This window comes from Streptomyces sp. 4N509B, assembly GCF_052245655.1.
Taxonomy (GTDB): Bacteria; Actinomycetota; Actinomycetes; order Streptomycetales; family Streptomycetaceae; genus Streptomyces.
The window spans coordinates 1-57,511 of the sequence record NZ_JBQQBZ010000043.1 but is presented as its reverse complement, the minus strand read 5'-3'; the positions used below and the strand labels follow the sequence as shown (position 1 = coordinate 57,511).

Genomic DNA, 57,511 nt, shown 5'->3' with positions numbered 1-57,511 from the left:
CGTTCAACGGTCCGTCGGCGACGGTGGTGGCGGGTGACGCGGAGGCGTTGGAGACGTTGATGGCCGCCGCGGAGGCGGCCGAGGTCCGGGCGCGCCGGGTGCCGGTGGACTACGCCTCGCACTCCGCCCACATCGAGGCCATCGAACAGCGCATCCTCGCCGACCTGGCCCCGCTGCGTCCGGTCGCCTCACGCGTCCCCCTCATCTCCGCGGTGACGGGCGAGACGCTCGACACGGCCGGCATGGACGCCGCGTACTGGTATCGGAACCTGCGTCAGCCGGTCCGGTTCGCGACCGCCGTCGAGGCGGCTCTCGCCGAGGGCCACCGCCGGTTCGTCGAGGTCAGCGCGCATCCGGTGTTGACGATGAGCGTGCAGGCCATCGCCGAGGAGGTCACGCGCACGCCCGCCGTCGTCGTCGGCACCCTGCGCCGCGCGGAGGACGAGGCGAACCGCCTGCTGGCCAACGTCGCCGAGCTGTGGGTCAACGGCACCACCGTCGACTGGTCCGCCTTCTACGCCGGCCGCCCCGTCCAGCGCGTCGACCTGCCGACCTACGCCTTCCAACGCAAGCGGTACTGGCTGGAGCCCCAGACCCTCGCCGGCGACGCCACCGGCCTCGGCCTCGGCCCCGCAGAACACCCCCTCCTCGGCGCCGCGGTGAGCCTGGCGATGGACGGCGGCGTGCTGCTGACGGGGATGCTGTCGGTGCGCAGCCACCCCTGGCTCGCCGACCACGCCGTCAACGAGACCTCGCTGCTCCCCGGCACCGGCTTCGTCGAGCTCGCGCTGCGCGCGGGCGACGAGGTCGGCTGTTCCCACCTGCGCGAACTCACCCTCCAGGCACCCCTCCTGCTGCCCGAGCGCGACGGCGTGCGGATCCAGGTCGTCGTCGGCGAGCCGGACGACGCCGGCCACCGGACGCTGCGCGTCTACTCGCAGCCCGAGGACGCCGACGCCGAGCTGCCCTGGACCTGCCACGCCGAGGGCGTCCTCACCCCGGAGGCCACGGCCCCCGACGCCGACGCCGCCGCCGACCTCATGCTCTGGCCCCCGAAGGGCGCCGAGGCCGTGGACGTCTCCGGCTTCTACAAGGCCGCCGCCGACGCCGGATACCACTACGGGCCCGTGTTCCAGGGCCTGCGCGCCGCCTGGCGCACCGAGGACGAGGTCTTCGCCGAGGTCGTCCTGCCCGAGTCGGCCCAGGCCGACGCCGCGCGCTTCGGCGTCCACCCCGCCCTCCTCGACGCCGCCCTCCACGCCAACAGCCTCGGCCCGTTCGGCACCGCCAGGGGCGAACTGCTGCTGCCCTTCGCCTGGACCGGCGTGTCCCTCCTCGCCTCCGGCGCGAACGCCCTGCGCGTGCGGATCGCCCGCGCCGGCACGTCGGGCGCGTTGACCGTGCTCGTCGCCGACGCCACCGGCCAACCCGTCGCGCACGCCGAGTCGCTGGTGCTGCGCCCGGTCACGGCCGGCCAGCTCGCCGCCTCCGACGGCCTGTCACGAGAGGCCCTGTTCCACGTCGAGTGGACGGCCCTCGACGAGGGGACCACGCGGGAGGCGACGTCGACCGCGAACTGGGCGGTCCTCGGCGAGGACGTCTTCGGCCTCGGCGTCCGCACCGGAGCCGGGCTCGACGCGCTGCCCGACGGCGACGACACGCCCGCCGTCGTCGTGTACGCGCCCGCGCCGCCGAAGTCCCCCGAGGAGGCCGTGCTCGGCGCGCTCGGCGTGGTCCGGCAGTGGCTCGCCGAGGAGCGGCCGTCCGACGCCCGGCTCGCGGTCGTCACGCGGGGCGCCGTGGCCGCCCACCCCGGCTCCGGCGCCGACGGCGAGGTGACCGACCTCGCCCTGGCGCCGGTGTGGGGCCTGGTCCGCTCGGCGCAGTCGGAGAACCCCGGCCGGCTGCTGCTGGTCGACCTCGACCCCGCCACCGACCCCGCCGACGCGGCCGGCCCCGAGCTGGTCCGCGCGGTGTCGGCCGCGCTGCGCGCCGAGGAGACGCAGGTCGCCACCCGCGACGGGCACGTGCTGGCACCCCGCATGGTCCGCGCCCACACCGGCGCCCGGCTCCTGCCGCCGGCGACGAACGACGCGTGGCGGCTCGACGCGTTGGGCGGCGGCACGCTGGAGTCGCTGGCGCTGGTGCCCGCCCCCGAGGCCGAGGCGCCGCTGCCCGCGGGACAGGTGCGGGTCGCGGTCCGCGCCGCCGGCCTGAACTTCCTCGACGTGCTGCTGGGCCTCGGCATGGCCCCGGACGACCGGGAGATGGGCATCGAGGCCGCGGGCGTCGTCGTCGAGGTCGGCGAGGGCGTCACCGACCTGGCCGTCGGCGACCGCGTGATGGGCCTGATCCCCAAGGGCTTCGGGTCGATGGCGGTCACCGACGCACGCGTCGTGACGCACGTCCCCGAGGGCTGGTCGTTCGAGCAGGCCGCGTCCGTTCCCGTCGTGTACCTGACGGCGTACTACGGGTTGGTGGACCTCGCGGGCCTTCGGGCGGGTGAGTCGGTGCTGGTCCACGCGGCGGCCGGTGGTGTGGGCATGGCGGCGGTGCAGCTCGCCCAGCATCTGGGGGCGACGGTGTACGCGACGGCGAGTGAGCCGAAGCAGGCGACCGTCGCCGAGCTGGGCGTCCCCGCCGAGCGCATCGCGTCCTCGCGCGACCTGGACTTCCGTGACGCGTTCCTCAACGCGACGGATGGCGCGGGCGTGGACGTGGTGCTGGACTCCCTCGCGCGGGAGTTCGTCGACGCGTCGCTGGAGCTGCTGCCGCGCGGCGGGCGGTTCCTGGAGATGGGCAAGACGGACATCCGCGACCCGGAACAGGTCGCCCAGGATCACGCCGGCGTGCTGTACCGCGCCTTCGACATGGGCGAGGCGGGCCCCGACCGCATCCGGGAGATCCTCGCCGAGATCGTCCGCCTCTTCCGCGACGGCACCCTCAAGCCCCTCCCTGTGACCACGTGGGACGTGCGGCGGGCGCCGGAGGCGTTCCGTTTCATGAGTCAGGCCCGGCACGTGGGGAAGATCGTGCTGACGATCCCGGCGGGGCTCGATCCGGAGGGCACGGTGCTGGTTACCGGCGGCACCGGGACGCTCGGGTCGTTGCTGGCGCGGCACCTGGTGACCGAGCACGGCGTGCGGTCGCTCGTGCTGACCAGCCGGAAGGGCCCGGACGCCGAGGGCGCCGTCGAACTGGCCGCGGAGCTGGAGGAGGCCGGCGCGCGGGTGCGGGTGGCGGCCTGTGACGCCGCCGACCGCGAGCAGCTGGCCGCCGTCCTGAACGCCATCCCCGCCGAGCACCCGCTGACGGGCGTGGTCCACGCGGCCGGTGTGCTCGACGACGGCGTGATCGGCTCCCTCACCGAGGAACAGGTCCGCCGCGTCCTGCGCCCGAAGATCGACGCGGCGGTCAACCTCCACGAGCTGACCCGCGACGCCGACCTGCGGCTCTTCGCCATGTACTCCTCCCTGGCGGGCCTCTTCGGCGCCCCCGGGCAGGGCAACTACGCCGCCGCCAACGCCTACCTCGACGCGCTGGCCGCCCACCGCCGCGGCCTCGGCCTCCCGGGCCTCTCCCTGGTCTGGGGCTTCTGGGAGGACGCCAGCGGCATGACCGGCCACCTCGGCCGCCAGGACCGCGCCCGCATCTCCCAGAACGGCCTGACGCCGCTGACGCCCGACGAGGGCAACGCCCTCTTCGACGCCGCGATCCGCGCCGACGCCGCCCTGACGGTCACCGCCCGCATCGCCCTGGCCGGCGGCCGCGCCACCGGAGCGGCGGCGGCCGTCCCACCCCTGATGCGGGCCCTCGTCCGCGCCACCCCGGCCCGCCGCGCCGCCCAGTCGGCCGCGAGCGCCGCCGACAGCGGATCGGCGCTCGCCGCCCGCCTCGCCAGCCTCGGCGAGGCGGAGCGCGACGAGGCCGTCCTCGACCTCATCCGCGCCAACGTCGCGACCGTCCTCGGGCACGCCAACCCCCAGGCCATCGCCGCCGAACGGCCCTTCAAGGACATGGGCTTCGACTCCCTCACCGCCGTCGAGCTGCGCAACCGGCTGAACACGGCGACGGGGCTGAGCCTGCCCGCGACGTTGATCTTCGACTACCCCTCGCCGGCCGCGCTCACCGAGCTGATCCGGTCCCAGCTCGTCGTCGGCGACGTCGACACCACCCCGGCGCTCGTCGCCGAACTCGACCGGCTCGACGCCGCGCTCGCCGCCGCGAGCCCCGACGACATCGCCCGGCACCGCATCACCGACCGCCTGCGCGGCCTGCTCTCGCGGCTCGGCGAGGCGACCGCCAACCCGGCGGACGACGACGGCGACGACGGTGACCTGATGACCGCCACCGACGACGAACTGTTCGAGCTGCTCGACGGCGAGCTCGGCACTCCTTGATCTCCCCTCCCCACGACACGGCCTGGATTAGGTGACTAGGGATGAACAACGAAGACAAGCTTCGTGAATACCTCAAGCGGGCGACGGCCGATCTGCGCCAGGCTCGACGTCGGGTCAAGGAGCTCGAGGAACACCAGCCCGTCGCGATCATCGGCATGGCCTGCCGCTTCCCCGGCGGGGTCGAGTCGCCCGAGGACCTGTGGCGGGTGGTGCGCGACGAGGTCGACGCCATCGACAAGTTCCCCACCGACCGTGACTGGGACCTGGAGAGCCTCTACGACCCCGACCCCGACCAGCCCGGCAAGAGCTACGTCATGGAGGGCGGCTTCCTCAAGGACGCCACCTACTTCGACCCGGTGCCCTTCGGCATCTCGCCGCGCGAGGCGCTGGCGATGGACCCGCAGCAGCGCCTGCTGCTGGAGACGTCCTGGGAGGCCTTCGAGCACGCCGGCATCGACCCGACCGGGCTGCGCGGCAGCCAGATCGGCGTCTACGCCGGCACCCTCCCCTCGGAGTACACCAGCCGCATCCGCAGCACCCCCACCGAGGTCGAGATGTTCCTCGGCACCGGCAACTCGCCCAGCGTGATCTCGGGCCGCAGCTCCTACACCTTCGGCCTCGAGGGGCCGGCGATCTCCGTCGACACCGCCTGCTCCTCCTCGCTGGTGGCGATGCACCTCGCCGCGCAGGCGCTGCGGCAGGGCGAGTGCTCCCTGGCGCTGGCCGGCGGCGTCACGATCATGAGCACCCCGACGAGCTTCGTCCTCCAGAGCCGGCTTCGGGGCGCCTCCTCCGACGGCCGCTGCCGCGCGTTCGCCGCGTCGGCCGACGGCTTCGGACCCGGCGAGGGCGTCGGCATGCTGCTGCTGGAGCGGCTCTCCGACGCCCGGCGCAACGGCCACCGCGTCCTCGCGGTGATCCGCGGCTCCGCCATCAACCAGGACGGCGCATCCAACGGCCTCACCGCCCCGAACGGCCCCTCCCAGCAGCGCGTCATCCGCCAGGCCCTGGCCAACGCCGGCCTGACGGCGAACGACGTCGACGTCGTCGAGGCGCACGGCACCGGCACCACCCTCGGCGACCCGATCGAGGCCCAGGCCCTGATCGCCACCTACGGCCAGGACCGGCCCGAGGACCGCCCGGTGTGGCTCGGCTCGGTGAAGTCGAACATCGGCCACGCGCAGGCCGCGGCCGGCGTGGCGGGCGTCATCAAGATGGTCATGGCGATGCGGCGGGGCGTGCTGCCCCGCACCCTCCACATCGACGAGCCGACCCCGCACGTCGACTGGTCGGCCGGCTCGGTGGAGCTGCTGACGCAGGCCAGGGAGTGGACGGCCGGCGAGCAGCCGCGCCGCGCGGGCGTGTCGTCGTTCGGCATCAGCGGCACCAACGCGCACCTGATCCTCGAGGAGGCGCCCGCGGACGCCGCCTCCGACGACCTTCTCGTCCCGGCGGCCGGCGACGAGACGCCCGCCTGGTCGGGGCCCGTCGTCCCGTGGGTGGTCTCCGCGCGCGGGTCCGCCGCCCTGGCCGCGCAGGCGGAGCGGCTGGCCGACGCCGTCGGCGACCTCGACCCGGCCGACGTCGGCTGGGGCCTGGTCTCGGGACGCGCCCTGCTGGAGCACCGCGCCGTGGTCTGGGGCGGCACGGCGCAGGAACTGACCACCGCGCTGCGCGCGGTGGCCGGCGACAGCCCCGCGGCCAACGCGGTGCGCGGCGTGCCCGGGGAGGACTCCGGGCTGGTCTTCGTCTTCCCCGGTCAGGGCTCGCAGTGGATCGGCATGGGGCGCGGACTGATCGGCGCCTCCCCGGTGTTCGCCGCGCGGATCGCGGCGTGCGAGGCGGCGCTCGCGCCGTTCGTCGACTGGTCGCTGTCGGAGGTGCTCGCCTCGGACGACGAGGACTGGCTGGAGCGGGTGGACGTCGTCCAGCCGGTGCTGTGGGCCGTGATGGTGTCGCTGGCCGCGCTGTGGGAGTCGGTCGGCGTCACCCCCGCCGCCGTCATCGGGCACTCGCAGGGCGAGATCGCCGCCGCCGTCGTCGCGGGCGGGCTGACGCTGGAGGACGGCGCCCGCGCCGTCGCGCTCCGTTCGGCCGCCATCTGCGAGCTCAGCGGGGGCGGCGGCATGGTGTCGCTCGCCGCCGGCACGCGGCAGGTCGAGGACCTGCTGGCCAGGACCGGCGTCGCCGACCGCGTCTCGGTCGCCGCCCACAACGGGCCCTCGGCGACCGTCGTCGCCGGGGAGGTCGAGGCCCTCCGGGAGGTGATGGCCGCCGCCGAGGCCGCCGGCCTGCGGGCCCGCCGCGTGCCGGTGGACTACGCCTCGCACTCCGCCCACGTCGAGGCCATCCGCGAGCGGATCTTCGTCGACCTGGCGCCGCTGCGCCCCGTCGCCTCGCGCATCCCCCTCATCTCCGCCGTCACCGGCGAGATCCTCGACACCGCCGAGATGGACGCCGGCTACTGGTACCGCAACCTCCGCCGGCCGGTGCGCTTCACCGACGCCCTGCGGACGGCGTCCGGCCAGGGCCACCGCCGGTTCGTCGAGGTCAGCGCCCACCCCGTGCTCACCATGAGCGTCCAGGAGAGCCTGGAGGCGGCGGGCGCCACCGACCTCACCGTCGTCGGCACGCTGCGCCGCAACGAGGACGAGGCGTCCCGGCTGCTGGCGGGCGCCGCCGAGCTGTGGGTGCGCGGCGTGCCCGTGGACTGGCGGGCGTTCTACGGCGGACGCGCCGTGCGCCGCGTCGACCTGCCGACCTACGCCTTCCAACGCCAGCGGTACTGGCTGGAGAGCGGCGACGGCGAGGCCGACGTCAGCGGCGCCGGCCTCGTCGCCGCCGGGCACCCGCTGCTGGGCGCGGCCGTCACCCTGGCCGCCGACGGCGGCGTGCTGCTGACGGGCATGCTGTCGCTGCGCAGCCACCCCTGGCTGGCCGACCACGCCGTGGGCGGCACCGTCCTGCTGCCCGGCACCGGCTTCGTGGAGCTCGCGCTGCGCGCGGGCGACGAGGTCGGCTGCTCCCACCTGCGCGAACTCACCCTCCAGGCGCCCCTCCTGTTGCCCGACAGCGGCGGCGTGCACCTCCAGGTCCTCGTCGACGCCCCCGGCCTCGACGCGGCGGACCGGCGCACCGTGCGGATCTACTCCCGCGCCGACCACGCGGAACCCGACAGCCCCTGGACCTGCCACGCCGAGGGCGTCCTGGCCGAGGCCCCCGCCGCGCCCGCCCCGAACGCGGGGGCCGCCGCGGACCTCACCGTCTGGCCGCCGCAGAACGCCGAGGCCGTGGACGTCTCCGGCTTCTACCCGGCCGCCGCCGACGCCGGCTACGAGTACGGGCCCGTCTTCCAGGGCCTGCGGGCGGTCTGGCGCCGCGGCGACGAGATCTTCGCCGAGGTCGCGCTGCCCGACACGGCGCAGGCCGAGGCCGCCCGCTTCGGCCTCCACCCCGCCCTCCTCGACGCCGCGCTCCACGCCAACGCCGTCGCCGCGAGCGAGGCGGCGCGCGACCGCCTGCTGCTGCCGTTCGCCTGGAGCGGCGTGACGCTCCAGGCCGGCGGCGCCGGAACGCTGCGGGTGCGGATCGTCTCCTCCGGGCCCGAGGAGGTCTCCCTCGTCGCCGCCGACGCCACGGGAGCCCCCGTCGCCAGCGCCGACTCCCTCGTGCTGCGCCCGGTGACGGCCGGTCAGCTCGCCGCCGACGACCAGGCGGGCGTCGAGTCCCTCTTCCGCATCGACTGGACGCCGCTGCCGATCGACGTCGACAGCGTCGGCTTCGGCGTGTGGGCCGTCCTGGGCGAGGAGGCGTTCGGGATCGGCGCCGCCGTGCACGGCGCCGGCATGGCCGTCGACGCCTACCCCGACCTCGCCTCCCTGCACGCCGTCCTCGACGCCGGCGTCCCGGCCCCCGCCGTGGCGCTGCTGCCCTGCCCGCCCCTGAGCGACGGCCAGCCCAGCGCGGACGTCGTCGTGAGGCTGCTCGACACGGTCAGGGAGTGGGCGAACGACGACCGGCTGACGGAGTGCCGGCTCGTCGTCGTGACCCAGGGCGCCATCGCCACCGGGCACGGCCAGGACGTGACCGACCTGGCCAACGCCCCCGTGTGGGGCCTGCTGCGCACCGCCCAGTCCGAGCACCCCGACCGCTTCGTCCTCGTGGACGTCGACCCCGCCGACGGCGCGCAGCCCGAACTGGTGGCCGCCGTCCTCGCCGCCACCGCCGGCGCCGAGCCGCAGCTCGCGCTGCGCGGCGAGGCGGCGTTCGTGCCCCGGCTGGTCCGCGCCCACACCGGCGGCGCGCTGGTGCCGCCGGCCGGCGAGACGGCGTGGACCCTCCGAAGCGGCGGCCCCGGCACGCTGGAGAGCCTCGACCTCCTGCCCGAGCCGGACGCCGAACAGCCCCTCGCCCCCGACCAGGTGCGGGTCGCGGTCCGCGCCGCCGGCCTGAACTTCCGCGACGTGCTGCTGGGCCTCGGCATGTACCCCGAGCCGGCGCCGATCGGCAGCGAGGCGGCCGGCGTCGTCGTCGAGGTTGGCGAGGGCGTCACCGACCTGGCCGTCGGCGACCGCGTGATGGGCCTGATCCCCAAGGGCTTCGGGCCGCTGGCGATCACCCCGGCCCGCGCTGTCGTCCCGATCCCCGAGAGTTGGTCGTTCGAGCAGGCGGCCTCCGTTCCGGTGGTCTTCCTGACGGCCTACTACGGGCTGGTGGACCTCGCGGACCTTCAGGCGGGTGAGTCGGTGCTGATTCACGCGGCGGCCGGTGGCGTCGGGATGGCGGCGGTGCAGCTCGCCCAGCATCTGGGCGCCACCGTCTACGCGACGGCGAGTGAGCCGAAGCAGCGGGTGTTGGCGGAGCTGGGTGTGGAGCACGACCGGATCGCGTCCTCGCGTGACCTGGACTTCCGTGACGCGTTCCTGAACGCGACGGGTGGCGATGGTGTGGACGTCGTGCTGGACTCCCTGGCGCGGGAGTTCGTCGACGCCTCGCTGGAGCTGCTGCCGCGCGGCGGACGCTTCGTGTCGATGGGCAAGACGGATATCCGTGACCCGGAACAGGTCGCCGAGGAGCACCCCGGCGTCCGCTACCGCTCCTACGACCTCGGCGACGCGGGCGAGGAGCGGATCAACGAGATCCTCACCGAGATCGTCCGCCTCTTCGAAACGGGCGTGCTCAAGCCGCTGCCGGTCACCACGTGGGACGTGCGGCGGGCGCCGGAGGCGTTCCGTTTCATGAGCCAGGCCCGGCACGTGGGGAAGATCGTGCTGACGATCCCGGCGGGGCTCGATCCGGAGGGCACGGTGCTGGTTACCGGTGGTACCGGGACGCTCGGGTCGTTGCTGGCGCGTCACCTGGTCGCCGAGCACGGTGTGCGGTCGCTGGTGCTGACCAGCCGGAAGGGCCCGGACGCCGAGGGCGCGGCCGAGCTGGCCGCGGAGTTGGAGGAGGCCGGCGCGCGGGTGCGGGTGGCGGCCTGTGACGCCGCAGACCGCGAGCAGCTGGCCGCCGTCCTGGCCGCCATCCCGGCCGAGCACCCGTTGACGGGCGTGGTCCACGCGGCCGGTGTGCTCGACGACGGCGTGATCGGCTCCCTGACGGCCGAACAGGTCCACCGCGTGTGGCGGCCCAAGGTCGACGCGGCGGTCAACCTCCACGAGCTGACCCGCGACGCCGAGCTGCGCATGTTCGCCCTGTACTCCTCCGCCGCCGGCACCTTCGGCGGCCCGGGGCAGGGCAACTACGCCGCCGCCAACGCCTACCTCGACGCGCTGGCCGCCCACCGCCGCAGCCTCGGCCTGCCCGCCGTCTCCCTGGTCTGGGGCTTCTGGGAGGACGCCAGCGGCATGACCGGCCACCTCGGCCGCCAGGACCGCGCCCGCATCTCCCAGAGCGGCCTGATCCCCCTCACCGCTCAGGAGGGCAACGCCCTCTTCGACGCGGCGCTGCGCACCGACGAGGCCGTGCTGGTCACCGCCCGCCTCGACCTCGCCGGCATCCGCGGCCTGGCCAGCAGGGCGGCCTCGCCCGCGGCGCTGCCCGCCCTGATGCGGTCGCTGATCCGCACCCCGGCGGCGCGTCGCACCGCGCAGTCGAACGTCGCCGCCACCGCCGTCGACGCCGGCTCGCTCACCGCCACGCTCGCCGGGCTCGGCGACGCCGAGCGGGAGCAGGCCCTGCTCACCCTGGTCCGCGAACACGTGGCCGTGGTGCTCGGCTTCCCCGACACCGACAGCATCGACACCGGGCGCGAGTTCCTCGCCCTCGGCTTCGACTCGCTCACCGCCGTCGAACTCCGCAACCGGCTCAACGCCGCCACCGGCCTCGACCTCGCCCCGACCCTGATCTTCGAGCACCCGACGCCCCTGGCCCTGGCCAGGCACCTCGCCGAGGAGCTCCAGGGCAGCCTCGGCACGGGAGCCGCGCCCGCGCCCGCGAGGGCCGCGGCCCAGCCCCCGTCGCCCGAGTCGATCAGCGCGCTGTGGCAGACCACGTTCGCGGCGGGCAGGGGGCCGCAGCTGCACGAGGTGATGCTGCAACTCGCCGAGTTCCGACCGCAGTTCACCTCGGCGCAGGACATCGACAAGCTGCCGCGGCTGACCCGGCTCGCCAGCGGCCCCGGCAGGCCGCAGCTGGTCTGCGTCCCCACCTTCGCGTGGAAGCCCAGCCCGTACCAGTACTCGACCTTCGCCGCCGGGTTCAGCGAGGCCCGGCCGCTGTCGGTCCTCGGGCTGCCGGGCTTCATGTCCGGTGAGCAGCTGCCCACCGGGCTCGACGCCCTGGTCGACGCGCAGGCCCAGGCGATCCGGGAGAGCGTCGGCACCGAACCGTTCGCCGTCGTCGGCTACTCCATCGGCGGCTTCCTCGCCAACGCCATCACCCAGCGCCTGGAGGAGACCGGCACGGGCCCCGCCGCCCTCGTCATGATCGACACCCACTGGATGGACCTCTACAGCTACAACGAGGACGACCCGTGGGTGAAGAACATCGCCGGAGGCGTCCTCGACCGCGGCGGCCAGCAGGACCTCATCGGCGAGGACTGGGGCGACGCCTGGGTGACCGCCCGCGCCCGGTACATGGGCATGCGGTTCGAGCCGCGGCAGGTCGCGGCCGAGACGCTGCTGTTGCGGGCGACCGAGTCCGTCGACCCCGCGACCGCGGCCGTCCCGAGCGACGGCCCGGAGTCGGTGGCGGACTGGAAGTTCCCCCACACGGCGATCGACGTGGCCGCGAACCACTTCTCCATCATCGAGGGGCCGGGCGGCACCCAGACCGCCCGCCTCCTCGACGACTGGCTGCGCGAGCGCTTCGACGGCTGAGCGGTCCGAGCGCCCACGCACACGCCCACACACACCAGAGAGGAAAGGGGACACCGTGCTCGACCTAGCCGGGCGCACCGCGTTCGTCACCGGAGCCGCCCAGGGGATCGGCCTGGGCATCGCCCGCGCCCTCGCCCGCGAGAACGTCCGGCTCGCGATCACCGACGTCGACGAGGAGGCGCTGGCGAAGGCGGAGGCCGAGCTGTCCGCCACGACGAGCGTGGCCACGTTCACGCTCGACGTGCGGGACCGCGACGCCCTCGCCCGCGTCGCCGACCAGGCGGAGGACAGGCTCGGCCCCGTCACCCTGCTGTGCAACAACGCCGGGATCGGCGGGCCGCTCTCGCTCGCGGAGATGTCCTACGAGCTGTGGGACCTCTACGTCGGCATCAACCTGGGCGGCGTCATCAACGGCATCCAGACGTTCCTGCCCCGCATGATCGCCAGGGGGGAGGCCGGACACATCGTCAACACCGCCTCGGCCGTCGGGCTCGCCCCCGCCGGCGGGTCGACCATCTACGAGACGTCCAAGGCCGGCGTCGTCGGGCTCTCCGAGGCCCTCGGCAAGCAGCTCGAACGCGAGGGCCACGCCATCGGGGTCACGGTCCTGTGCCCCGGGGTGATGGCGACCAACCTGGCCTCGACCTCGCGCGCGGCGCGCGACTCCGTGTCGGATCGCCCCGACTCCGAGGAGGAGCGCGCGGCGGTCGACCGCAGGGAGCGGGACGAGGCGAGCTTCCTGCGCAACCTCGGCATGCCGCCGGACGCGGCCGGGCCGGTGGTCGTCGAGGCGATCCGGGCCGGCAAGCCCTTCGCGATCACCGACCGCAGCACCGCCGGCCAGCTCGCGCAGCGCGCGAAGGCGCTGTTCAGCGCGTTGCCGCCGGAGACGGAACTCGACCGCAGGATGGACGTCTTCATGGCCACCCAGCGTCGGCGGATGGCTCAGGAGGCGGGGCGGAACGCGCCGCCCGCCGGCTGACGCGCCGTCCGCCGCACGCCGCCCGTCGCTCCCGTACCCCGGGCGGCGGGCGGCGCGGCGTCTGGGGCGGGAGTGGACCACCGGGAACCGCGAGTTGCCGCACGCCCCTTGACTCCCGCTGTCCGCGCTCCTTAGCGTCCGCTTCACAGCCTCCTGTTGAAACGAATCAACCCGTCCTCGGGTGACAGGTGGACTTGAAACGAATCAATCGCGAGGAGGGCTCGTGCGAGAGAACAGGCCACGCCGCCGGGCGGCGGCCGGGCTGCTGGCTCCCGTACTGATCGCGGCGATGCTGGCGGGCGGCACGCCGGGCGCCGCACAGGCCGGCGAGCACGGCGGACGGCCGGACCACCGGCGTGCCGTGCAGATGGAGGAACTCGACCGTGGGCTGGTGGCCGTCTCCACGGACGAGGGCGTGTTCCTGAGCTGGCGGCTGCTGGGGGACGAGGTCACCGGGTCGAGCGAGACGGGCCTGACGGGCGTGGACTTCCGCGTCTACCGCGACGGCCGGCGCATCGCCACCGTCACCGACTCCACCAACTACCTGGACGCGGGCACCGAGCCCGGCGCCGAGTACCGGGTCAAGGCGGTGCGGCGCGGGCACGTCGTCGACGTCAGTGACCCCGTCTCGCCGTGGGGGGAGCAGTTCTACGAGCTGCCGTTGACGAAGCCCGCGGACGGCGTCACCCCGGCGGGGGAGGCGTACACGTACACCGCGAACGACATGAGCGTCGGTGACGTGGACGGTGACGGGGCGTACGAGTACGTCGTGAAGTGGGACCCGTCGAACTCCAAGGACGTCTCGCAGGTCGGCTACACCGGCAACACCTACATCGACACCTACGAGCTGGACGGCACCCTGCTCCACCGCGTCGACCTGGGCGTCAACATCCGCTCCGGCGCCCACTACACCCAGTTCCTCGTCTACGACTTCGACGGCGACGGCCGCTCGGAGATGATGTTCAAGACCGCCCCCGGCACGAGGAGCATCCGCTACGACGCCGCGGGCAACGTCGTCTCCGAGGAGTACGTCACCCTGCCACGCGCCGACCGCGCCCGCGGCGTCTCCCACACCGACGACTACCGCATGAGCGCCGCGGACTACTACGACCACCTCGTGGAGATGTTCCGCGGCTGGTCGAAGCACCCCGAGGTGGAGGCCGGGAACTGGCCGGCCACCATCGAGGAGGCCCTGGGCATCACCGACCGCGAACCGTACCCCTACCCTCTCAGCGAGGACCACGCGCGCTCCCTCGCCGACCACTTCATCGACGTCTACGCCCCCTCCCGCAGCACCCGCAACAACCTCCGCGCCTTCGAGGGCTTCGTCGTCGACGGCCCCGAGTACCTGAGCGTCTTCGACGGCGCGACCGGCGAGGAACTGGAAACGATCCGCTATCCCGTCCCGCGCGGCGACGACGGCCTGATGTGGGGCGACTACGCCATGAGCCGCATCGAGCCGGCCAACCGCGTGGACCGCTTCCTCGCGGGCGTCGCCTACCTCGACGGCACCCACCCCTCCGCCGTCTTCGCCCGCGGCTACTACACCCGCAGCACGCTCGTCGCCTACCGCTGGGACGGCCGGCGGCTGCGCGAGCAGTGGCACGTCGACAGCGGACACGCGCCCATGAGCAACCCGTTCAACGACAGCCCTCACGGCGTGGAGGGCACCGACCCCGAGTACGGCACCCTCACCACGCAGGGCTTCCACTCCATGAGCGCGGCGGACGTCGACGGCGACGGCCGGCAGGAGATCGTCTACGGCTCCGCCACCCTCGACGACGACGGCGACCTCCTCTACAGCTCCTACGACGTCGGCCCGCCCGACAGCGCCACCCCCGGGCAGGACATGAAGCTCGGCCACGGCGACGCCATGCACGTCGCCGACCTCGACCCCACCAGGGACGGACTGGAGATCTTCTCCGCCCACGAGGGCGGCGCCTACGCGCCCTACGGCTACGCCATGCGGGACGCCGCCACGGGCGAGGTGCTGTGGGGCGGCTACAGCGGTCTGGACACGGGCCGCGCCATGGTCGGCGACGTCGAGCCCGGGATACCGGGCTTCGAGGCGTGGGCGATGAACGACGACACGGCCCACGGCAGCCCGATCGCCCTGTGGGACGCGCGCGGCCAGTGGCTGGCCGACGTCCCGCCCGGCAGCAACCAGAGCGTGCGGTGGGCCGCCGACCTGACGACCCAGATCGTGAACGGGGCCCAGACGGAGGTCTACGAGACGCCCACGCTCGACGACTGGCGGCGCGGCACCCTCGTGACCGCCGAGGGCACGACCACCAACAACTGGGACAAGGGCAACCCCTCCCTCGTCGCCGACATCCTCGGCGACTGGCGCGAGGAGCTGCTGCTGCCGACGATCGACTCCTCGGCGATCCGGATCTACCTCAGCACCGAGGTGACGGAGCACAAGCTCTACACCCTGATGCACGACCCGCAGTACCGGGTGGAGGTGGCGCGCCAACAGACCACGTACAACCAGCCCTCCTACCCCAGCTTCTACCTGGGCTCCGACACCGACTTCTCGCGGGTGCCGGTGCCGAACATCCGATGAGCTGACACCTGGACGGCGGGTCGAGCGCCCCGTCGCGACGGGCCCGGCCGGTTCCCTTCCCCGAACCGGCCGGGCCCGTCCGCGCGCGGCCTTCCGGCGACGGGTTCCACCGTGGGCGACGCGGGTAGAGGTGTCCATGACAAGCCCCCCTCCGCCGTCCCTCCTCCGCGCGCGTAGGAAGGAAGCCCTCCCATGGCCCCCCGCCTCCGCCTCGCCGCCGCCCTCCCGGTCGCGGTGACGCTGCCCGCCCTTCTCCTCGCCGGCCCCGCCCACGCGCAACCGGTGGTGCCGGACCACGCGGTCATCGTCTGCCAGAGCGCCAGCTTCTACGACAACTACGACAGCGCCTCGGGGCCCGTCGGCCTCAAGCGCGTCCTCGGCTACGGCGACAAGGTGGGACACACCCGTGGTGCCCACCCCGTCTACAACGGCTGGGCCGCCACCTTCGACTTCGGCCCCAACGACTGGGGATACGTCCGCCACGAGTGCCTGGGTGGGTGGGGATCATGGTGAGGACGCGACGCGGGAGAGGCCGCCGCGCGCGCCGCGCGGTGCTGGCCGGTGCGACCGCCGTCGTCGTCTGGCTCGCCCTGGCGGCCCCTCCCGCCCAGGCCGCGAACGGCACCCCGGGCGAACGCGAGACCGTGTGCGCGCAGAGCCTGTTCGTGCGCACCGAGCCGCTCGGTGCCTGGATGGGCACGCTCTACCACCCCCAGACCTTCCTGGTGGAACGCGTCTCCGGCGGTTGGGCGTACGGCTTCGCCTACGGCGACATCAACCGGCGCGGCTGGGTGCAGGACGGCTGGTTCTGCTGACCCGTGGTCTTCCTGACCAGAGGTCGTCCTGGCTGGCGGACTGCTTCGGGCCGGCCCGTCAGAGCGCCAGCCGGTAGAGCGCGGCGCCGTGGGCGGGCAGGTCGACCCGGAGCGTCCGGCCGTCGTGCGCGACCTCCGTGCGGGTCCACAGCTCCCGGACCCCGTCCCCGGGGCGGGCCCCGAGCGAGCCGAGCGGGACGGCCACCCGCCGCGGGTGGTCGGCGAGCGAGAACACGGCCGCGTAGCGCGTGCCCTCCTCGTCGCGGTCGCGGGCGGTCCACAGCACGACGTCCCGCTCCCGCAGCACTTCACGGTTGTCGGTCGAGTGGAAGAGGACGGCGAGTGCCTCCTCGTTGGTGAGCAGCGCGATCGTCTCGGCCGGGCTGCTCGGCAGGTCGCCGCCGAACATCAGCGGCGAGCGGGCCATGATCCACAGGGTCATCAGGCTGAGCTGCTCGGCGTGGGTGAGGCGGCTCGTGCGGTCCTCGCCGCGCTCGGCCCGGATGCCGACGCGGCCCAGCGGCAGCATGTCCCCGTCGGCCCATCCCCGTTCGCCCTGCCAGGGCGCCCAGCGGGCCAGGCGGGCGAACTGGGCCTCGACGTCCTCCCAGCGGTCCCACAGGTCGTCGCAGACCCGCCACATGGTGGCGTGCTCGCGCAGGTGGTCGAGGCGGGCGAGGGAGACGTCGGTGCCGGGGGAGAGGCTCAGCTCGACGGGCCGGCCACATCCGGCGACGGCGCGGGCGAAGGCGGCGATCTCCCGCTCGTGGTACGGGAAGAGCATGTCGTCGGCCTTGACGAAGTCGACGCCCCAGGCCGCGAACTGGGTGAGCAGGGCGTCGTAGTACGCCTGCGCGCCGGGGTGGTCGTGGTCCAGGCCGTAGTTGTCGGTGTTCCAGGGGCAGACGGAGGTGGTGTCGGCGATCTCGTCGGCCGTGAACCCCGTCCCCGCCACCGGCAGGCGGGCGGCGACGGCCCGGCGCGGGATGCCCCGCATGACGTGCAGGCCGAACCGCAGGCCAAGCGCGTGGACGCGGTCGGCCAGCGGCCCGAAGCCGGCCCCGCCCGCCGCCGAGGGGAAACGACCCGGCGCGGGGAGGGGCCGGCCGTGGGCGTCGAGGACCAGCGGGGCGTCGGGGTTGTAGCCGTGGGCCCTCGCCGTCGGCTCGTACCACTGGATGTCCACCACCACGGTGTCCCAGCCGTGGGCCAGGAGGTGGTCGTGGAGGAACGTGGCGTTGGCCAGGACCTCGTCCTCGGTGACGGTGGTGCCGTAGCAGTCCCAGCTGTTCCAGCCCATGGGCGGGCGGAGATGGCGCGGGGGCAGGGGGCGGGGGGAACGGGCGCGCGCGGGCCGGCTCATGGCTGCTCGACTCCTCGGGATCCGGCGGTGGTCCGCCTGCGGGGCCGCCGGCGGCGTCGCCGGCGGGTCTGCGGTGACGTGGCCGTCATCCGCCGGCGCTTCAGCCGGCGAGGGGTGCGCTGACCGTGACGAAGGAGTGGGGCGGCAGGGCGACGGTCAGCAGGCTGGGGCGTTCCGCGTCGACGCGCACGCCCTCGTCGTGGGGCCGGGGCGCCACGGCGTCCGGGTTCTCCGCCGTGTTGTGCGTCTGGAGACGCTCGGCGGTGAGAACACGGGCGGTGGGCGCGCCGACGGCGCCGCCGCGCAGGTCGAGCGTCACCTCGGCCGGGGCCTCCGCGTCGAGGTTGCTCAGCGACACCAGCAGGGCTCCGTCGCGGGTGCTGGCCGAGACCGACAGCGTCTCCAGCGTCCCCCCGTCCGCCAGCTCACGGCTCCCGCCGGCCGCGAGCCGCAGGTGGACCGGGAGCGAGGTGGCGTCCTGGTGCCCCTTGTTCATCTCGAACACGTGGTAGGTGGGGGTGCGCACCAGCCGCTCGCCGTCGGTGAGGAGCATCGCCTGGAGCACGTTGACGGTCTGGGCGATGTTCGCCATCACCAGGCGGGCCGCGTGCCGGTGGAAGATGTCGAAGTGGAGGCTCGCGACGAGCGCGTCGCGCAGCGTGTTCTGCTGGAAGAGGAAGCCGGGGTTGGTGCCGGGCTCCACGTCCCACCAGGTGCCCCACTCGTCCAGCACCAGCCCGACGGTGCGCCCCGGGTCGTAGACGTCCATGACCGTGGAGTGGCCGGCGATGATCCGGTCAATCCTCCGGGCGGCGGCCATCGTGCGGTAGTGGTCGGCGGTGTCGAACGCGGTCGCGCTGCCCTTGGCCTCCCAGGGGCCCGCCAGCGTGTAGTAGTGGAGCGACAGGGCCTGGAAGAAGTTCTTCGGCTTCGCCTCGCAGCCGAAGCAGCTGATCTGCTCCATCAGCGTCCGCGTCCACGCGTAGTCGTCGTCGGACGCGCCGGAGGCGATGCGGTAGAGGGTGTTGTCGCCGTGGTCGCGGCAGTAGGTGGCGTACTGCCGGGCCAGGTCGGCGTAGTACTCGGCGCGCATGTTGCCGCCGCAGCCCCACGTCTCGTTGCCGATGCCCCAGAACCGCACGCGCCACGGCTCCTCGCGGCCGTTGGCCTTCCGCAGCCGCACCATCGGGGAGTCCCCGTCGCGGGTGAGGTACTCCACCCACTCGCTCATCTCCCGCACGGTGCCGCTGCCCACGTTCCCGTTGACGTACGGCTCCGCGCCCAGCAGCTCGCACAGGGCCATGAACTCGTGGGTGCCGAAGTGGTTGTTCTCCTCGACGTTGCCCCAGTGCGTGTTCACCATCCGGGGCCGCTGCTCGCGCGGCCCCACACCGTCCCGCCAGTGGTACTCGTCGGCGAAGCAGCCGCCCGGCCACCGCAGGTTCGGGATGTCGAGCGCCCGCAGCGCCTCGACCACGTCCAGCCGGATCCCGCCCTCGTTCGGGATGTCGGAGTCCTCCCCGACCCAGAAGCCACCGTAGACGCAGTGCCCGAGGTGCTCGGCGAAGTGCCCGTACAGGTGGCGGCTGATCACGGGACCCTCGACGTCGAGGTTGATGATCGCGGTGCCGCGCGTGGTGGTGGACAACGGGTGCCTCCGTGGTGAGCGAACGAGCGAGAGTGCGCCGGACGAACGCCGGACGAGATACCGAACGGCGCTGGTGAAACGATACAAAAACTCGCTTCTGGAGCGAACACCTGGCGTCCCTGGGACTGGTGGCGAACCGGGGTCGAACGGGCCCGCCCTCGGCCCGAGGCAGGAGCCTCGGGCCCGTCGCCCCCCCGCACCGCTCAGGACGTCGGGGAGCCCGAGGAGGGCGTCATGTCCTGCGTGCCGATGACGGACAGCAGGCTCAGCTGGGCCGCGCCCTCCGTGCCCGGCGGGGCGCTGAACCACATCAGCCGCTGCCGCCCGTCCTCGCTGAACAGCCGGTGGCAGTCCAACTCGACGACCCCCAGGGTGGGATGCACGATGCGCTTGTGGTCGCTGCGCCGCAGCGCCACGTCGTGGGTGTCCCACAGCTCGGCGAACTCCTCGCTCCGCCGGCGCAGCGCCGCCACCATCCGGGTGACCTCGGCGTCGCTCCCGCGCCGGGCGGCGACGGCCTGGAGATCGGCGACGAAGACCCGGGAGTGGTGGGGGTGGTCCTCGGCCGGATAGAGGGAACGGGAGCCCGGGTCGGTGAACCAGCGGTAGACGAAGCTCGCCTCCGGGCCGCGCGGCGGCGGTCGCCGGCCGACGAGGGCGACGGCCAGCGAGTTCTGGGCGAGGGTCTCGTGCAGGTCGGTGATGATCTGGGCGGGGGTCGTCGTCAGCTGGTCCAACAGGCCGAGCAGCGCGGGCTGGACGTGCGCGGTCGGGCCGTGCGCCGCCGGCGGCACCGGCCGGTCGGCGAGACGGAACAGGTGGTCGCGTTCGTCGCCGTTCAGCCGCAGCGCGCGGGCCAGCGCGGCCACGACCTGGGCGGAGGGCTGGACGCCGCGTCCGCGCTCCAACTCGGTGTAGTAGTCCGCGGACAGCCCGGCCAGCTGGGCCACCTCCTCGCGCCGCAGGCCGGGCACACGGCGCCGCGGGCCGGCGGGCAGGCCCACCTCGGACGGGCGGACCCGGTCGCGCCGGGACTTCAGGAAGGCGGCGAGCGCGGCATGGTTCACGCCTCCATCCTCCCGCGCGGGGACCGGCGTGAGCCAGCCGCGAGCCAGGGGGTGGCGACCCCAGGGTGGAGAGAGCCGTGGTTGCCGCGGGCCGGCCGGACCACGCTGGGGACACGAGCGGGGCACCGTGCCGAGCACCACGCCGGGCCCTGGGGCCACGACCGTTCCGTCGGGGCCTTCCCCACCGACACCACCGAAGGAGCGTCCACCCATGTCATCCCAGGACATCGCGGACCGCCACGTCCCGTCCGGGTCCGGGGCCGGATCCGGGTCCGGCACCGACACCGAGCGGCCCCGCGTCGCCGTCGTCACGGGCGGCTCCCGCGGCATCGGCCGCGAGGCGGCGCGCCGCCTCGCCGCCGACGGCCTCGCCGTCGTGATCGGCTACGCGGGCAACCGCGAGTCGGCCGAGACCGCCGTCAAGGAGATCACCGCCGCCGGCGGCCGGGCCGTCGCCGTCCGGGCCGACGTCGCCGACGAACAGCAGGTCGCGGCGCTGTTCGACACGGCGGAGTCGGAGTTCGGCGGCGTCGACGTCGTCGTCCACGCGGCCGGGCGGATGTTGCTGGCGTCCGTCGCCACACTGGACCTGGACGCGTTGGACGCGCTCCACCGCACGAACGTCCGGGGCACCTTCGTCGTCGCCCAACAGGCCGCGAGGCGGGTCAGGGCCGGCGGCGCCGTCATCACCTTCTCCTCCTCCGTGGTCGGCCTGGCCTTCCCCGGATACGGCGCGTACAGCGCCAGCAAGGGCGCGGTCGAGGCGGTCACGCTGATCCTCGCGCGCGAGCTGCGCGGCCGGGACGTGACCGTCAACGCCGTCGCCCCCGGGCCCACCGCGACCGACCTGTTCCTCGACGGCAAGGACGAGGAGACCATCGCCCGGCTGGCCGCCCAGCCCCCGCTGGAGCGGCTGGGCACCCCCGCCGACATCGCCGAGGTCGTCGCCTTCCTGGCCTCCCCGGGCGGCCACTGGGTCAACGGTCAGGTCGTCCGCGCCAACGGCGGCATCGTCTGAGCGCCGGCCCTCGTCGGAGCAGGTGGTCGGCCCTGCCCGGGACGTGGCGCCGCGTTCCTCCTCGGCTCGGCACGGGTAGGGACAGGCCCGTGGGCCGCGTCCGGCCGCACCTCCCTCCCTGCCCCGCCCGGCGTTTCCGCACTGTCCGCCCTGTCCGTTCTGTTCGCTCTGTCCGCACACGGGGCGTTCCCCGCCGACCTCGCCTCGGTCCCGCGTGCGCGCCGCGCCGTCACCGACGCGTCGCCCGTCGGCTCCCGGCCGCGGCTCCGCGACGACCTGCGGCCGTCGACACCCGTGGCCTCGTGACCGACGCCGTCCGCCACGTCGCGTACCCGGCAGCGGCCAGACGGTCGCGCTGGTGCGCGGGCGGCCGACCGGCGCCACGGGATCGCCGTCACCGGCGACGGAACGCCGGAACCCCCGCCCCGGCCGCCCGGTTCGCCGCGTGGCTCGCGCCGCCGCGCCCCGCCGGGGGCGGCGGCCGACCGCGGTCGCCCAGCGCGCCGATAGGGTCCCGCCGTATGGCTGCCTCTCTCGCCGTGCTGGTCAACGGCCTGCCGGGCGCGGGGAAGACGACGCTGGCGGGTGCCCTGTCACGTCGCCTGTGCCTCCCGCTGCTGAGCAAGGACGTGGTCAAGGAGACCCACGCGGACGTGCTCGGATCCGAACCGCCCGACGGCCGCGCCCAGCGGCGGTGGAACGCGGCGCTCGGCGCGGCGGCCAGCGAGACGTTGTGGGCGCTGCTCGCGCTCGCGCCCGCCGGGGCCGTCCTGGAGTCGTGCTGGCCGGCCGACACCCGCCCGTTCGTGGCGCGGGGCCTGGCCCGCGCGGGGGACGTCCGTCCGGTCGAGGTCTGGTGCGAGGTGCCTGTGGCGACGGCGCGCCGCCGGTTCGAGGCCCGCCATCCCCGGCACCCCGTTCACGGCGCGCTGTTGACGGACGAGGAGTGGGAGGAGCGGTCCCGCGCGAGCCGCCCGCTCGCCCTCGGGCCGGTCCTCCGCCTCGACACGACCGTGCCCGTCGACGTCGACCGCGTCGCCTCCTGGATCGACGCGCACCGCGCCTGACGGCCGCCGCCGCCTCACCGTCGGCCCGGCCCGGCCCGGCCCGGCCCGGCCTGGCGGGGCGTGGGCGGCGGCCGAGCGGCCCGGCTACCGGTCCTGCCGCTGCCAGGCGGTGCGCAGGTCGTCCAGCGCCTGGTGGAAGCCAGGGAAGGTCTTCCTCACACACCCGGGGTCGTCCAGGGTGATGCCGGGGGTCCGCAGGCCGGTGACGCTGAAGGCCATGGCGATGCGGTGGTCGCCGTGACAGGCGATCGGGGCCGGACGGGGCCGCGCGGGGTGGATCTCGATCCAGTCCCGCCCGAGCCGGACCGGGACGCCGAGGGCCCGCAGGTTCTCGGCGCAGGCTTCGAGCCGGTCGCACTCCTTGATCCGGGTGTTGTAGACGTCCTCGACGCGGACGGGGCCGTCGGCGAACGGCGCGATGGCGGCGAGCGTGGGGACGGTGTCGGAGATGTCCCGCATGGTGACGGTGACGCCGGCCAGCCGCCCCCCGGGGGCGCCGGTCACCGTCACCTGGTCCGCCGTCAGCGTGACGTCCGCGCCCATCCGTCCGAGGACCTCGGCGAAGCGCAGGTCGCCCTGGAGGCTGCCCGAGCCGAGCCCGGGGACGGTGACGCTGCGGCCGGTGAGGGCGGCCGCCGCCAGGAAGTAGCTGGCGGTGGAGGCGTCCGGCTCGACGGTGTAGTCGGTGGCCGTGTACGGCCGGGCGGGCACCGAGAAGGTGTTCCCCTCGCGGTCCGCTCGCACGCCGAAGCGTTCCATCATCGCCAGGGTGATCTCCACGTACGGGGCCGAGACCAGGTCGGTCACGGTGATGGTGAGCCCTTCGGCGGTGAGCGGGCCGACCAGCAGGAGAGCGGTGAGGAACTGGGAGGACAGGCCGGCGTCCAGGGTGACGTGCCCGCCCTTGATCCCGTCGGCGTGGACGGTGAGCGGGTGGTGGCCCTCCTCCCCGTGGTGGACGAGGGTGACACCGAGCTCGCGCAGCGCCCCGGTGAGCGGGCCGAGCGGGCGGCGGCGCATCTGGGCGGAGGCGTCGAAGTGGAAGACGCCGCGACCGGCGGCGGCCAGCGCCGGCAGGAACCGGGCGGTGGTGGCGCCGTCGCGGCAGAAGACCGAGGCCTCCTCGACCGCGGGCCCCGCCGGGCGGCCCTCGACCGTCCACCGGTCCGCCTCCCGCTCCAGGCGGTAGCCGAGCGTGGCCAGTCCCTCGGCGAATCCCGTCGAGTCGTCCGAGACCAGGGGCCGGCGCAGCACCGTGGTGCCGCGCGAGGCCGCCGCCAGGAAGAGCGCGCGGGCCGTGACGGACTTCGAGCCGGGTATGTCCACGATCGTCATGGCGCCGAGCCTAGGACGCGCCCGGCGCGTCGCGGCGGGGCGTCCGGACCGTGGATGGGGGTGCGGCGGGGACGCGAGGACAGGGGCGGGGGCGAGGGGACGTCGCGTCAGGTGAGCCGGTGACGGACCCAGACGCACGGTTCGCAGTAGACCGCGTGGTCGTGGGCCGTGTCGCAGTGAACGGGGACGAGCGCGCCCGGCACCTCCACCGGGCCCGTGGCGTCGAACGGCAGGCCGGTCCACGCGCGCCAGTCCGCGAGGGTGCCGGGGATCGTCATCGCCCGGACCGACACCCCGGCGACCTCGCCGCCGGCCCGCACGTGGACGCGCAGCCACGGATCGACCGGCAGGCCGTCGTCCCTGCGCAGCCGGGCGTAGTCGGCGATCGACACGTTGGCGTGGAGGTGCTTGGCGCTGGGCCTGACCGGCGCGACCAGGCTGGTGAAGCCCGACGCGGCGGCGTTGCGGCGCATCGCGTCGAGCATGAGCGAGGACAGGCCCGTGCCCCTGAGATCCGGCCGGACGGAGATCTCCAGCGCGGACACGAGCGTGCCCCGGCGGCCGGCGAGCCGGTCGAGCGCCGCCGTCAGGATGACCTCGTCCCAGCCGCCGGGCGGCAGCGCCTCCTCCGGGTCGCCGTCCCAGGTGAACGGCACGCTGTAGCCCTTGGCGACCAGCCGGTCTGGTCGGTCCCGGTCGATCGCGATCAGGACGAACTCGGGGAACGCCGTCTCCGCGTCGGTGAAGTAGAGCGGGGCGACCGGGTCCTCCAGCATGAACCGTGGCCAGTCGTTGAAGTCGCCGAGCAGCGGCACGAGATCGGGCCGTTCGGCGGCGGTGGTCACCAGCAGATCCATGGCCTACTCCGTCGGGGTCGCGCGATCCTGGCCGCGCACGCTACCGGTCCGGCCTCGGCGCCACACGTTGTTTTCGCCTCGCCGCTCGGGTCCTCCGTGCCCTCCGTTGGCCCGCCGCCCCTCGCCGCCATCCCGCGGCCCCGTGCCACGGTGCGGGGAACGGTTCGGCGCTCCCCGAACCGTGGCTGCGCCATCATGGGCCCCATGGCTCCGCTCGCCGACACCGCCGCGCTGTTCGCCGACCGCACCCGGGCGGCCTTCTGCCAGGCCCTGCTCGACGGCCGTGCCTGGACCGCCGGCGAACTCGCGCGGCACGCGGGGGTGCGGCCCTCCACCGCCAGCGAGCAGCTCTCGCGCCTCGTCGCCGCCGGCGTGCTGGCGGAGGAGCGCCAGGGCCGGCACCGCTACGTGCGGCTGGCCGGCCCCGAGGTCGCCGCCCTGGTCGAGGCCCTCACCTCCTACGCCGCCCCCTCGCATGCCCCCGAGGCCCGGCCGCGCGGACTGCGCGCGTCGACCCGGCTCGGCGCCGAGGCCCGCGCCCGCACCTGTTACGACCACCTGGCGGGGCGACTGGGCGTGACGCTGGCGGACGCGATCATCGCCCGCGGCCTGGTCGCCGACGACTCCGGGCTCGCCGTCACCCCGCGGGGGCGCGCGTGGCTGGCCGACGCCCTCGGACACACCTGGCCCGCCGGCGCCCGGCGGCCGCTGGTCCGCGGCTGCCTGGACTGGACGGAGCGTCGCACCCACCTCGCCGGAGTGCTGGGCGCCGCCCTGTGCACGACCGCGTTGGAGCGGGGGTGGGTGCGGCGTGTCGGCTCGGGGCGCGCGGTGAAGGTGACGCCGGAAGGGGGAGAGGCGTTCCGGGAGCTGCTGGGTGTGGAGGTCCAGCTCCTCTCCGACACGTGAGCGGGGCGCGGAGCCGACCGGCGCCGCCCGCTGCCGCCCACGGCCCCGCGTGGTCGCCGGCCCGGTTCGGCGTCCGCGCTCCGCGGTCATTCCGCCGTTCTTCGGGGGGAGGCCGAGGTCAACAGGTCCTTCGCACGCACCCCGTCGGCACCCGAGCTGCGTCGAGAGAACGTCGACTTCGACGCGCTCCGTCCCCGCCGACGAGTGCGGCCCCGAGCCCTTCGCCGCCCCGGGGACGACGCCCCGTTCACCCACACGGCCCCTGCACCCGGGCGCGGCGGGCCGGCTCGTTCGCACTGTAGAAGTACGGACGGACGGCACGGGAACGGACGGCAGGCACCGCCACGGCGGCGGACCCACGAGCAGCGGGCGGCGGGATCGACACATGGGCGGCGACGACACCACACCGACCGGGAACCCCGGCGGCGACGCCGGCCTCGCCTGCCTGGTGACCGGCGCGAGCGGCTACATCGGCGGCCGGCTCGTCCCCGAACTGCTCGACGCCGGCCACCGGGTGCGCTGCCTGGCCCGCACCCCGGCCAAGCTCCGCGACCACCCGTGGGCCGGCCGGGTCGAGGTCGTCCGGGGCGACGTCACCGACCCCGACTCGATCGCGCGGGCCCTGCGCGGCATGGACGTGGCCTACTACCTCGTCCACGCCCTCGGCACCGGGCGCGGCTTCGAGGAGACCGACCGCGAGGCGGCCCACATCTTCGGCGAGCAGGCCCGCAGGGCGGGCCTCGCCCGGCTGGTCTACCTGGGCGGGCTGACGCCCGAGGCGGTGCCGGCCAGCGAGCTGTCGCCGCACCTGCGCTCCCGCGCCGAGGTCGGCCGCATCCTGCTCGACTCGGGCGTGCCGACGGCCGTGCTGCGCGCCGCCGTGATCATCGGCTCCGGATCGGCCAGCTTCGAGATGCTGCGCTACCTCACCGAGCGCCTGCCGGTGATGGTCACCCCGCGCTGGGTGCACACCCGCATCCAGCCGATCGCCGTGCGCGACGTGCTGCGCCTGCTGACCGGCTGCGCCGGCCTCCCCCCGGAGGTGAACCGCGCCTTCGACGTCGGCGGGCCCGACATCCTGACGTACTACGACATGATGCGCCGCTACGCCGCCGTGGCCGGCCTGACCCGCCGGCTGATCCTTCCCGTGCCCGTCCTCAGCCCCGGCCTGTCCAGCCAGTGGGTCGGCCTGGTGACGCCCGTCCCGGCCCGGATCGCCCGCCCCCTGACGGAGTCCCTGCGGCACGAGGTGGTGTGCCGGGAGAACGACGTCGAACGGTACGTGCCGAGCCCACCCGGTCACCCCCTCGGCTTCGACCGCGCCGTCGCCCTGGCGCTGGAACGCGTCCGCGACGCCCAGGTCAGCACGCGTTGGTCCTCCGCCGCCGTGCCCGGCGCCCCCAGCGACCCGCTGCCCACCGACCCCGACTGGGCCGGCGGCAGCCTCTACACCGACGTGCGGGAACGGGACGCCGAGGTCGCCGCGGCGACGCTGTGGAACGTCATCGAGGGCATCGGCGGGGAGAACGGCTGGTACTCCTTCCCGCTGGCCTGGGCCGTGCGCGGCTGGCTCGACCGGCTGCTGGGCGGCGTCGGGCTGCGGCGGGGGCGGCGGGACGCCCGGCGGCTGAGGGTCGGCGACTCGTTGGACTTCTGGCGGGTGGAGGAGATCGAACGCGGCCGGCTGCTCCGGCTGCGCGCGGAGATGCGCCTGCCCGGCCTGGCCTGGCTGGAGATGCGGGTGGAGGGGCCCGACGACGAAGGCGGCGACGGCGAAGGCGGCGACGGCGGCAACGGCAGGCCGGCGGGCGGCGTGCGCTACGCGCAGCGGGCCGTGTTCCATCCCCGCGGTCTCCTCGGCCACCTGTACTGGTGGAGCGTGTCGCCCTTCCACGCCCTCGTCTTCGGCGGCATGGCCCGCAACATCGTCCGCGCCGCCCAACGCGCCGCCCCCGCGCCGCCACCCGGTGGAGGCGCGGCCAGCCCCGCCTCCGCCTCCGCCTCCGACGAGGGCACGGCGGCCGGCCACCCGCGTGTCCGTGCCGGCTCCCGCCGTCCACCCCGGAGAGGCTGACGCCATGCGCGCCTCGGTCGTCCTGTTCACCGCCGACCTGCGCCTGACCGACCATCCGCCGCTGCGCGCGGCCCTGGAGGCGTCGGACGCCGTCGTGCCGCTGTTCGTGAGGGACCGTGCCGTCACGGCGGCCGGCTTCGACACGCCCAACCGCCGCGCCTTCCTCACGGACTGCCTGGCCGACCTCGACACCCGGCTGCGCGAGCGCGGCGGGCGGCTCGTCGTGCGCTCCGGCGACGTCGTGCGGGAGACGTGCCGGGTCGCGGCCGAGGTGGACGCCGACGCGGTGCACCTGGCGGCCGGCCACAGCGGGTACGCGGCGCGCCGGGAGCGGCGGCTGCGCTCCGCGCTGGCGGCGGACGGCCGCCGGCTGGTGGTGCACGAGGCCGTCACCGTCGCCGTGCCGCCCGGGACGGTGACCCCCGCCTCCTCCGACCACTACGCGGTCTTCACCCCGTACCACAGGCAGTGGGCGCGGGTGCCGCTGCGGGACGTCGTCGGCGCCCCGCGCCGGGTGCCCGTGCCCGAGGAGGTCGCCGGCGAGCCGGTACCCCCGTCCGACGCGCGCGGCGGGGAGTCGCCCGCCCTGCCGGCCGGAGGGGAGAGCGCGGCACGCCGACGGGTGAGGGCCTACTGGCGCGACGGCCTCGACGCGTACGGCGCCACCCACGACGACCTGGCCGCCGACGCCACCTCCCACCTCTCCGCCCACCTGCACTTCGGCACCCTCTCCCCGGTGGAGCTCGTGCACCGGGCGCGCGCCCACGGCGGCGAGGGCGCCGAGGCGTTCGTCCGGCAGCTCGCGTGGCGTGACTTCCACCGCCAGGTCCTCGCCGCCCGGCCGCGCGCCGCCCACGCCGACTACCGCGCCCGGGGCGACCGCTGGCGCACCGAGCGCACGGCCGGCGCCGACGTCGACGCCTGGCGGGAGGGCCGCACCGGGTACCCGGTCGTCGACGCGGCCATGCGACAGCTGCGGTACGAGGGCTGGATGCACAACCGCGCCCGGCTGCTGACCGCCAGCTTCCTCACCAAGACCCTCTACGTCGACTGGCGGATCGGCGCCGCCCACTTCCTGCGCTGGCTGGTCGACGGCGACCTCGCCAACAACCAGCTCAACTGGCAGTGGGTCGCCGGCACCGGCACCGACACCCGCCCCAACCGTGTCCTCAACCCGGTCACCCAGGGCAGGAGGTACGACCCGGACGGCACCTACGTGCGCCGCTGGGTCCCGGAACTCGCCGGCGTCGCCGCCCGCTTCGCGCACCAGCCGTGGCGGCTGCCGGAGCCGGAGCGCGCCGCCCTGGACTACCCCGACCCGGTCGTCGACCTCTCCGACGGCCTCGACCGCTTCCGGCGCGCCCGAGGAGGGAACGGCGCGGGCGGCGAAGACGAGGAGAGGAGTGAAGACGGGGAGAGGGGCGGAGCGACGTGAGTGAGGCACCGGCATGACCACCCCGCACTGGCTCTTCGGCGACCACCTCGGCCCCCACTTCCTCACCCCCGGCAAGGACGGCCCCGCCCGCGACGCCCCGGTCGTGCTGGTCGAGGCCCGCTCGGTGTTCCGCCGGCGCCGCTTCCACCGCGCCAAGGCCCACCTGCTGCTCTCCGCGATGCGCCACCGGGCGGCCGAGCTCGGCGACCGCGCCGTCCACGTCCGCGCCGAGACCTACCGCGAGGGCCTGCGCGAGGCCGTGGGCGACGGCACCGTGACCGTCCACCACCCCACCTCCCACGCCGCCCTGCGCCTGGTCCGCTCCCTGCCACGCGTCCGGGTGCTGCCGGCCCGCGGCTTCCTGCTGCCGCACGCGACGTTCCGGGCCTGGGCGGACGGGCGCGGCGGCGGGCGGCTGCGGCAGGAGGACTTCTACCGCTGGATCCGCCACGAGCTGGACCTGCTGATGGACGGCGACGCCCCGGCCGGCGGGCGCCTCAACCACGACCACGCCAACCGCGAGCCGCCCCCGAAGGGGGCCCGCACCCTCGACGCCCCCGCGCCCTACCGGCCCCGCGAGGACGCGATCGACGAGGAGGTGCGCGAGGACCTCGACCGCTGGGAGCGGGAGGAGGGCATCCGTTTCGTCGGCCGGGACGGGCCGCGCCGCTTCCCCGCCAGCCGCCGCGAGGCCCTGGCCGCGCTGCGCCGGTTCGTCAGGCACCGGCTCGCCGGCTTCGGCCCGCACGAGGACGCGATGCTCGCCGCCGACCCGGTGATGAGCCACAGCCTGCTGTCGTCCTCCCTCAACCTCGGCCTGCTCCATCCCGCCGAGTGCGTCGCCGCCGCCGAGGACGCCTGGCGCGCCGGTCGGGCGCCCGTCGCCAGCGTCGAGGGCTTCGTCCGCCAGGTCGCGGGCTGGCGCGAGTACGTGTGGCAGCTGTACTGGTACGTCGGCGACGCCTACCGCCACCGCAACGCCCTGGGGCACCACGCGCCGCTGCCCGCGTGGTTCCGCGAGCTCGACGCGGACGGCGTCACCGCGCGCTGCCTGGCCACCGTCCTCGCCCAGGTGCGCGACACCGGCTGGACACACCACATCCCCCGGTTGATGGTGCTCGGCGGTTTCGCCCTCCAACGCGGCTGGGACCCCCTGGCGGTGACGGACTGGTTCCACCGCTCGTTCGTCGACGGGTACGACTGGGTGATGCTGCCCAACGTCGTCGGCATGTCCCAGTACGCGGACGGCGGCCGGACGACCACCAAGCCGTACACCTCGGGCGGCGCCTACATCCACCGCATGAGCGACCTGTGCGGCGGCTGCGCCTACCGCCCCACCGACCGCACCGGGCGGCGGGCCTGCCCGTACACCACCGGCTACTGGACCTTCGCCCACCGCCACCGCGAGCTGCTCGCCGGCAACCAGCGCACCGCCCGCGTCGTCCGCGGCCTGGACCGGCTCGGCGACCTCGACGAGGTGCTGCGCACCGACCGCCGGTGGGAGCAGGGCCCGCCCTGACCGGCCCCTCGGCCACGCGGCGCCCACGCCGGCCAGGCCCGGGCGGACCGCGCGCCGGAGGTCGAAATCCGGTCGGCCCCGTGGCGGCGGGCGCGGGAAGGGTTGACACCCGCCCCGGCTGTCTCCATGGTGACCACGGGAGCACTTGAGAGCGCTCTCACCCTTACGGGACACGGGTGAGAGCGCTCTCGCCTCAGCCCTGTCACGCCACCCCCACCGGAGGCACACCGTGTTACTGAACCGCAGAAGACGACCGTTCACCTCCGCGGCCCTGCTCCTCACCACACTCGCCGTGCTCGGCACGATGCTCGGCGGCGCGGGCAGCGCCAGCGGGTCGGTGCCCCCCACGCCCAGTGGCTGGTCCCTGGTCTGGAGCGACGACTTCAACGGCCCGGCCGGCTCGCTGCCCTCCGGCACCAACTGGAGCATCCAGACGGGCCACGGCTACCCCGGCGGCCCCGCCAACTGGGGCACGGGAGAGATCCAGGAGTACACCGCCTCTCCCAACAACGTGAGCCTCGACGGCAACGGCAACCTCCGCATCACCCCGCGCCGGGACTCCGCCGGCAACTGGACCTCCTCCCGCATCGAGACCCACCGCGCCGACTTCAAGGCCCCGGCCGGCGGCACGCTCCGCATCGAGGGACGCATCCAGATGCCCAACGTCACGGGTGACGCCGCGCTCGGCTACTGGCCGGCGTTCTGGGCGCTGGGCTCGCCCTACCGCGGCAACTACTGGAACTGGCCGGCCATCGGCGAGTTCGACATCATGGAGAACGTCAACGGCATCAACAGCGTCTGGGGCGTGCTGCACTGCGGCGTGAACCCCGGCGGCGACTGCCACGAGACCAACGGCCTCGGCGCCAGCCGCACCTGCCCGGGAGCGAGCTGCCAGTCGGCGTTCCACACCTACCGCTTCGAGTGGGACCGCTCCGTCTCCCCCCAGCAGTTCCGCTGGTACGTCGACGACCAGCAGTACCACTCCGTGAGCCAGAACCAGGTGTCCGCCACGACCTGGGCCAACATGACCGAGCACGCGGGATACTTCATCCTCCTGAACGTCGCGATGGGCGGCGCCTTCCCCAACGGCGTCCAGGGCGGCGCCACCCCCACGGCCGCGACCGTGCCCGGACACCCGATGGTCGTCGACTACGTCGCGGTCTGGTCGCGCGGCGGCGGTGACGACGGCGGCGGTGACGGCGGCACCAGCCAGCGCTACCTCACCGCGGGCGGCGGCCTCGGCGCCGCCGGCTCCTCGCCGGCCACGGCGACCCTCGCCTCGGCGGGCGGCGCCAACCACGACGGCACGGTCACGAACCCGCAGACCTTCACCGCCAGCGGCCTCACCGGCTCCCACACCGGCGGCTCCACGGCGTTCGACCTCCTCGTCGACGCCGGCACCGCGGTCGCGGTCGGCCAGCAGGTGCGCGTGAGCTACGACCACACGGGCAACGGCTCGTGGGACCGCACCGAGACCTACCACTACTTCGCCACGGACCCCGTCAACGGCTACGAGCACTACACCGAGGGCCGGGGCCTGAAGTCGGTCACCGGTAGCCACGCCGACCTCGCGGGCGGACGGGTGCGCGTGGAGGTCTGGAACGCCATCGGCAACGCCCCGAGCACGCTGGGCGTCGGCAACCAGTCCTTCGTCCGCATCCCCTTCGACCTCGGCTGACGCACCACTCCACCCCTCCGCGAGGGCCGCCCCCACCTGCCGGGGGCGGCCCTCACACACCGCGGGCCGGCCCGTGTGCGGACCGGCGAGGCGGCCGGACCGGGGGGTGAGCTGCCTCACACCCCCTCACAGGTGTCACAGAACCAGACCCCGCGGTGTCTCGTGGGCGAACCGTCAGAACGAACGACGGAACGAAGGAGAGACACCATGGCTGGGAACACCGATGTGGTCGTGATCGGCGGCGGATACGCCGGCGTCATGGCGGCCAACCGCCTGACGCTGCGCGAGGACGTGACCGTGACGCTCGTCAACCCGCGCCCGACCTTCGTCCACCGCGTCCGCCTCCACCAGCTGGTGGGCGGCTCCGACGACGCGGTCGTCGACTACGGCGACGTGCTGGCCGAGGGCGTCCGGCTGGTCGTCGACACCGTCACGCGGATCGACGCCCCCGAGCGCACCGTCGCGCTCGCGTCCGGCGGCACGGTCTCCTACGACTACCTGGTCTACGCCGTGGGCAGCGGCAGCGCCGACCCGAGCGTCCCGGGCGCGGCAGCGTTCGCCTACCCGATCGCCAGCCTGGAGGAGGCGCGGCGGCTGCGGCCGGTCCTCGACGCCACGCCCGCCACGGCGACGGTGACGGTCGTGGGCGCCGGCCCGACCGGCATCGAGACCGCCGCCGAACTGGCCGAGGCCGGCCGCGCCGTGACCCTCGTCTGCGGCGGGGTGCTCGGCCCCTACCTGCACCCGCGGGGGCGGCGCTCGGTGGCCAGACGCCTGGCCAGGCTCGGCGTGACCGTGCTCGACGGCCCCGACACGACCGTGACGGAGGTGACGCGCGACGCGGTGCGCCTTCGCGACGGCCGCGAGCTGCCGAGCGGCGTGACCGTCTGGACCGCCGGCTTCGGCGTGCCCGACCTGGCCGCGCGCAGCGGGCTGACCACCGACGCCCTGGGCCGCCTCCTCACCGACGAGACGTTGACGAGCGTGGACGACCCGCGCGTCGTCGCGGCCGGCGACTCGGCGGCGCCCTCCGGGCTGCCGCTGCGGATGAGCTGCCAGGCCGCGATCCCGCTCGGCGCACGGGCCGCCGACACGGTGCTCAGCCGCCTCGCGGGGGAGCCGCCCGCGCCCCTGAACCAGGTCTTCGCCGGCCAGTGCATCAGCCTGGGCCGACGCGCCGGCATCTTCCAGTTCGCGCACCGGTACGACGTCGCCGTGTGGTTCCACGTCGCCGGCCGACCCGGCGCGCGGCTCAAGGAGAAGGTGTGCCGGGGCATCGTCGAGCACCTGGCCGGCGAGGCGCGCAAGCCCGGGGCGTACCGCCTGCACCGCGTGTCGGGAGGCGCCACGCGTCAGCGGCTGCTGGACTCCGTCCGCGACGAGGCCCAGGCCGCCGCCGAGCGCGCCGCCTGAAGGGGGGACCGTGAGGTGGACGCAGGGGTGAGGAACGTCGGTGCGCGGCGGGCCACCGGGAGGGAGGGGGGTGACGCCGTGGGCGACCACGCCACCGACCCGGCGACCGAGACGTTCCTCGCCCACCGCAGGCTGCTGTTCACCGTCGCCTACGAGATGCTCGGCTCGGCGGCCGACGCGGAGGACGTCCTCCAGGAGACCTGGCTGCGGTGGGTCGGGGTCGACCCGGATCGGGTGCGTGACCAGCGCGCCTACCTGGTGCGGATCACCACCCGGCAGGCGCTCAACCGGCTGCGCGCCGTGCGACGCCGCCGGGAGGCGTACGTCGGCCCCTGGCTGCCCGAGCCGATGCTGACCGCGCCCGACGTGGCCGAGGACGTCGAGCTCGCCGAGAGCGTGTCGATGGCGCTCATGCTCGTGTTGGAGACGCTGTCCCCGACGGAGCGCGCCGTCTTCGTGCTGCGGGAGGCGTTCGACGTCGGCTACGACGAGATCGCCGCCGCCGTCGACCGCTCTCCCGCCGCCGTCCGCCAGATCGCGCACCGCGCCCGCCGGCACGTCGACGCCCGCCGGCGCCGCACGGTGGTCTCCGCGAGCGAGACGCGCGCGGCCCTGGAGTCGTTCCGGCGCGCGGTCGAGACCAGGGACCTGAAGGGCCTCCTCGACGTCCTCGCCCCCGACGTCGTGCTGGTGAGCGACGGCGGCGGCGTCCGGCACGCCGCGCTGCGGCCGGTCAGCGGCGCCCGGAAGGTGAGCCGGCTCTTCCTCGGCGGCCTCGGCCGGGTCGAGGGCACGCTCACCGGCGAGCCGACGGTGGTCAACGGCGGCCCGGCGCTCCTGGTACGCCTCGACGGCGAGCTCGACGGCATCATGGCGCTGCGCGTCGAGGACGCCCGCATCACCGGCCTGTACTACGTGCGCAACCCGGAGAAGCTGACCCACCTCGCCGCCACGACCCCGCTCACCCTTCGGTGACCCCCGGCGGCGGACCGGCCGCCCGCACGGCGTCGAGGAGCTCCCAGACGGCGCGGGCGCGTTGGTACATCGGGACCCGGCAGCGGGTCGGGTCCTCGACCTCCCACGCCTCGGGGGCACCGAACCAGTACCCGGTCGTGTCGTCCTGCCAGACGCGGTGCCACACGTCCCGGCCCAGCCGCAGGCCGGCCTGTTCGAGGGCGGGGTCGGCCGCCCTGCGGCCCCAGTGGACCATCGTGGCGGCGAGCACGTAGCTGACGCCGAGCCACACCTCCCGCTCGTGGTGGAACTCGCTGAGATCCTCGCTGGGGCTGCCGTCGGGGCGGCGGACGTTGGCGGCGCCGACGCCGCCGAAGGGCTGGACGAGGCGCTCCTGACAGCGGCGCAGGTGGGAGGCGACGCGCGCGGGGTCCAGGAGGGGCGGCAGGCCGGTGGCGTCGGCGTACCGCTGCCCGAGGAAGGCGTCTGCCATCAGGTCGGGGGTGGCCGCGTTGTACCAGTAGTAGCCGTGCTCGGCGTCCCACAGTTCCCGCTCGGCCGCCTCCCGCGCCCTGGCGCGCTCCGCCCCGACCTCCCGGGCCACCGCGTGCTCGCCCCGGGCCTTCGCCATCGCCTCCAGCGCGGCCAGCGCCCCGAGCCACAGCACCGCGTTGAACAGGCGGTTGTCGCGGTACTCCGAGCTCTTCATCTCGCTCAGTCCGTCGTCGTTGACGTCGGTGGTGCGCTGGTAGTGGTAGGTGCGCAGCAGCGCGGGCCAGCACGCGTCGAGGAACGCGTCGTCGCCGCTGGCCACCCAGTGGGCGTGGACCTGCTGGACGAACTTCGGGGAGAACTCGCCCCAGGGCGTCGTCCTGCGGGCGGTGTCGCCCTCCCCGTACGGATACATCGTGGCGTAGGCGTCGTAGGCGAACCACGGGTCGCCGTGGGGTGAGCCCGCGTCGTGCGGGACGCTGCCGTCGGGGGTGTCCATGACGAAGTCGGCGTAGCCGAGTTGGACGTCGCGCTCGATCGCCGGCCACAGCTCGCGGTAGGCGGCCGCGACGTGGTGCCGCACGTCGTAGGTCTCCGCGTACGGGTAGTCCTGTGCCTCCAGCACGAAGTGCAGGTGCTGGCCGGGGCGGGCGCCGAAGCGCTTGGGCCTGGTGACGCAGCCGTTCTCCCAGAACGAGCCCCCGAACGTCGTGTAGAACAGCTCGTTGAGCGCGCCCTGCCGCAGCCACGTGGGGACGCGGGGGTCCTCGGCGATCGGGGTCGTCCACGCCTCGACGTCCGCCAGCCACCGCTCCCAGGAGGCCAGGCCCCGCCGGGCCAGCTCGACCGCGCGCGCGGGCTCGGCGGCGTCGCGGTCGGCGTGCCGACGGCGCCAGCGCGTCCCGCCGGCGAACTCCACGAGCGGGAACTCCCAGGCGAGGACGAAGGGGACCACGGCCGTCTCGCCGGGGTCGAGGTCGAACGCGACGGCGAGCGCGGCGGCGGGCAGCGTGCTCGCGGCGCCCGAGACGTCGGGGTCGAGGCGGCCGTCCTCGGCGAAGTCGCGCCAGAGGGCGGCGCCGTCGCCCGCGCCGTCCCAGCAGGGCACGGCGGTGACGGTGCCGCGCCCGGCGGCGCCGCCCGCGACGCCGGCGGTGGCGACGGCCCAGGCGGTGCCCTCCGTCTCGACGGGGTTGGCGGGGTCGTTGGCGCGCAGCAGCACGGCCGTGACCTCGCCAGCCGCGTCGGTGGCCGGCTCGTTGACCAGGCCGGTGCGGGGGCACACCAGCGGGTCGTCCGCGCCGGGCAGGTCGAACATGATCTCGTTCGCCCGCTCGCGTCTGGCCAGCCCCTCGGGGTCGGTGTAGGTGGCGTTGGGGAAGGTGAACATGAACGACAGGCGGGCCCGTTCGGCCCGCCGGTTGTGGGCGCGGAGCAGGAAGACCGCGACGGGCAGGGCGCTCTCCTCGTACCGCTCCCTGATCACGGGGCTGAAGAAGCGCAGCGACAGGGCGGTGGCGAACGGCTCGTAGGCGCACCAGCCCTGCGGGAAGAGGGCGGCGTACTCCCCGTCGCCCGGCGCCAGGCGCGGCCAGGCGGGCAGCACGTCCTCGGTGGCGAGGGTGCGGGCGGTCGCGGGCGCGTCGCCGATCCGCTCGCGCACGTGGAACGCGGCCTGCGGCAGGAAGCGCTCCTCCAGCCGGCCCGGTTTCATGTTCCACGGGCCGAAGGAGCCGCAGAGGTTGAGCATGAAGCCGCCGGCGCCGATGCCGCCGAGCGGTATGCCGCGCTTGGTGCGGTCGGGGGTGGTGCGGCCGCTGTGGTGCTCCTCGACCCGCAGCGCGGCGGCCGGCCGGTCGCCGAGGCGGCGCCGCCAGGCGCAGTCGGGGACCGGCCAGAAGGCGGGCGGCGGCGACGGCCGCGGTGGCGTGCCGGCGGGCGCGCCGTCGGGGGTGGCGGGGCGGGCGGTGGGCATGGTGCCTCCTTGCGTCTGGTCGGGCCTGACCTGACATCGCCGGGCCGGCTTGCTGGCCGGGACCGGGCGGGGACGGCGGACGGTGGCGGGGGTGCGGCGTCGGGCTCGGGGGTGCGGGGTCGGGGTCGGGTGGACGGTGGGGGCGCGGCGTCAGCGGGGTGGGGGCGCCGCCGAGTCCCGGAGGACGAGGTCGACGGGGAGTTCGACGGGCTCCACCGGCGTGCCGGCGATCAGCGCCAGGACCTGCTCGGCGGCGACGCGGCCGAGTTCCCGCAGCGGCTGGCGCACCGTGGTGAGGGCGGGCACGGTGGCCCGCGCCACGTCCACGTCGTCGAAGCCGACGACCGACATCGCGCCGGGGACGGCGATGCCCACGCCGGTCGCGTGCCGGATGGCGCCGGCCGCCACGTAGTCGTCGCCGCCGAGGAGGGCGGACGGCCGCTCCAGGCCGGCGGCGTCGCTGGCCGCGAGGAGCGCGCGCAGGCCGTCCTCGCCGCCCTCGATCGTGTAGGGCACGCGGTGCACCCACGCCTCGGCGACGCGCAGGCCGTGGGCGGCGGCGGCACGGTAGAAGGCGACGAGCCTGAGGTCGGCGTCGACATGGCCGCCGGGCCCCGCGAGGTAGGCGATCCGCCGGTGACCGAGCTCGGCCAGGTGCGCCACCAGGCGCGCGACGCCGCCGGCGTGGTCGACGGTGACGCGCGCGGCGGACACCGCGCCGGCGTCCGCGTTGATCGTGACCACGGGCACGCCGACGCGGGCCAGCGCCGTGGCGTACTCGCCGTACCCGCTCCACTGGGGGATCACGACGAACCCGGCCGGGCTGCCGGAGGCCGCGACGGTCGCCAGGCGTTCGGCGATCTCTCCGGGCGCGCCCGTCAGGGCACTGAAGCGCAGGCCGTACCCGGCCGACTCCAACGCCTGGAGGGCGCCGCGCACCAGCGGGTAGAAGAACGAGCAGCCCTCGGTCAGCTCGGGCGCGTCGGGCCGGTTGAGGATCCACAGTCCGACGGTGCGGGAACGTCCGGTGCGCAGCATGCTGCCGCCGGCCTGCGGCACGTAGCGCAGCTTCCGCGCGGCGTCGCGGACGGCCTGGCGGGTGCTGCTCCTGACCGGCCCGTCGCGCAGCGCCTGTGAGGCGGTCGCGACGGAGACGCCCGCCAGGGCGGCGACGTCGCGGAGCGTGGGCCGGGAGGGCCGGCCGCCGGCCGCCTCGCCGGCCGGGCCGTCACGGTCACCGTCACCGTCGCGAGGCGCCGGGCTGTCCTGTGTGCTCATGTGCTGCCCCCCGGAAGCCAAGAACGTTTTAGAAGCTGTCGTCGGGCTCGGAAGCATAGCGCACGACACGTCAGCCTGTGGTTACACAACAGCCAACAGCCCTCGTTTGAAGTGCTCTTGACACTCCGAAAACCTCATCCATATCGTTTTAGAGGTCTCGGAGCTTCACTGTGCTGCTGGCTGGGCGGCCACCGGACCGTCGCACGACGCACGGACGTAAGGACCGCACAGAGAACCGCACAGAGGGAGTGGCCGCACGATGAGGCCGACACGCAAGCGCCGCCCGCACGCCTGGATCCGCACGCTGGCCGTCCTCCCGCTCCTCGCCGCCGGCTGCTCCGGCGGCGACGGCACGGGCACGGGGACGGGCCCGAACGCCGGGTGCGAGCCCGCGAACGAGAAGGTGACGATCGAGTTCTGGTCGTGGGTTCCCGGCATCGAGGAGGCCGTGGACCTGTGGAACGCCGAGAACCCCCGCATCCAGGTCGAGTTGCGCCAGGTGCCCGACGGCGTCTCCGGCACCTACCAGAACTACAGCAACGCCGTCCGCGCCGGGCAGGGCGCGCCCGACCTCGGCATGATCGAGTACGACACCCTCCCCTCCTTCCGCCTCCAGAACGCCCTGACCGACATCGGGCCGTGTGGCGCCGCCGCGGCGCGGGACGCGTTCGCCGACTTCACCTGGCCCCTGGTCACCTTCGGGGAGGAGGAGGCGGTGTACGGGCTGCCCCAGGACACCGGGCCCATGGTCATGTACTACCGCGCGGACCTCTTCCGCGAGTACGGCATCGAAGTCCCCGAGACGTGGGAGGACTTCGCCGAGGCGACACGGCAGGTGCGGGCGCGCGACGCCGACGTCTCCCTCACCAACCTCGCCACCACGGACGTCGCGAACTGGTTCGCCGGCCTGGCCTGGCAGAACGGCGCCCAGTGGTTCCAGCGCGACGCCGAGGGCTGGAGCGTCAGCATCGACGACGACGCCACCAGGGAGGTCGCCGAGCTGTGGCAGGGGATGATCGACGAGGGCACCCTCAGCGACGTCCACTCCTACAGCGAGGCGTGGAACCGCGCCCTGGCCGAGGGCGAGTTGCTGAGCTGGGTCAGCGCCGCATGGGGCGGCAAGCTGGTCGAGCTGGGCGCGCCCTCGACCGCCGGCGACTGGGCCGTGGCACCGCTGCCGCGCTGGGAGCCCGGCGCTCCCACCGCCGCCAACTGGGGCGGCTCCGCCTACGCCGTCTTCGCCACCTCCGACCACCCCTACGAGGCCACCCGGTTCGCGCTCTGGCTCACCACCCAGCCCGAGGCGGTGGAGATCCTCAACGAGCGGGGCGGCGCCTACCCCGCGGCGCTGGCCGGCCAGGAACTGCCCGCGCTCTCCGCGCCCCAGGAGTTCTTCGGCGGCCAGCGCGTCTACCAGGAGGTCGTCAACGAGGCCGCCGCGGACGTCGACCACGACTGGGTGTGGGGCCCCACGATGAGCGCCACCTACGCGACGCTCCAGGACGAGATCGCCCGGGTGCTCGACGGGGACCAGACCCTGCCCGAGGCGGTGGCGGCGACGCAGCGGCAGACGGTCGAGGACATGGAGGCCCAGTCCCTCACGGTGACGACGCCGTGACCGCGCCGTCGACCACGCGGCCGCGCGGGCCGCGACGGGCGGCGGCCGGCGGTCGCGGTCGTGGCCGCGAGGACGGGCAGGGGCAGGGGCAGGGACGCCGGCGAGGGCGTGGGCGACGCGGCCTGGTCGCCGCCGGCTTCCTCTCGCCCTTCCTGCTGCTCTTCGCCGTCACCTACCTCGCTCCCGCCGCGTACGCGCTCCACCGCAGCTTCTTCGTCGTCGAACGGGACGGGCCCTTCGGCGCTCCGCGCGAGGTCTTCGGCGGTCTGGAGAACTACGCCAGGGCGCTGGGCGACGCCGGGTTCCTGCGCGGCATCGGCCGCGTGATCCTCTTCGGCGCCGTCCAGTACCCGGTCATGCTGCTCCTCGCGCTCGTCCTGGCGCTGGCGCTGGACTCGCGGGTCGTCCGCTTCCGGCGCTTCTTCCGGCTCGCCGCCTTCGCGCCGTACGCGGTGCCCGCCGTCGTCGCGAGCCTGATGTGGGGCTTCCTGTACTCGCCCGAACTGAGCCCGCTCGTGGGGTGGTTCGACGCGGTGGGGGTCCGCGTCGACCCGCTCGGCGGCGACACGGTCCTGTGGTCGGTGGCGAACGTCGTCACCTGGACGTACTGCGGCTTCAACATGCTGATCCTGCTCACCGCCCTCCAGGCCGTCGACCGCGACGTCTACCAGGCGGCCCGCGTGGACGGGGCGGGCGCCTGGCGGATCGTCTGGCACATCAAGCTGCCGCTGCTGCGGCCCGCGCTCGTGCTGGCCACGGTCTTCTCGATCATCGGGATCCTCCAGCTCTTCACGGAGCCGCAGGTGCTCAGCGCCCTGAGCGGCAGCATCACCAGCGACTACACCCCGAGCCTGGCCGCGTTCCACGAGGCGAGCGCCGGCAACTACAGCTACGCGGCGGCCCTCGCGATGATGCTGACGGGCGTCACCGCCGTGCTCTCGGTGGCGTTCATGCGCCTGGCCTGGCGGCGCAGGTGAGGGCCGGGACCTCCGCGCGGTGGGCGTCGCTGGTGCCCACCGTCGCGATGGCGGCGGCGGCCGGGTACTTCCTGCTGCCGCTGTGGTGGCTGCTCGTCGCGGCCACCAAGTCCCGCGGCGACCTGGCGCTCACGCCCGCCCTGTGGTTCGGCGACGTCCACCTCCTGGACAACCTGGGCGACCTGCTGCGTCGTGACGACGGCGCGTACGTGCGCTGGCTGCTCAACTCCGCCCTCTACGCGGGCGGGGGAGCGGCGCTCGCCACCCTGCTGGCCGTCGCGGCCGGCTACGCCTTCGCCAAGTACCCCTTCCGCGGCGGCGAGGCGGTGTTCGCGCTGGTCCTGGCCGGCGTCATGGTGCCGCCCGCCGCCCTGGCGCTGCCGCTGTTCCTGCTGGCCGCCGAGACCTCCCTCACCGACACCTACGCCGCGGTGCTCGTGCCGAGCGCGGTCAGCCCGCTCGGTGTCTTCCTCACCCGCGTCTACGCCGAGGCGGCCGTGCCGGACGAACTGCTGGAGGCCGCGCGCCTGGACGGCGCGGGGGAGGCGCGCTCGTTCCTGACGGTGGCGCTGCCGCTGATGCGGCCGGCCCTGGTGACGGTCTTCCTCTTCCAGTTCACCGCCATCTGGAACAACTTCTTCCTGCCGATGGTCATGCTCCGCGACTCCGGGCTGTACCCGGTGACGCTCGGCCTCTACAGCTGGAACTCGCGGGTCTTCGCGGACCCCGACCTCACCCGGATGGTCGTCACCGGCTCGTTCGTGTCGGTGCTGCCGCTGGTGGCGGCGTTCCTGCTGCTCGAACGGTACTGGCGCGGCGGCCTGCTGACGGGCGGCCTCAAGGGGTAGGCGGCAGGGGACGGGAGTCGTCGAGGCCGACGAACGCGACGGCCTCGACGGCCATGCCGTTCGCCGGCTCCCCGCCGTCCGCCGCGCGCCCGTCATCCGTCCTGCTCACGACACCGTCCACCAACGACAGCACATCACACGGCGCTCACGGCCCGCCGTACAGCTCGCGGACGCGGGCCCGCAGCAGCTTGCCGCTGGCCGTGCGCGGCAGCCGTGTGGCGATCACGACGGACCGCGGGATCTTGAAGCGGGCCAGGCGCCCGGCGAGCGCCGCCAGCACCGTGCCCGCGTCGAGCTCCGCGCCCCGGCGGGGCACGAGCACCGCGCGGGGGACCTCGCCCCACGTCTCGTCGGGGGTGGCGATCACGGCGCACTCGGCGATGTCGGGATGGGCCAGCAGCAGCCGCTCGATCTCGGCGGGATAGACGTTCTCGCCGCCCGAGACGATGACGTCCTTCAGGCGGTCGACGATGTGCACGTGACCGTCGCCGTCGACGCGGGCGGCGTCGCCGCTCCTGAACCAGCCCTCGGCGAGACAGGCCGCGGACCCCGCCGGGTCCCGCCAGTACCCGGGCGTCACGGTGGGGCCGCTGACCAGGACCTCGCCGATCTCGCCGGGGCGCACCGGGGTCAGGTCCGGCCGTGCGACGCGCACGTCGGTGAAGAAGTGCGGGACACCCGCGGAGCCCGCCCTGGGCACGGCGTCCTCGCGGCCGAGGAGGAGGGCGCCCGGCGCCGTCTCGGTCATGCCGTAGCCCTGCTGGAGCGTGAGGCCGCGCCGGTGGAAGAGGTCGATCAGGGCGGTGGGGACGGGAGCGCCGCCACAGGTCAGGGTGCGCAGCGACGACAGGTCCGCGGCGGGCCATCGACGGTCGCGGGCCATGCGCTCGAACATCGTGGGCACACCGAACAGGAAGGTGACGCGGTGACGCCCTATCAGCTCGAGCGCGGCGCCGGGATCGAAACGCTCGGCCAGCACGCAGGTGCCGCCCTTGAGCAGGACGGGCAGCGTCTGCATGCCGAGCGCGGCGGCGTGGAAGAGGGGCGCGACGACCAGGGCGCGCTCCTCGGAGGTCAGGTCGTGGTCGACCAGGACGTTGACGGCGTTCCAGGTGAGGTTGGCGTGCGTGAGCATGGCGCCCTTGGGCCGGCCCGTCGTGCCCGAGGTGTACATGATCACGCAGAGCTCGTCGAGCGCGACCGGCTCGTCCAGCGGCTCGGTGCCGGCCCCCGCGAGCAGGCTCTCGTACGCGTCCCCCACCTCGAGGTGACGGCGCACTCCGGTCGCGCCGTGGCCGCGCGACGCCCGGGCGAGACCGGCGTGGGAGGCGGCGTGCACCAGCGTGGTGGCGCCGGCGTCGGACAGCTGGAAGGCGAGCTCGGGAGCGGTCAGGCGGGTGTTGAGGGGAACGAGGACGGCGCCGAGCGAGCCCGCCGCGAAGAGGGTCTCCAGGTACGACGGGTGGTTCGGCCCGAGATAGGCGACGCGGTCGCCCCGCCCGACGCCGAGGGACCGCAGGGCGTGGCCGAGCCGCGTGACGCGCTCGTGCAGCTCGGCGTAGCTCAGCCGCCGGTCCCCGTGGACCAGCGCGGTGCGGTGCGGCGTCATGCGCGCGCGGCGCGCCGGCCAGGATCCCAGTCCGTTGTCGCGCATCGTCGCGCCTCCCTCGGGAGCGGGGTGGGGGATCAGGGTAGCCGCGGCGTGGGGTGCCGGACGGTGGGGCGTGGCAGGAAAGGGGCGGGGCGCCCTCCCCGCGCCGCGCACGCGGGGCCCTCGGGGCACCCCGCCCCGGTCCGGGGGTGACGGCTCGGAGAGCGGCGTCACCGAAGCACGGCGTGGGAGCCCGCCGGCGTCGCCAGTTCGAAGCGCGCGACGGTGACGGAGCCACCGAGGGACTGGGTGGCGTGGTGGAAGATGCCGAACCGGTAGCCCATGAAGAACCGCCAGTCGGTGTGGAGCGAGAAGCTCGGGCCCAGCGAGGTGAAGGTGGTGCCGTCGGTGCTGTAGGAGAAGTGGGCGGTGCCGGGCCGGCCGGGGCGGATGTCGGCGGTGGCGCGCAGCCAGACCCGGGTGCCCGGGAGGGTGGCGGCGGCCCGCTCGGTGCCGGTGCCGGTCGTGTTCCAGTTGCCGTCCATGGTCAGGCCGTCGACCATCACCACCCGCGTGCCGCCGTTGTCGCGCTTGAGGCCGATCCAGGCGGAGATGTCGCGCAGGAGGGCGAGGCCGGCCCGGTCGCCGTTGGTCATGCCGGTGTGGTCGAGCTCGATGGTGGCGGTGGAGGTGGGGCCCTGGATGCGGTGGGTGAGGGTGTTGCGGGCGGCGTAGAGGTCGGGGGTGACGGTGGCGGTCCGCAGGGTGAGCCCGTTGTTGACGGTGTACCGGCTGGTGTCGGGGTTGTGGTTCCACTCCCAGGCGGGCTTGAGGCTGGTGCCCTCGAAGGTGTCGACGCCGGTGAGCGGCGCGACCGGGCGGGGGGTGGTGGGGTAGGGGTAGGAGGCGCCCCAGGCGCCGCCCACGAGTTCGAGCTCGGGCCAGCCGTCGGCGGTCCAGTGGATCGGCGCCAGGGCGGGGACGCGCCCGCCGGGGTAGGCGTCGACGAAGCCCATGTAATACCAGTCGCCGTCCGGGGTGTCGACCAGTCCGCCCTGGTGGGGCACGCCGCCCCCCGGGATGGGCCCGGGGAGGTCCAGGAGCAGTTCGCGCAGCTCGTAGGGGCCGAAGGGGGAGGAGGACTTGAGGATGTACTGGCCGTTGGCGGGGCGGGTCAGGAAGATGTAGTAGTTCCCGCCGATCCGGTAGAAGCGGGCGCCCTCCAGGGTTCCGATGCTGGAGGGGGTGGTGAAGACCTGCTGGTTGCGGACCTGGGTGGTGGCGTCGGGCGAGAGCTGGGCGACGCTGATGGTGGTGTTGCCGTAGGCCACGTACGGGGTGTCGTCCTCGTCGAAGAGCAGGCCCGCGTCGTAGTAGGTGCTGGGGATCGTGGCGTGACGGCGCCAGGGCCCCTCCGCCGCCGGGGCGGTGTAGAGGTAGGTCCGGCCGAAGTCGATCTGGCCCACCCAGTAGAACGTCGCGTTGCTCGGGCGGTAGCCGAGGGAGGACGCCCAGATGCCCCGGACGTAGCCACGGCCGCCGTTGAGGTCGTACTTGTCGCCGAAGTCAAGGACCGGCACGGAGTGGCCGGCGAACTCCCAGTTCACCAGGTCGTAGGAGCGCAGGACGGGCGCGCCGGGGGAGTAGTGCATGGTGGAGGCGGAGTAGTAGTAGGTGTCGCCCACGCGGATGATGTCGATGTCCGCGAAGTCCTGCCAGATGACCGGGTTGCTGAACCACTCCTGCTGGAGCGCGCGTGCCGCGCCGCCGGCGGGTGTGGACCGCGCGGCGTGCGCGGTGGGGGTGAGGGCGGCCGCGGCCAGTCCCGTCGCGGTCGTGAGGACGGCTCGGCGGCTCGGGGTGTGACGGGGAGCAGGCATGGGGGATCGGTTCCTCGTGGTCGTCGGGAGCGCACGGGGAACCCGGAGGTTCGGCCGGGTCCCGTGCGGGAGGGGAAGGGTCTCAGCAGGGGGAGTTGGTCTGCGTGGCCAGGCCCAGGCGCCAGGGGAGCTGGGAGTACTCGCCGCTGGCCGAGGGGTCCAGGCCCTGGTAGAGGAGGCGGAGGTCGCAGGGGTCGATGGTCATCGTCTGGTCGGCGCCGGTGCGGATCAGCTCGCCGTGGCTGATGTCCTGGGTCCAGGCGGTGCCGTTGAAGGAGACGTTGGTGTGCCGGGCGAAGGGGTTGCTCTGGGTGTCGGCGAGGGGACGCCACTGGCCGTTGAGCCCCTCGGCGGTGAAGGAGCGGTACCAGCGCCGGCCGTCGGAGCCGATGGCCTCCATGATCAGGAGGTAGGTGTCGGTGTCGCCGACGCGGTAGACGGCCTCGCCCTCGAAGAGGTTGTTGCGGGAGTCCTGGAGGACGATCCGGGTGTTGTCGAAGCCGTTCGGGAACTCCGCGACGGTGGTCTCGGCGCGGTAGAGGTGGCCGTTGTCGTCGGCGGAGAACAGGTAGCACATGGTGTCGTCGCAGATGACCCAGAAGTCGAGCCAGTGGCCGTTGCCGATGTTCTGCTCGACGATGTCGGGCATCTCGTTCTGGAAGTTCCGCGGCGAGGACCAGCTGCCCGGGTTGTTGGGGTCGCTGGTGGTCGAGTAGGACGGCAGCCCGGTCTGGTAGACGAGGTACCACTCGTCGCGCGGCTCGAAGTAGAAGGCGTGCGGGGCCGCGCGGTACCCGGGCCCGATGGCGGAGGCGCTCTCCAGGTGCGTGAGGGGTGCGGCGCCGGCCTCGGACCAGTCGGTGAAGCTGGTGTGGGCCAGGCTCCAGTCACCCGAGGTGTTGGCGGTGGTCATGAAGACGTGCCAGCGGCCGTTCTCGTCCTGCACCACTGACGGGTCCTTCACGGAGACGGAGTTGCTGCCGTCCTGCCGTGGGGCGATCAGCGGGCCGCCGGAGGACCAGGTGTAACTGCTGGGGAGCTGCTGCCTGGGGGCGGGTGCCTCGGGCGCGTCCGCGGCGGCCGGCTCGCCCGACGTGGGGGCGGCGAACAGGGCGGCTGCCAGGGTGAGCAGGGCCATCGCGGTCACGAGGAGTGGTCGTGAGCGCAGGCGACGTGCGGATGCGTGCATGCGAAACTCCGGACGAACTCGGCCGGGAGCCCGAGTCCACACACGAACACGCCTGTGAACACACCTGTGTTCCGGGGTTCCGGCGCGGTGACGCGTGTGGGGGCCTCACCGGAAGTGATTCGGATGGTGCGGGTGCTGTCCGCGTCGGTCCGTGGGCGATGGCACAGGCCGCTCGGGCCGGGCGACGTTCGATATCACGAACGTTGACCGGTTTTTCAGACACGAGGGATCCTAGGCTGCTCCGACGGGACGTCAATACCCCGCACGGGATTTTTCGGTTGTGCTGGCGAAACGAAGTGCCGCCGCGGCGACGTCCGCGCCGGTCGCCGGAGAAGGGGATTCCGGCGAGGGCTTCCGGTGCCCGAGGCCCACGGTCGTCCGCCGCCGGCGCGTCCGTGCGGCGGGTGTGCGGGCTTGGCCGGGGCGTCGGCGGGGTGAGGTCGGTGAGGCGGCAGGAGTGCGGGAGATCCTGGCCGGAGTGGGTTCTTTTGGCGGGCCCCTCGAACGTTTCGCCCCTCCGTCCGCCCGCCGGCGTGAAGGGCCCGTACCGCGACCCGCACTGACGGCTGCTCACGCATCGAAAGAGTCGGTCGGGCGCCGCCCGCGACGTCGGCCCCGGTGCCGGGAAGGCCCCCAGCCCGTCGGGTGGACAATGGGAGCGCCCTGGCCGACCGTCACCCGGGAGAGCGATGCCGCGCCCACAGGACGAGAACCCCGCCGGCGTGGCGGGGCTCGCCACGCGGCTGCGGCACGTCTACTGGATCGGCGGCGGGTCTGGCGCGGGCAAGTCGACGATCGCCCGCCGGCTCGCCGACCGCCACGGCTGGCGCCTGTACGGGACGGACGACGTGATGCGGGATCACGCCGGGCGGACCACCTCCGAGGAGGCCCCCTTCCTGCACCGGTTCATGGGCATGAGCATGGACGAGCGGTGGGTGAACCGTTCGCCCGAGGTCATGTTCGAGACCTTCCCCTGGTTCCGGGGCGAGGGCTTCGGCCTGATCGTCGAGGACCTCCTTCGCCTGCCGAGCGATCCGCCCGTCGTCGTCGAGGGGTTCCGGCTGCTCCCGCACCTCGTGGAGCCTCTGCTCGCCGCTCCCGAGCGCGCCGTCTGGCTCCTTCCCACGCCCGGTTTCCGCGAGGCCGCCCTCCGGAGTCGGTCGGCACCGGGGGACGGCTTCGTGAGGAGGACCAGCGACCCGGCGAGAGCCTCCCGTAACCTCGCCGAACGTGAGCGCATGTTCACGGAAAGCCTCGGTGCGTGCGCCGAACGTCTGCGACTGCGCACGGTTCGGGTCGACCTGACGATGACGGAGGACGACCTCGCCGAGCGGGTGGCGACGGCGTTCCGGCTCTGACGCCCCGGCCTCGGCCGGCGGGGTCGTGGCGGTGGCTGGTTCGAGGAACACGGAGCGCCGCGCGAGGCGTTCGCGGTCCCGCGCGTCGCGGCGGGCACGCGTGCGCCGTCCCCCAACGGGTAGACGGGGGCAGGACGCCGGCGGCGCGGGGCCTCGGGCCCACGTCGGGACGGTCGCGAGCTGTCATGGAGCAGGCGCGCTGAGTCGCCGCGTGCGGCGCGAACCGGCGAGGAGCGCGCGGCGGCCCCCCGGCGGGCACGCCGGGTCGGTGACCGCTGGGCCGTTTATGATGTTTTTGTCCGGTGTTCTAGTGATAGGAGAGTCGAGAGGCCCGCAGCGAGCCGTACGGATGGCTGCGGCGCGATGCCGTCGTCAAGGAGGTGAACCATGTCCGACGAGGCCATGGGGGACGAGGTGTACCAGCCCCAGGATTCCGACTACGGCAGAGGGGACGACCACACGGACGTCGACATGGACAACGCCCTGGACGAGAAGCGGTCCGACGAGATCCTCGACGAGGGATACTCTCCGCCCGAGAAGCCCCTGGCCGTCAACGACCCGGGGGTCACCGCGCGAGCGCAGCGCGAGGGGGAGACGCTGGACGAGCGGCTCCGCAGGGAGATGCCCGAGGTGAGGGAGCCCGACGGCGACGGCATCGGCGACCAGCCGGGCATGGAGGGCGAGCCGCGGGACGAGGAGTGGAGCGGCGAGCGCAGGGCCGGACGGATCGTCAAGGACGACTACGCCCTCTCCGACGACGTCGTCGCACGGGACGTCGGGATCAACGGCGGCGCGGCCTCCGGCGAGGAGGCGTCGATGCACATCATGCGGGAGACCGAGGAGGACGAGGAGCCCCCGCCCGACGCCACCCGCTGAGCGCGCCCACCGCCGGCGCGCCCGCCGAGCCCGCCCGCGACGCCCACCGTCGTCGCCCGGGACGGCGCGGCGGGGACCAGCCGCTCGGCACGGTCCCGGTCTCACCACGGCGACACGCCGGACCCCGGCGCGAGCCCGGCCAGCGGCGCGTCCCCCGGCGGCATGTCCGCGGCCAACAGCAGCGCCACGTCGACCACCGCCACCAACAGCACCGCGTGGAACGCCGCCCGCGACCCCGGCCGCCGCCCCCACGCCAGCCCCGCGCCGACGATCGCCGCGCTGAGCGGCACCACCCACACCCCCACACCCCGCACCTCGCCCGGCGGGCCGACCACCAGCAGCACCGAGGCGGCCAGCACCAACGCCGCCGCCGCCGCGCCACTGCGCGCCGCGCCCAGCCGGTGCGGCAGCCCACGGACACCGACCGCCGCGTCGGAGGAGAGGTCGGGCACCGCGTTCACGAAGTGCGCCGCACCCCCCAGCAGCGCCGCCGCCGCGACCAGCCACACCGGCGGCGGCGGCGCCCCCGGCAGGCCCAACGTGACGAACGCCGGCAGCAGCCCGAAGGACACCACGTAGGGCACCACCGAGGACGCGCGGGACTTGACCCCCAGGTCGTAGGCCCAGGCCGAGGCCAGGGCCAGCAGGTGCGCCCCGGTCGCGAGAGGGCCGGACGGCAGCGACAGCGCCACCGCGACGCCGCCGGCCACCGGCACGCCGACCCGCAGCAGGGACGGCGAGAGCCGCCCCGTCGCCACCGGCTTGCCCGAACGGCCCGCCTCGGCGTCGCGCGCCGCGTCCACCAGGTCGTTCAGCCACCCCACCGACAGCTGGCCGGCGAACACCGCCGCGGTCGCCACGGCCGCGGAGCCCGGCGCCTGACCGTAGGTCAGCGCGAGCCCTCCGGCGACCGCGGTCACCGCCAGCACGGCGTGCGGATGGGAAGCCCTCGTCAGGGCCGACACGGTCCGCAGGAGATGCCGCATGGACCCTGAGTGTGCCAGGCTTGGCCCGTGTTGCACACAATGTCGCCGAAATATCGGCCTGTGCCACCCAACGACCCGTCACTCTACGAGCGACTCGCCGACCAGTGGTGGGAGCCGCGCGGCCCCTTCGCGATGCTCCACTGGCTGGCCGCGGCGCGGGCCGCCCTCGTGCCGGCGGCGCCCCGGCCGGGCGCGGTCCTGGTGGACCTCGGGTGCGGAGCCGGCCTCGTCGCGCCCCACCTCGCCGGCAAGGGATACCGGCACGTCGGCGTCGACCGTTCCCTGAGCGCGCTGCGCCAGGCCCGCGAACACGGCGTCCACGGGGTCCAGGGCGACGTGCTCGCCGTTCCGCTCCCGGGCGGATGCGCCGACGTCGTGCTCGCCGGAGAGATCCTCGAACACGTCACCGACCTGCCGCGTGCCGTGCGGGAGGCGTGCCGGCTGCTGCGCACCGGCGGCCTGCTGGTGTTGGACACCCTGGCGGCGACGGCGCTCTGCCGGTGGCTGGCCATCACCGTCGCCGAGCGCCTGCCCCGGATCGCCCCCAGGGGCGTGCACGACCCCGCGCTGCTGGTCGACCGCGCCGTCCTGGTGGACACCTGCGCCCGCCACGGCGTCCGTCTGGCGCTGCGGGGCATCCGGCCCTCCCTCACCGACCTCGCCCGGTGGCTCGTGGGACGCCGCACGTGGGTCCGGATGGTTCCGGTGGGCACGACGGCGGTGCTCTTCCAGGGCCTTGGCCGCAAGGAGGTCTGACATGTCGTCCGTCACCAGCCACCTCACCGACCCCTCGGCCGACCCCCCGGCCGACCGCCCGGCCGACCCGGCCGCGGCGACGGAGCGCGCCCGCCGGCTCGCGCCCGTGCTGGCCTCGCGGGCCGGGGCTCATGACGCGTCCGGCGCCTTCCCCACGGCCGACGTCGAGGACCTGCGCGAGCACGGGCTGCTGGGCCTGATGGTGCCCACCCGGCTCGGCGGCTGCGGAGCCACCTTCGCCGACTACGCCGCCGTCGCCACCGAACTCGCCAGCGGCGCCGGCGCCACGGCGCTGATCTTCAACATGCACGCCGCGGTGACCGGAGCCCTGGCCCACACCCCCGAGGAGCTGGTGCGGCAGCTCGGCGCGCCCGAGAGCTTCCTCGCCGCCCGCGACCGGGTGCTCGCACGCGCCGCCTCGGGCGCGCTCTACGCGGTCGCGATGAGCGAACGGGGCGCGGGCTCCCGGCTCTCCCGGATCGCCACCACCTACCGCAGGACCGCCGACGGCTTCCGCGTCACCGGGGCGAAGACCTTCGTCTCGGGCGCGGGACACGCGGACGCCTACCTCGTCGCCGCCCGTGACGCCGCCAGCGACGAGCCCAGGGTGTCCTACTTCCTGGTGCCCGCGGGCAGCGGCGTGCGCGTGGAGCCCACCTGGGACGCGCTGGGCATGCGCGCCACCGGCAGCCACGACGTCCACCTCGACGTCGAGGTGGACGAGGACGCGCTCCTCGGCGGAATCGAGGGGCTGGCCGTGGTGCTGGCGGAGGTGATGCCGCAGTGGCTGGTCGCCTCCTACGCCGCTGTCTACGTCGGGGTCGCGCGCGCGGCCGTCGAGGCCGGAGCCCTTCACCTGCGCGAACGTGGCCTGCACACGCTGCCCGCCGTGCGGTCCCGGATGGGCCGGGCGGAGGCGGCCGTCACCGCCGCCGGGCTGGTCGTCACCGAGGCCGCCCGGCGCGTCACCGAGCAGGCCGGCACCCCCGAGACCAACCGCTGGATCTGGCGCGCCAAGCTGCTGGCGGGCGACACCGCGGCCGAGGTCGCCGCGAGCGTGCTGGAGGCGGCCGGCGCCTCCGCCACCCGGCGCGGACACCCACTGGAGCGGATCTACCGCGACGCCCGCTGCGGGGCCCTCCAGCCCGCCACCTCCGACGTCTGCGCGGACTGGCTCGGCGTCGCCGCCCTCGGCGGAGACCCCGACCACGACGGCCAGGTGCCCCGGTGGTGACCGCCGCGCCCACGGTGGGCGCCGCGATCGCCGGACTGGGGTCGGCGCTGCCCGCCGCGGTCGGGCAGCGGGAGCTGTGGGACGGATACTTCAGCAAACACTTCGCCACCAGCCGGATCGCACGCCGCGTCTTCCTCGAGTCAGGGGTGCGCAGCCGGCACGCCGTCGTCAACCCCGTCCACACCGACCCCTCCGGCTGGTCGACCGCCACCCGGATGCGACGCTACGCCGCCGCCTCCCAGCCGCTGGGGCACCAGGCGGTGTCGGCCGCCCTCGCCGACGCCGGCGTCAGCCCCGACGACGTCGGGCTGCTCGTCGTCGCCTCCTGCACCGGATACGCCTCCCCCGGACTCGACCTCCAGCTCGTCGCGACCCTGGGCCTGCGCCCCGACGTCCAGCGGCTGCTGGTGGGTCAGATGGGCTGCTACGCGGCCCTGCCCGGGCTCGGGAGCGCGGCGGACTACGTGGTGGCCCGCCGCCGGGTCGCCGTGCTGCTCTGCCTCGAACTCACCTCGCTCCACGTCCAGCCCCCCACCGACGATCCGGAACAGGTCGTCTCCCACGCCCTGTTCAGCGACGCGGCGGCGGCCGTCGTCGTCCGGCCCCAGGCGCGGCCCCAGCCCCAGGCCCAGGGACAGGAACAGGGCGCGGGCGTGAACCGGCCGGCGCTGGAGGTCGTGGACGTCACGGCGCTCACCGCTCCGGCCACCAGCGACCACATGACGTGGGACATCACCGACCTCGGCTTCCGCATGGGGCTCTCCCCCCGCGTGCCGGACGTGCTGGCGCGGCACGTGCGCCCCGTGGTGGAGGACCTGCTCGCGCGGCACGGCCTCACGCTGCCGGACGTGCGCGGCTGGGCCGTCCACCCCGGCGGCCCGCGCATCCTGGACACCGTCCAGGAGTGTCTGGCCCTGCCGCCGCACGCGCTGGCGGCCTCGCGCACCGTGCTGTCCCTCCACGGGAACTGCTCGTCGGCGACCGTGCTGTTGGTGCTCCGCCGGCTCCTGGCCGACGGCGCGCTGCGGGAGGGCGGCCCGGTGGTCGCCATGGCCTTCGGCCCCGGCCTGACCCTCTACGCGGCGTTGCTCTCGGCGCGCGCCGCCGGCCCACCCGTGGCCGGGCGGTGACCGGAGGCGCGCGCCGTCTGCCGTTCCCCCTGGGTCAGATGCCGCAGTTGGGGGCGTTCCAGTGGCGGGAGGAGCGGGTGGAGACGTGGACGTGGTCGTTGTGGTCGGGGTAGCCGGGGCCGAGGATCGAGGCGAACCCGTGGTACCGGGCGCGTTTCGCGAGGGTGCAGAACGAGTGGCTGCCGACGAGGTCGACGCCGTCGCCGTAGAGGTGACGGCTGGTGGAGGCGCCGCCGGCCGCGTTGTTGCACGCGTAGGAGCGGAAGCCGCTGCTGATGTTGATCGGACGGTCACCGAGGGCGTGCCGGAGCGCCTCCAGCTTCCACATGCTGACCAGGGCGTTCGCCCGGGCCGTGGAGGCGCTGACGGCGCCGCCCGACCAGGTGGAGTTGCAGCGGTTGAGCTCGGGGTAGGTGAAGTGGATGGGGGTGCAGTCGTTGTCCTGGAGGGCGTAGATCTTGTTGAACGTCTGGGGCCCGGCGACGCCGTCGGCGGACAGGCCGTAGGCGCGCTGGAAGCGGGTGACGGCCGCCGCGGTGGCCGGCCCGTACACCCCGTCCAGCGCCAGCACGTTGCCGTAGCCCGGGTAGCCGGACACCCTGATCTGGAGCTGGCGGACGTCCGATCCCGACATGCCCTGCTTCAGGGTGCGGCCCCAGCTGTAGCAGCCGTCGGCCTGGGCGGTGCCGGCGGTGACGACGGTACCCACGACCGCGAATGACGCAATCATGACAATCGAGAGCGCGAGGCGTAGTGCGCGCGCGAACATGCGGCCTCCATGGGGGAGTTGGTGGTCACGAACGAGGGTGACGGACGGAGTCAACGCGCGTCAACTGCTGCTGACGGATTTGTCAACGCGCGTCAAGCTGCGCGTTCGCGGCGGCCGTCGGCGGCCCGAACGGCAGGCCCGTCGCCCGTTGTTCCCGCACGGGACACCGGCACGAGGTCCGGGGTTAGCGCTCGTCCATACGCTGCGCAGTCATGCACCACAGACCTGGCTTCTCCCGACTGCCCGACATCGACCGCCGCCGCGTGCTGAGCCTCGCCGGTGGCAGTGCCGCGGCGCTGGCGTTCAGCCTCGCGATGCCCACCCCCGCCCGCGCCGACAGCCCGAGCGGGATGCCCTATCCGTTCACCAACGGGATCGCCTCCGGCGATCCCACCGAGACCGCGGTCGTGATCTGGACCCGCGTGGCCCCCGATCCCCTCGCGCCGCACGGCGGCCTCCGCCCCGACGCCCGGGTGCGGGTGGAGTGGCAGGTCTGCGAGGACCCCTCGTTCGCCCGGGTCGTCCGCTCGGGCACCGCCGTGACCAGCCCGGACACCTCGCACACGGTGCACGTCGACGTCCGGGGCCTGAAGCCCGGTCACCACTACTTCTACCGCTTCCGCGCCGGCGGCCACATCAGCGAGACCGGCCGCACCTGGACCGCCCCGCCCACCCGCTCGACGCGCCCGTTGAGGTTCGCCGTCGCCTCGTGCCAGAACTGGCGCGCGGGCTACTTCCAGGTCATGCGCGACGCCGTCGACGCGGGCGCCGACCTGATGGTCTTCGTCGGTGACTACCTCTACGAGTACCCGGTGCAGCAACTGGCCGTCGGCCGGGCGATCGATCCGAACCTGCCCGCCGAGGTCGTGCCGACCACCGTGACGCTGGAGCAGTACCGGCTGCGCCACGCCCTCTACAGGACCGATCCCGACCTGCTCCACGCCCACCAGGCGATCCCGTGGATCCTCAGCTGGGACGACCACGAGGTCAGCAACGACTACGAGTCCTGGGCGACGCCCGACCCGGACCGCCGCGCCGCGGCCTACCGCGCCTACTGGGAGTTCATGCCCATCCGCTGGCCCAGGGTTCCCCGCGGCGCGGACGCCCGCCTGTACCGGCGCTTCCGGTTCGGCCGCCTGGCCCAGCTGGACGTGCTCGACACCCGCCAGTACCGCGATCCGATGGCCGGCGGCACCCTGGCCGACGACGGGCCGCGTCGCGACCCCGACCTGGTCATGCTGGGCCGGGAGCAGGAGGAGTGGTTCGCGGCCGGTCTCGGCGCCGGCCCGGCCCGGTGGAACCTCGTCGCGCAGCAGATCCTGATGACCCGGATGAACACCGCCGCCGACCCCGAGGCGCCCGCGACGTTCTCCGCCGGCACCTGGGACGGCTACCAGGCCTCCCAGCAGCGCTTCCTCGACACGGTCGCCGGCGCGCGGCGGCGCGGGGCCGTGCGCAACCTCGTGGTCTTCTCCGGGGACGTGCACTGCAGCTACATCTCCGACCTGCCGGCCAACACCCTCGACCCCACGGCCGGCGTCGTCGGGGCGGAGTTCACCAGCACCTCGGTCACCTCCGCGCAGGACTTCAACCCCGTGGCCAACGAGGCCCGGCAGGTGCGCCGGCGGGTCAACCCGACGCTCAAGTGGGCCGACCTGCACTGCGGTTACGTCCTCGCCGACCTCGCGGCCGACCGTCTGGCGGTCGACGTCCGCGTGGTCGACAAGGTGAGCCGGAGGGACGACCCGGTCTTCACCGGCGCCCGCTTCGTGGTCGAGGACCGGGTACCCGGTGTGACGGTGGCCTGACCGGTCGCGACCGGTCGCCCGCCGTTCCGACGCCACCACGAGCGGCCCCCGCCCGCCCCGCGCCCCCGCACCCCGGGCCGTGAACCGGCCACCGGGGTGCCGTGGCGCCGGCGGGCGCGGTGGCGCGTGACGCCGGCTCGCCCGTCACCGGGGGGTGAGCCTGATCACCGGGTACTGCCGGCTGGACTTGTTCTGGTACTTCGCGATGCGGGGCTGGGCGGCGGCGATGCGCTGCCACGCCTCCTCCCGCTCGGCGCCGCTCAGCCGGTGGGGCGTCACCGGCAGGGCGGCGCGCCCCGGGAGTTCGATCGACGCCTGGTCGGGGTGCCCCATCAGGTTGGCGTGCCAGTCCGGGTGCTGGCTCCCGCCGCCCGACGCGATGACCAGCCAGGAGTCCTCGCCGTCGTCGAACCACGCCACCGGGGTCTCCCTGCGCTCCCCGCTCCGGCGGCCCACCGTGGTGAGCACCAGCAGGTTCATGCCCATGAACGTGCCGCGCCCCCGTCGGATCCTGCGGATCGCGCGGGCGTTCGCCCGGTGCTGCATCCACCGGGAGAACGCTCCGGGTGTGCCGGGCCTGCGCCCGTCCGCCTTCCGCTGCTGTGTCACTGCCTGCCTCCGGTCGGTCCGTGTGGTGTCCATGCCCCGTCACCGTAGGTGCGGCTCGGTCCGGGGGCTTCTCGATTCCTGACCGATCGGACCCCCTCACCAGACTCCACGATGGGAGCGGGCGCGCATCTCCTGAACGACGTCCGCGGCGCGACTGTGCGCTCCGTCACGTCGCGCAGGGTGATGAACCGATGATCGTCTCGCTCCGTGCCCCCGGTGACGTCGTGGCCACAGCGCCGCGTCCGCACCAGTGTTGAGGGAGCACCATGACCGTCCGGTTCCACCGCCGCATCACGATGGCGTTCGCCCTGGCCGTCGCCGGCATCGTCGCCGCGCTCGCCGTGCCAGCCGGCGCGGCCACCGCGAGCGCCACCGAACCGCCCGCCACCCGGATCGTGGGCGGCACGCCCACCACCACCGCCGAGTACCCCTTCATGATGCAGGTCGGCTTCGGCATCGTGCCGCGGTGCGGCGGCACCCTGGTGGCCCCCACGAAGGTCCTCACCGCCGCCCACTGCGTGGAGACCCTGACCCCCGACCAGCTGGCCCGGCTGGTCGTCGTCGGTGGGCGCGACGAGTACCAGAGCGAGAACGGCACGGAGCGCCCGGTCAGCGAGGCCTGGGTGCACCCCGACCGGGACCGGGTGACGAGGGTGGCCGACGTGGCCGTCCTCACCCTCGCCGAGCCGATGCCGTTCGCGACCCTGCCGATCGCCGCCGCCACCGACACCCACCTCTACGAGCCGGGCACCATGTCCCGCATCCTCGGCTGGGGCCTGACCGAGGAGAACGGGGACATTCCCGACCAGCTGATGACCGCCCAGGTTCCCGTCATCTCGGACGCCGACTGCGAGGCGGCCTACGCGACCCACACCACCACCTACGACGCCCCCTCGATGGTGTGCGCCGCCTACCCCGAGGGCGGGGTGGACGCCTGCAACCGTGACAGCGGCGGGCCGCTCGTGATCGACGGCGTCGTGGCCGGCGTCGTCTCCTGGGGCCGGGGCTGCGCCCGCGCCGACTCGCCCGGCGTCTACGCCCGGATGACGACGTTCTCGGCCGACGTCATGGAGCAGATCACCTCCTGAGATCCGCCGGCCCGCCGGAACGCCGGCCCGCCGGAACGCCGCCGGGGCCCCGTCACCGGGGTCCCGGCGGCGCGCCGCGTCCGGGGTGCGCCGTCCGGCCGGTCGCCGCACACTGGGAGACAAGGGCACACGTCGGAACGAGACCCCCCGGGCGCACGGCCCGACGGGAGGGGTGAGGACGGTGACCGAGCTGGACGAGGTCGCCGACCGGCTGTACGCGAAGCGGCCCGAGGAGTTCACCGCCGCGCGGAAGGACGCCGTGGCCGAGGCCCGCCGGGCCGGTGACCGCCCCCTCGCCCAGGCCGTCGGCCGGCTGCGCCGCCCCACCCGGGCCGCCTGGGCGTGCAACCTGCTGGCACACCGGGAACCCGAGGCGAGCGAACAGCTCCTGCGGCTCGGCGAGGCGCTGCGTCAGGCCCACCACGACCTCGACCGGGACCAGCTGCGCACCCTCACCGGCCAACAGCGGCAGGTGGTCGGCGCCCTGGCCCGGCGGGCCGTGCGGCTGACGGAGGAGGCGGGGCAGCGGATCGGCCCCGACGCGCAGCGGGAGGTCGAGCAGGCCCTTCACGCCGTCCTCGCCGACCCGGAGGCGGCCGAGCGCTGGGCGGCCGGGCACCTGACCCG

General features: G+C 74.5%; 37 protein-coding genes and 2 pseudogenes. 26 read left to right on the top strand and 13 right to left on the bottom strand.

The annotated features are described in order from the left end of the window. The 6 genes and pseudogenes from ACTWP5_RS28000 to ACTWP5_RS27975 all read left to right on the top strand — a co-directional run. Positions 1–4,400: SDR family NAD(P)-dependent oxidoreductase (locus tag ACTWP5_RS28000; RefSeq protein ID WP_443223937.1), on the top strand; the 4,400-nt coding region annotated here is incomplete at its 5' end. Positions 4,401–4,465: 65 nt separating this feature from the next. Beyond that, positions 4,466–11,722, top strand: a pseudogene (locus tag ACTWP5_RS27995) (SDR family NAD(P)-dependent oxidoreductase); the annotation flags it as partial. A gap of 55 nt (positions 11,723–11,777) precedes the next feature. After that, positions 11,778–12,704: an SDR family oxidoreductase gene (locus ACTWP5_RS27990; protein WP_443223936.1), complete on the top strand. Its 927-nt coding sequence runs from the start codon at positions 11,778–11,780 to the stop codon at positions 12,702–12,704. Between the two features lie 223 nt (positions 12,705–12,927). After that, the gene (locus ACTWP5_RS27985; protein WP_443223935.1) at positions 12,928–15,270 is read left to right on the top strand and encodes a rhamnogalacturonan lyase; all 2,343 of its coding nucleotides are present in this window, start codon (positions 12,928–12,930) and stop codon (positions 15,268–15,270) included. A 192-nt stretch (positions 15,271–15,462) separates the two neighbouring features. After that, entirely contained in the window at positions 15,463–15,783 is a 321-nt protein-coding gene (locus ACTWP5_RS27980; protein ID WP_443223934.1) for a hypothetical protein, read from the top strand. Beyond that, positions 15,777–16,085 (top strand): hypothetical protein, encoded by a 309-nt coding sequence (locus ACTWP5_RS27975; RefSeq protein ID WP_443223933.1) that lies wholly within the window; start codon positions 15,777–15,779, stop codon positions 16,083–16,085. The genes ACTWP5_RS27980 and ACTWP5_RS27975 overlap by 7 nt, the downstream gene beginning before the upstream one ends. A 58-nt stretch (positions 16,086–16,143) precedes the next feature. On the opposite strand, the gene ACTWP5_RS27970 is transcribed toward ACTWP5_RS27975, so the two are convergent. From ACTWP5_RS27970 to ACTWP5_RS27960, 3 genes are all read right to left on the bottom strand, one after another. Then, complete coding sequence (locus ACTWP5_RS27970; protein ID WP_443223932.1) at positions 16,144–17,448, bottom strand: alpha-galactosidase; 1,305 nt, start codon at positions 17,446–17,448, stop codon at positions 16,144–16,146. A gap of 100 nt (positions 17,449–17,548) precedes the next feature. Beyond that, complete coding sequence (locus ACTWP5_RS27965) at positions 17,549–19,096, bottom strand: alpha-N-arabinofuranosidase (protein WP_443223931.1); 1,548 nt, start codon at positions 19,094–19,096, stop codon at positions 17,549–17,551. 203 nt (positions 19,097–19,299) lie between these two features. Continuing rightward, on the bottom strand, positions 19,300–20,163 hold the full coding sequence (locus ACTWP5_RS27960) for a helix-turn-helix transcriptional regulator (protein WP_443223930.1): 864 nt from the start codon (positions 20,161–20,163) through the stop codon (positions 19,300–19,302). A 211-nt stretch (positions 20,164–20,374) separates the two neighbouring features. Between ACTWP5_RS27960 and ACTWP5_RS27955 the strand changes: the two genes are divergently transcribed. Both ACTWP5_RS27955 and ACTWP5_RS27950 read left to right on the top strand, forming a co-directional pair. Next, the gene (locus ACTWP5_RS27955; RefSeq protein WP_443223929.1) at positions 20,375–21,181 is read left to right on the top strand and encodes an SDR family oxidoreductase; all 807 of its coding nucleotides are present in this window, start codon (positions 20,375–20,377) and stop codon (positions 21,179–21,181) included. Positions 21,182–21,702: 521 nt separating this feature from the next. Next, a complete protein-coding gene (locus tag ACTWP5_RS27950) occupies positions 21,703–22,248 on the top strand; it encodes an AAA family ATPase (RefSeq protein ID WP_443223928.1) in 546 nt (181 codons plus the stop codon). An 84-nt stretch (positions 22,249–22,332) separates the two neighbouring features. Here ACTWP5_RS27950 and aroA read toward each other — a convergent pair whose 3' ends face one another. Both aroA and ACTWP5_RS27940 read right to left on the bottom strand, forming a co-directional pair. Then, positions 22,333–23,583 carry a 3-phosphoshikimate 1-carboxyvinyltransferase gene (gene aroA / locus ACTWP5_RS27945; protein ID WP_443223927.1) on the bottom strand — a complete coding sequence of 417 codons (1,251 nt, stop codon included), beginning with the start codon at positions 23,581–23,583 and terminating at the stop codon, positions 22,333–22,335. 107 nt (positions 23,584–23,690) lie between these two features. Further along, positions 23,691–24,440 carry an N-acetyltransferase gene (locus ACTWP5_RS27940; protein ID WP_443223926.1) on the bottom strand — a complete coding sequence of 250 codons (750 nt, stop codon included), beginning with the start codon at positions 24,438–24,440 and terminating at the stop codon, positions 23,691–23,693. 204 nt (positions 24,441–24,644) lie between these two features. Here ACTWP5_RS27940 and ACTWP5_RS27935 point away from each other — a divergent pair, with 204 nt between their 5' ends. The 7 genes from ACTWP5_RS27935 to ACTWP5_RS27905 all read left to right on the top strand — a co-directional run bounded on the left by ACTWP5_RS27935 (position 24,645) and on the right by ACTWP5_RS27905 (position 34,443). Then, positions 24,645–25,349 carry an ArsR/SmtB family transcription factor gene (locus tag ACTWP5_RS27935; protein ID WP_443223925.1) on the top strand — a complete coding sequence of 235 codons (705 nt, stop codon included), beginning with the start codon at positions 24,645–24,647 and terminating at the stop codon, positions 25,347–25,349. 385 nt (positions 25,350–25,734) lie between these two features. After that, the gene (locus tag ACTWP5_RS27930) at positions 25,735–27,423 is read left to right on the top strand and encodes an SDR family oxidoreductase (RefSeq protein WP_443223924.1); all 1,689 of its coding nucleotides are present in this window, start codon (positions 25,735–25,737) and stop codon (positions 27,421–27,423) included. A 4-nt stretch (positions 27,424–27,427) separates the two neighbouring features. Continuing rightward, positions 27,428–28,858 carry a cryptochrome/photolyase family protein gene (locus tag ACTWP5_RS27925; protein ID WP_443223923.1) on the top strand — a complete coding sequence of 477 codons (1,431 nt, stop codon included), beginning with the start codon at positions 27,428–27,430 and terminating at the stop codon, positions 28,856–28,858. Positions 28,859–28,871: 13 nt separating this feature from the next. Continuing rightward, on the top strand, positions 28,872–30,377 hold the full coding sequence (locus ACTWP5_RS27920) for a cryptochrome/photolyase family protein (protein WP_443223922.1): 1,506 nt from the start codon (positions 28,872–28,874) through the stop codon (positions 30,375–30,377). 304 nt (positions 30,378–30,681) lie between these two features. Next, entirely contained in the window at positions 30,682–32,055 is a 1,374-nt protein-coding gene (locus ACTWP5_RS27915) for a glycoside hydrolase family 16 protein (RefSeq protein WP_443223938.1), read from the top strand. Positions 32,056–32,262: 207 nt separating this feature from the next. Further along, positions 32,263–33,468: an NAD(P)/FAD-dependent oxidoreductase gene (locus ACTWP5_RS27910; RefSeq protein WP_443223921.1), complete on the top strand. Its 1,206-nt coding sequence runs from the start codon at positions 32,263–32,265 to the stop codon at positions 33,466–33,468. 78 nt (positions 33,469–33,546) lie between these two features. Further along, the gene (locus tag ACTWP5_RS27905; RefSeq protein WP_443223920.1) at positions 33,547–34,443 is read left to right on the top strand and encodes an RNA polymerase sigma-70 factor; all 897 of its coding nucleotides are present in this window, start codon (positions 33,547–33,549) and stop codon (positions 34,441–34,443) included. On the opposite strand, the gene ACTWP5_RS27900 is transcribed toward ACTWP5_RS27905, so the two are convergent. Together ACTWP5_RS27900 and ACTWP5_RS27895 are read right to left on the bottom strand one after the other, a co-directional pair. Next, on the bottom strand, positions 34,430–36,889 hold the full coding sequence (locus ACTWP5_RS27900) for a GH116 family glycosyl-hydrolase (protein WP_443223919.1): 2,460 nt from the start codon (positions 36,887–36,889) through the stop codon (positions 34,430–34,432). The two genes, ACTWP5_RS27905 and ACTWP5_RS27900, sit on opposite strands and share 14 nt — an antisense overlap. Positions 36,890–37,039: 150 nt before the next feature. Further along, positions 37,040–38,167: a LacI family DNA-binding transcriptional regulator gene (locus ACTWP5_RS27895; protein ID WP_443223918.1), complete on the bottom strand. Its 1,128-nt coding sequence runs from the start codon at positions 38,165–38,167 to the stop codon at positions 37,040–37,042. 259 nt (positions 38,168–38,426) lie between these two features. Here ACTWP5_RS27895 and ACTWP5_RS27890 point away from each other — a divergent pair, with 259 nt between their 5' ends. Genes ACTWP5_RS27890 through ACTWP5_RS27880 form a run of 3 tightly spaced genes read left to right on the top strand, consistent with a single transcriptional unit; the run spans position 38,427 to position 41,610 of the window. Then, complete coding sequence (locus tag ACTWP5_RS27890; RefSeq protein ID WP_443223917.1) at positions 38,427–39,785, top strand: ABC transporter substrate-binding protein; 1,359 nt, start codon at positions 38,427–38,429, stop codon at positions 39,783–39,785. Then, complete coding sequence (locus ACTWP5_RS27885) at positions 39,782–40,762, top strand: carbohydrate ABC transporter permease (RefSeq protein WP_443223916.1); 981 nt, start codon at positions 39,782–39,784, stop codon at positions 40,760–40,762. The genes ACTWP5_RS27890 and ACTWP5_RS27885 overlap by 4 nt, the downstream gene beginning before the upstream one ends. Continuing rightward, positions 40,759–41,610 carry a carbohydrate ABC transporter permease gene (locus tag ACTWP5_RS27880; protein WP_443223915.1) on the top strand — a complete coding sequence of 284 codons (852 nt, stop codon included), beginning with the start codon at positions 40,759–40,761 and terminating at the stop codon, positions 41,608–41,610. Before ACTWP5_RS27885 ends, ACTWP5_RS27880 begins: the two co-directional genes overlap by 4 nt. A 145-nt stretch (positions 41,611–41,755) precedes the next feature. Here the strand turns inward: ACTWP5_RS27880 and ACTWP5_RS27875 are convergent, their stop codons facing one another. The 3 genes from ACTWP5_RS27875 to ACTWP5_RS27865 form a co-directional block, all read right to left on the bottom strand. Further along, complete coding sequence (locus ACTWP5_RS27875) at positions 41,756–43,264, bottom strand: acyl-CoA synthetase (protein ID WP_443223914.1); 1,509 nt, start codon at positions 43,262–43,264, stop codon at positions 41,756–41,758. Positions 43,265–43,431: 167 nt separating this feature from the next. Further along, positions 43,432–45,081 carry a glycoside hydrolase family 43 protein gene (locus ACTWP5_RS27870; protein ID WP_443223913.1) on the bottom strand — a complete coding sequence of 550 codons (1,650 nt, stop codon included), beginning with the start codon at positions 45,079–45,081 and terminating at the stop codon, positions 43,432–43,434. Positions 45,082–45,163: 82 nt separating this feature from the next. Further along, positions 45,164–46,270 carry a non-reducing end alpha-L-arabinofuranosidase family hydrolase gene (locus tag ACTWP5_RS27865; RefSeq protein ID WP_443223912.1) on the bottom strand — a complete coding sequence of 369 codons (1,107 nt, stop codon included), beginning with the start codon at positions 46,268–46,270 and terminating at the stop codon, positions 45,164–45,166. Positions 46,271–46,959: 689 nt separating this feature from the next. On the opposite strand from ACTWP5_RS27865, the gene ACTWP5_RS27860 reads away from it, so the two are divergent. Together ACTWP5_RS27860 and ACTWP5_RS27855 are read left to right on the top strand one after the other, a co-directional pair. After that, entirely contained in the window at positions 46,960–47,628 is a 669-nt protein-coding gene (locus tag ACTWP5_RS27860) for a hypothetical protein (protein WP_443223911.1), read from the top strand. Positions 47,629–48,015: 387 nt separating this feature from the next. Then, entirely contained in the window at positions 48,016–48,504 is a 489-nt protein-coding gene (locus ACTWP5_RS27855; RefSeq protein WP_443223910.1) for a DUF5709 domain-containing protein, read from the top strand. Positions 48,505–48,605: 101 nt separating this feature from the next. Here the strand turns inward: ACTWP5_RS27855 and ACTWP5_RS27850 are convergent, their stop codons facing one another. Beyond that, a complete protein-coding gene (locus ACTWP5_RS27850; protein ID WP_443223909.1) occupies positions 48,606–49,490 on the bottom strand; it encodes a UbiA family prenyltransferase in 885 nt (294 codons plus the stop codon). A 60-nt stretch (positions 49,491–49,550) separates the two neighbouring features. Between ACTWP5_RS27850 and ACTWP5_RS27845 the strand changes: the two genes are divergently transcribed. From ACTWP5_RS27845 to ACTWP5_RS27835, 3 genes are read left to right on the top strand one after another with little or no spacing between them, the layout of a single operon-like run. Beyond that, positions 49,551–50,246 (top strand): class I SAM-dependent methyltransferase, encoded by a 696-nt coding sequence (locus tag ACTWP5_RS27845; RefSeq protein WP_443223908.1) that lies wholly within the window; start codon positions 49,551–49,553, stop codon positions 50,244–50,246. 1 nt (position 50,247) lies between these two features. Next, positions 50,248–51,480 carry an acyl-CoA dehydrogenase family protein gene (locus ACTWP5_RS27840; protein ID WP_443223907.1) on the top strand — a complete coding sequence of 411 codons (1,233 nt, stop codon included), beginning with the start codon at positions 50,248–50,250 and terminating at the stop codon, positions 51,478–51,480. Next, entirely contained in the window at positions 51,477–52,610 is a 1,134-nt protein-coding gene (locus ACTWP5_RS27835; RefSeq protein ID WP_443223906.1) for a type III polyketide synthase, read from the top strand. Before ACTWP5_RS27840 ends, ACTWP5_RS27835 begins: the two co-directional genes overlap by 4 nt. A 34-nt stretch (positions 52,611–52,644) precedes the next feature. Here the strand turns inward: ACTWP5_RS27835 and ACTWP5_RS27830 are convergent, their stop codons facing one another. Then, positions 52,645–53,379 (bottom strand): D-Ala-D-Ala carboxypeptidase family metallohydrolase, encoded by a 735-nt coding sequence (locus tag ACTWP5_RS27830; protein WP_443223905.1) that lies wholly within the window; start codon positions 53,377–53,379, stop codon positions 52,645–52,647. A 212-nt stretch (positions 53,380–53,591) separates the two neighbouring features. Here ACTWP5_RS27830 and ACTWP5_RS27825 point away from each other — a divergent pair, with 212 nt between their 5' ends. Then, positions 53,592–55,187 (top strand): alkaline phosphatase D family protein, encoded by a 1,596-nt coding sequence (locus tag ACTWP5_RS27825; protein ID WP_443223904.1) that lies wholly within the window; start codon positions 53,592–53,594, stop codon positions 55,185–55,187. A gap of 144 nt (positions 55,188–55,331) precedes the next feature. Here ACTWP5_RS27825 and ACTWP5_RS27820 read toward each other — a convergent pair whose 3' ends face one another. After that, positions 55,332–55,829 (bottom strand): nitroreductase family deazaflavin-dependent oxidoreductase, encoded by a 498-nt coding sequence (locus ACTWP5_RS27820; RefSeq protein ID WP_443223903.1) that lies wholly within the window; start codon positions 55,827–55,829, stop codon positions 55,332–55,334. 233 nt (positions 55,830–56,062) lie between these two features. On the opposite strand from ACTWP5_RS27820, the gene ACTWP5_RS27815 reads away from it, so the two are divergent. Beyond that, on the top strand, positions 56,063–56,884 hold the full coding sequence (locus tag ACTWP5_RS27815) for a S1 family peptidase (RefSeq protein ID WP_443223902.1): 822 nt from the start codon (positions 56,063–56,065) through the stop codon (positions 56,882–56,884). A 181-nt stretch (positions 56,885–57,065) separates the two neighbouring features. Continuing rightward, positions 57,066–57,511, top strand: a pseudogene (locus ACTWP5_RS27810) (hypothetical protein); the annotation flags it as partial.

What these genes read in the sequence shown, in the direction of transcription:
- ACTWP5_RS27975 (WP_443223933.1), top strand. Translation starts at nt 15,777, where the DNA reads ATGGTGAGGACGCGACGCGGGAGAGGCCGCCGCGCGCGCCGCGCGGTG.
- ACTWP5_RS27855 (WP_443223910.1), top strand. Translation starts at nt 48,016, where the DNA reads ATGTCCGACGAGGCCATGGGGGACGAGGTGTACCAGCCCCAGGATTCC.
- ACTWP5_RS27940 (WP_443223926.1), bottom strand. Translation starts at nt 24,440, where the DNA reads ATGGATCTGCTGGTGACCACCGCCGCCGAACGGCCCGATCTCGTGCCG.
- ACTWP5_RS27860 (WP_443223911.1), top strand. Translation starts at nt 46,960, where the DNA reads ATGCCGCGCCCACAGGACGAGAACCCCGCCGGCGTGGCGGGGCTCGCC.
- ACTWP5_RS27950 (WP_443223928.1), top strand. Translation starts at nt 21,703, where the DNA reads ATGGCTGCCTCTCTCGCCGTGCTGGTCAACGGCCTGCCGGGCGCGGGG.
- ACTWP5_RS27925 (WP_443223923.1), top strand. Translation starts at nt 27,428, where the DNA reads ATGCGCGCCTCGGTCGTCCTGTTCACCGCCGACCTGCGCCTGACCGAC.
- ACTWP5_RS27830 (WP_443223905.1), bottom strand. Translation starts at nt 53,379, where the DNA reads ATGTTCGCGCGCGCACTACGCCTCGCGCTCTCGATTGTCATGATTGCG.
- ACTWP5_RS27910 (WP_443223921.1), top strand. Translation starts at nt 32,263, where the DNA reads ATGGCTGGGAACACCGATGTGGTCGTGATCGGCGGCGGATACGCCGGC.
- ACTWP5_RS27870 (WP_443223913.1), bottom strand. Translation starts at nt 45,081, where the DNA reads ATGCCTGCTCCCCGTCACACCCCGAGCCGCCGAGCCGTCCTCACGACC.
- ACTWP5_RS27980 (WP_443223934.1), top strand. Translation starts at nt 15,463, where the DNA reads ATGGCCCCCCGCCTCCGCCTCGCCGCCGCCCTCCCGGTCGCGGTGACG.
- ACTWP5_RS27890 (WP_443223917.1), top strand. Translation starts at nt 38,427, where the DNA reads ATGAGGCCGACACGCAAGCGCCGCCCGCACGCCTGGATCCGCACGCTG.
- ACTWP5_RS27935 (WP_443223925.1), top strand. Translation starts at nt 24,645, where the DNA reads ATGGCTCCGCTCGCCGACACCGCCGCGCTGTTCGCCGACCGCACCCGG.
- ACTWP5_RS27850 (WP_443223909.1), bottom strand. Translation starts at nt 49,490, where the DNA reads ATGCGGCATCTCCTGCGGACCGTGTCGGCCCTGACGAGGGCTTCCCAT.
- ACTWP5_RS27875 (WP_443223914.1), bottom strand. Translation starts at nt 43,264, where the DNA reads ATGCGCGACAACGGACTGGGATCCTGGCCGGCGCGCCGCGCGCGCATG.
- ACTWP5_RS27970 (WP_443223932.1), bottom strand. Translation starts at nt 17,448, where the DNA reads ATGAGCCGGCCCGCGCGCGCCCGTTCCCCCCGCCCCCTGCCCCCGCGC.
- ACTWP5_RS27865 (WP_443223912.1), bottom strand. Translation starts at nt 46,270, where the DNA reads ATGCACGCATCCGCACGTCGCCTGCGCTCACGACCACTCCTCGTGACC.
- ACTWP5_RS27840 (WP_443223907.1), top strand. Translation starts at nt 50,248, where the DNA reads ATGTCGTCCGTCACCAGCCACCTCACCGACCCCTCGGCCGACCCCCCG.
- ACTWP5_RS27930 (WP_443223924.1), top strand. Translation starts at nt 25,735, where the DNA reads ATGGGCGGCGACGACACCACACCGACCGGGAACCCCGGCGGCGACGCC.
- ACTWP5_RS27955 (WP_443223929.1), top strand. Translation starts at nt 20,375, where the DNA reads ATGTCATCCCAGGACATCGCGGACCGCCACGTCCCGTCCGGGTCCGGG.
- ACTWP5_RS27815 (WP_443223902.1), top strand. Translation starts at nt 56,063, where the DNA reads ATGACCGTCCGGTTCCACCGCCGCATCACGATGGCGTTCGCCCTGGCC.
- ACTWP5_RS27920 (WP_443223922.1), top strand. Translation starts at nt 28,872, where the DNA reads ATGACCACCCCGCACTGGCTCTTCGGCGACCACCTCGGCCCCCACTTC.
- ACTWP5_RS27900 (WP_443223919.1), bottom strand. Translation starts at nt 36,889, where the DNA reads ATGCCCACCGCCCGCCCCGCCACCCCCGACGGCGCGCCCGCCGGCACG.
- aroA (WP_443223927.1), bottom strand. Translation starts at nt 23,583, where the DNA reads ATGACGATCGTGGACATACCCGGCTCGAAGTCCGTCACGGCCCGCGCG.
- ACTWP5_RS27820 (WP_443223903.1), bottom strand. Translation starts at nt 55,829, where the DNA reads ATGGACACCACACGGACCGACCGGAGGCAGGCAGTGACACAGCAGCGG.
- ACTWP5_RS27825 (WP_443223904.1), top strand. Translation starts at nt 53,592, where the DNA reads ATGCACCACAGACCTGGCTTCTCCCGACTGCCCGACATCGACCGCCGC.
- ACTWP5_RS27915 (WP_443223938.1), top strand. Translation starts at nt 30,682, where the DNA reads ATGCTCGGCGGCGCGGGCAGCGCCAGCGGGTCGGTGCCCCCCACGCCC.
- ACTWP5_RS27895 (WP_443223918.1), bottom strand. Translation starts at nt 38,167, where the DNA reads ATGAGCACACAGGACAGCCCGGCGCCTCGCGACGGTGACGGTGACCGT.